Source organism: Rubripirellula amarantea (genome assembly GCF_007859865.1).
Taxonomy (GTDB): domain Bacteria; phylum Planctomycetota; class Planctomycetia; order Pirellulales; family Pirellulaceae; genus Rubripirellula; species Rubripirellula amarantea.
On sequence record NZ_SJPI01000001.1, the window covers coordinates 1,730,144 to 1,787,814 of the forward strand.

General features: G+C 53.2%; 46 protein-coding genes and 1 tRNA gene (1 of these 47 cut by a window edge). 34 read left to right on the plus strand and 13 right to left on the minus strand.

The window, feature by feature from the left end; all coding sequences use genetic code 11:
* Positions 1–166: 166 nt before the first annotated feature.
* The 3 genes from Pla22_RS06255 to Pla22_RS06265 all read left to right on the plus strand — a co-directional run bounded on the left by Pla22_RS06255 (position 167) and on the right by Pla22_RS06265 (position 6,980).
* On the plus strand, positions 167–1,732 hold the full coding sequence (locus tag Pla22_RS06255; protein WP_146513849.1) for a DUF1080 domain-containing protein: 1,566 nt from the start codon (positions 167–169) through the stop codon (positions 1,730–1,732).
* An 87-nt stretch (positions 1,733–1,819) separates the two neighbouring features.
* A complete protein-coding gene (locus tag Pla22_RS06260) occupies positions 1,820–3,097 on the plus strand; it encodes a PQQ-binding-like beta-propeller repeat protein (protein WP_146513850.1) in 1,278 nt (425 codons plus the stop codon).
* Positions 3,098–3,278: 181 nt separating this feature from the next.
* On the plus strand, positions 3,279–6,980 hold the full coding sequence (locus tag Pla22_RS06265; protein ID WP_146513851.1) for a PVC-type heme-binding CxxCH protein: 3,702 nt from the start codon (positions 3,279–3,281) through the stop codon (positions 6,978–6,980).
* Positions 6,981–7,020: 40 nt separating this feature from the next.
* Here Pla22_RS06265 and Pla22_RS06270 read toward each other — a convergent pair whose 3' ends face one another.
* Positions 7,021–7,581, minus strand: a complete 561-nt coding sequence (locus Pla22_RS06270) for an ECF-type sigma factor (protein ID WP_146513852.1) — start codon at positions 7,579–7,581, stop codon at positions 7,021–7,023.
* A gap of 390 nt (positions 7,582–7,971) precedes the next feature.
* Positions 7,972–8,565, minus strand: coding sequence for a hypothetical protein (locus tag Pla22_RS06275; RefSeq protein WP_146513853.1), 594 nt, complete (start codon positions 8,563–8,565; stop codon positions 7,972–7,974).
* A gap of 254 nt (positions 8,566–8,819) precedes the next feature.
* On the opposite strand from Pla22_RS06275, the gene Pla22_RS06280 reads away from it, so the two are divergent.
* The 3 genes from Pla22_RS06280 (at position 8,820) to Pla22_RS06290 (ending at position 13,260) form a co-directional block, all read left to right on the plus strand.
* Positions 8,820–9,392 carry an EF-hand domain-containing protein gene (locus Pla22_RS06280; protein ID WP_146513854.1) on the plus strand — a complete coding sequence of 191 codons (573 nt, stop codon included), beginning with the start codon at positions 8,820–8,822 and terminating at the stop codon, positions 9,390–9,392.
* Between the two features lie 59 nt (positions 9,393–9,451).
* Positions 9,452–10,789 (plus strand): YHYH protein, encoded by a 1,338-nt coding sequence (locus tag Pla22_RS06285; RefSeq protein ID WP_146513855.1) that lies wholly within the window; start codon positions 9,452–9,454, stop codon positions 10,787–10,789.
* A gap of 98 nt (positions 10,790–10,887) precedes the next feature.
* Positions 10,888–13,260 carry a serine/threonine protein kinase gene (locus Pla22_RS06290; protein WP_146513856.1) on the plus strand — a complete coding sequence of 791 codons (2,373 nt, stop codon included), beginning with the start codon at positions 10,888–10,890 and terminating at the stop codon, positions 13,258–13,260.
* Between the two features lie 54 nt (positions 13,261–13,314).
* Here the strand turns inward: Pla22_RS06290 and Pla22_RS06295 are convergent, their stop codons facing one another.
* Positions 13,315–15,870: a peroxidase family protein gene (locus Pla22_RS06295; RefSeq protein ID WP_207310306.1), complete on the minus strand. Its 2,556-nt coding sequence runs from the start codon at positions 15,868–15,870 to the stop codon at positions 13,315–13,317.
* Positions 15,871–16,305: 435 nt separating this feature from the next.
* On the opposite strand from Pla22_RS06295, the gene Pla22_RS06300 reads away from it, so the two are divergent.
* The 4 genes from Pla22_RS06300 to Pla22_RS06315 all read left to right on the plus strand — a co-directional run bounded on the left by Pla22_RS06300 (position 16,306) and on the right by Pla22_RS06315 (position 22,133).
* A complete protein-coding gene (locus Pla22_RS06300; RefSeq protein ID WP_146513857.1) occupies positions 16,306–16,956 on the plus strand; it encodes a sigma-70 family RNA polymerase sigma factor in 651 nt (216 codons plus the stop codon).
* Positions 16,957–16,976: 20 nt separating this feature from the next.
* Entirely contained in the window at positions 16,977–19,466 is a 2,490-nt protein-coding gene (locus tag Pla22_RS06305; RefSeq protein WP_242631832.1) for a serine/threonine-protein kinase, read from the plus strand.
* On the plus strand, positions 19,463–20,647 hold the full coding sequence (locus tag Pla22_RS06310) for a hypothetical protein (protein ID WP_146513859.1): 1,185 nt from the start codon (positions 19,463–19,465) through the stop codon (positions 20,645–20,647). The genes Pla22_RS06305 and Pla22_RS06310 overlap by 4 nt, the downstream gene beginning before the upstream one ends.
* Positions 20,648–20,882: 235 nt before the next feature.
* Positions 20,883–22,133 carry an outer membrane protein assembly factor BamB family protein gene (locus tag Pla22_RS06315; protein WP_146513860.1) on the plus strand — a complete coding sequence of 417 codons (1,251 nt, stop codon included), beginning with the start codon at positions 20,883–20,885 and terminating at the stop codon, positions 22,131–22,133.
* Between the two features lie 179 nt (positions 22,134–22,312).
* Here Pla22_RS06315 and Pla22_RS06320 read toward each other — a convergent pair whose 3' ends face one another.
* The 5 genes from Pla22_RS06320 to Pla22_RS06340 all read right to left on the minus strand — a co-directional run bounded on the left by Pla22_RS06320 (position 22,313) and on the right by Pla22_RS06340 (position 30,349).
* Positions 22,313–24,379 carry a matrixin family metalloprotease gene (locus Pla22_RS06320; RefSeq protein ID WP_146513861.1) on the minus strand — a complete coding sequence of 689 codons (2,067 nt, stop codon included), beginning with the start codon at positions 24,377–24,379 and terminating at the stop codon, positions 22,313–22,315.
* Between the two features lie 106 nt (positions 24,380–24,485).
* Positions 24,486–24,992 carry a hypothetical protein gene (locus Pla22_RS06325; RefSeq protein WP_146513862.1) on the minus strand — a complete coding sequence of 169 codons (507 nt, stop codon included), beginning with the start codon at positions 24,990–24,992 and terminating at the stop codon, positions 24,486–24,488.
* 202 nt (positions 24,993–25,194) lie between these two features.
* Entirely contained in the window at positions 25,195–27,222 is a 2,028-nt protein-coding gene (locus Pla22_RS06330; protein WP_242631833.1) for an amylosucrase, read from the minus strand.
* Positions 27,203–29,398 carry an HAD family hydrolase gene (locus tag Pla22_RS06335; RefSeq protein WP_146513863.1) on the minus strand — a complete coding sequence of 732 codons (2,196 nt, stop codon included), beginning with the start codon at positions 29,396–29,398 and terminating at the stop codon, positions 27,203–27,205. The genes Pla22_RS06330 and Pla22_RS06335 overlap by 20 nt, the downstream gene beginning before the upstream one ends.
* A gap of 153 nt (positions 29,399–29,551) precedes the next feature.
* A complete protein-coding gene (locus Pla22_RS06340) occupies positions 29,552–30,349 on the minus strand; it encodes an HAD-IIB family hydrolase (RefSeq protein WP_146513864.1) in 798 nt (265 codons plus the stop codon).
* A gap of 352 nt (positions 30,350–30,701) precedes the next feature.
* On the opposite strand from Pla22_RS06340, the gene Pla22_RS06345 reads away from it, so the two are divergent.
* Genes Pla22_RS06345 through Pla22_RS06360 form a run of 4 tightly spaced genes read left to right on the plus strand, consistent with a single transcriptional unit; the run spans position 30,702 to position 34,534 of the window.
* Entirely contained in the window at positions 30,702–31,649 is a 948-nt protein-coding gene (locus Pla22_RS06345; protein ID WP_146513865.1) for a family 16 glycosylhydrolase, read from the plus strand.
* Positions 31,650–31,688: 39 nt separating this feature from the next.
* On the plus strand, positions 31,689–33,005 hold the full coding sequence (locus Pla22_RS06350) for an NAD(P)/FAD-dependent oxidoreductase (protein ID WP_146513866.1): 1,317 nt from the start codon (positions 31,689–31,691) through the stop codon (positions 33,003–33,005).
* Positions 32,998–33,297, plus strand: coding sequence for a hypothetical protein (locus Pla22_RS25485; RefSeq protein ID WP_146513867.1), 300 nt, complete (start codon positions 32,998–33,000; stop codon positions 33,295–33,297). The genes Pla22_RS06350 and Pla22_RS25485 overlap by 8 nt, the downstream gene beginning before the upstream one ends.
* Before the next feature lie 43 nt (positions 33,298–33,340).
* Positions 33,341–34,534 carry a DUF6688 family protein gene (locus Pla22_RS06360; RefSeq protein ID WP_146513868.1) on the plus strand — a complete coding sequence of 398 codons (1,194 nt, stop codon included), beginning with the start codon at positions 33,341–33,343 and terminating at the stop codon, positions 34,532–34,534.
* Positions 34,535–34,602: 68 nt separating this feature from the next.
* On the opposite strand, the gene Pla22_RS06365 is transcribed toward Pla22_RS06360, so the two are convergent.
* Together Pla22_RS06365 and Pla22_RS06370 are read right to left on the minus strand one after the other, a co-directional pair.
* A tRNA-Arg gene (locus tag Pla22_RS06365) sits at positions 34,603–34,676 on the minus strand.
* Between the two features lie 15 nt (positions 34,677–34,691).
* Complete coding sequence (locus Pla22_RS06370) at positions 34,692–35,423, minus strand: SGNH/GDSL hydrolase family protein (protein WP_146513869.1); 732 nt, start codon at positions 35,421–35,423, stop codon at positions 34,692–34,694.
* A 17-nt stretch (positions 35,424–35,440) separates the two neighbouring features.
* Here Pla22_RS06370 and Pla22_RS06375 point away from each other — a divergent pair, with 17 nt between their 5' ends.
* The gene (locus tag Pla22_RS06375; RefSeq protein WP_146513870.1) at positions 35,441–36,520 is read left to right on the plus strand and encodes a thiamine phosphate synthase; all 1,080 of its coding nucleotides are present in this window, start codon (positions 35,441–35,443) and stop codon (positions 36,518–36,520) included.
* Here Pla22_RS06375 and Pla22_RS06380 read toward each other — a convergent pair.
* A complete protein-coding gene (locus Pla22_RS06380) occupies positions 36,495–37,127 on the minus strand; it encodes a TlpA family protein disulfide reductase (protein WP_146513871.1) in 633 nt (210 codons plus the stop codon). The two genes, Pla22_RS06375 and Pla22_RS06380, sit on opposite strands and share 26 nt — an antisense overlap.
* Positions 37,128–37,309: 182 nt before the next feature.
* Between Pla22_RS06380 and Pla22_RS06385 the strand changes: the two genes are divergently transcribed.
* The 8 genes from Pla22_RS06385 to Pla22_RS06420 all read left to right on the plus strand — a co-directional run bounded on the left by Pla22_RS06385 (position 37,310) and on the right by Pla22_RS06420 (position 45,803).
* Positions 37,310–38,185, plus strand: coding sequence for a hypothetical protein (locus tag Pla22_RS06385; protein ID WP_146513872.1), 876 nt, complete (start codon positions 37,310–37,312; stop codon positions 38,183–38,185).
* The gene (gene cyaB / locus Pla22_RS06390; protein ID WP_146513873.1) at positions 38,137–38,682 is read left to right on the plus strand and encodes a class IV adenylate cyclase; all 546 of its coding nucleotides are present in this window, start codon (positions 38,137–38,139) and stop codon (positions 38,680–38,682) included. The genes Pla22_RS06385 and cyaB overlap by 49 nt, the downstream gene beginning before the upstream one ends.
* Before the next feature lie 165 nt (positions 38,683–38,847).
* Positions 38,848–39,294 carry a hypothetical protein gene (locus tag Pla22_RS06395; RefSeq protein WP_146513874.1) on the plus strand — a complete coding sequence of 149 codons (447 nt, stop codon included), beginning with the start codon at positions 38,848–38,850 and terminating at the stop codon, positions 39,292–39,294.
* A gap of 120 nt (positions 39,295–39,414) precedes the next feature.
* Positions 39,415–40,695, plus strand: a complete 1,281-nt coding sequence (locus tag Pla22_RS06400; RefSeq protein WP_146513875.1) for a radical SAM protein — start codon at positions 39,415–39,417, stop codon at positions 40,693–40,695.
* 198 nt (positions 40,696–40,893) lie between these two features.
* Positions 40,894–41,814, plus strand: coding sequence for a mechanosensitive ion channel family protein (locus tag Pla22_RS06405; RefSeq protein WP_146515267.1), 921 nt, complete (start codon positions 40,894–40,896; stop codon positions 41,812–41,814).
* Positions 41,815–41,946: 132 nt separating this feature from the next.
* A complete protein-coding gene (locus Pla22_RS06410) occupies positions 41,947–42,726 on the plus strand; it encodes a hypothetical protein (protein ID WP_146513876.1) in 780 nt (259 codons plus the stop codon).
* Between the two features lie 159 nt (positions 42,727–42,885).
* Positions 42,886–44,403, plus strand: coding sequence for a DUF4332 domain-containing protein (locus Pla22_RS06415; RefSeq protein ID WP_146513877.1), 1,518 nt, complete (start codon positions 42,886–42,888; stop codon positions 44,401–44,403).
* A gap of 155 nt (positions 44,404–44,558) precedes the next feature.
* Positions 44,559–45,803, plus strand: a complete 1,245-nt coding sequence (locus tag Pla22_RS06420; protein ID WP_146513878.1) for a Glu/Leu/Phe/Val family dehydrogenase — start codon at positions 44,559–44,561, stop codon at positions 45,801–45,803.
* Between the two features lie 104 nt (positions 45,804–45,907).
* On the opposite strand, the gene Pla22_RS06425 is transcribed toward Pla22_RS06420, so the two are convergent.
* Positions 45,908–46,288, minus strand: a complete 381-nt coding sequence (locus tag Pla22_RS06425) for a hypothetical protein (RefSeq protein ID WP_242631835.1) — start codon at positions 46,286–46,288, stop codon at positions 45,908–45,910.
* Positions 46,289–46,307: 19 nt separating this feature from the next.
* The gene (locus tag Pla22_RS06430) at positions 46,308–46,760 is read right to left on the minus strand and encodes a HugZ family pyridoxamine 5'-phosphate oxidase (protein ID WP_146513879.1); all 453 of its coding nucleotides are present in this window, start codon (positions 46,758–46,760) and stop codon (positions 46,308–46,310) included.
* Between the two features lie 135 nt (positions 46,761–46,895).
* Here Pla22_RS06430 and pseB point away from each other — a divergent pair, with 135 nt between their 5' ends.
* The 11 genes from pseB to Pla22_RS06485 form a co-directional block, all read left to right on the plus strand.
* Positions 46,896–47,948 carry a UDP-N-acetylglucosamine 4,6-dehydratase (inverting) gene (pseB, locus tag Pla22_RS06435; RefSeq protein WP_242631836.1) on the plus strand — a complete coding sequence of 351 codons (1,053 nt, stop codon included), beginning with the start codon at positions 46,896–46,898 and terminating at the stop codon, positions 47,946–47,948.
* A 62-nt stretch (positions 47,949–48,010) separates the two neighbouring features.
* Positions 48,011–49,195 carry a UDP-4-amino-4,6-dideoxy-N-acetyl-beta-L-altrosamine transaminase gene (pseC, locus tag Pla22_RS06440; RefSeq protein ID WP_207310307.1) on the plus strand — a complete coding sequence of 395 codons (1,185 nt, stop codon included), beginning with the start codon at positions 48,011–48,013 and terminating at the stop codon, positions 49,193–49,195.
* Positions 49,196–49,208: 13 nt separating this feature from the next.
* Positions 49,209–49,973, plus strand: a complete 765-nt coding sequence (locus Pla22_RS06445) for a cytidylyltransferase domain-containing protein (RefSeq protein WP_165440541.1) — start codon at positions 49,209–49,211, stop codon at positions 49,971–49,973.
* On the plus strand, positions 49,974–51,215 hold the full coding sequence (pseG, locus tag Pla22_RS06450) for a UDP-2,4-diacetamido-2,4,6-trideoxy-beta-L-altropyranose hydrolase (RefSeq protein WP_146513882.1): 1,242 nt from the start codon (positions 49,974–49,976) through the stop codon (positions 51,213–51,215).
* Positions 51,216–51,225: 10 nt separating this feature from the next.
* Positions 51,226–52,308 carry a pseudaminic acid synthase gene (gene pseI, locus Pla22_RS06455; protein WP_146513883.1) on the plus strand — a complete coding sequence of 361 codons (1,083 nt, stop codon included), beginning with the start codon at positions 51,226–51,228 and terminating at the stop codon, positions 52,306–52,308.
* Positions 52,309–52,327: 19 nt separating this feature from the next.
* Positions 52,328–52,585 (plus strand): acyl carrier protein, encoded by a 258-nt coding sequence (locus tag Pla22_RS06460; protein WP_146513884.1) that lies wholly within the window; start codon positions 52,328–52,330, stop codon positions 52,583–52,585.
* A 32-nt stretch (positions 52,586–52,617) separates the two neighbouring features.
* Entirely contained in the window at positions 52,618–53,937 is a 1,320-nt protein-coding gene (locus Pla22_RS06465) for an ANL family adenylate-forming protein (RefSeq protein ID WP_165440542.1), read from the plus strand.
* Positions 53,934–54,680, plus strand: a complete 747-nt coding sequence (locus tag Pla22_RS06470; protein ID WP_146513886.1) for an SDR family NAD(P)-dependent oxidoreductase — start codon at positions 53,934–53,936, stop codon at positions 54,678–54,680. The genes Pla22_RS06465 and Pla22_RS06470 overlap by 4 nt, the downstream gene beginning before the upstream one ends.
* Positions 54,677–55,513, plus strand: a complete 837-nt coding sequence (locus tag Pla22_RS06475; protein WP_146513887.1) for an AAC(3) family N-acetyltransferase — start codon at positions 54,677–54,679, stop codon at positions 55,511–55,513. The genes Pla22_RS06470 and Pla22_RS06475 overlap by 4 nt, the downstream gene beginning before the upstream one ends.
* Positions 55,510–56,814: a DUF4910 domain-containing protein gene (locus tag Pla22_RS06480; protein WP_146513888.1), complete on the plus strand. Its 1,305-nt coding sequence runs from the start codon at positions 55,510–55,512 to the stop codon at positions 56,812–56,814. The genes Pla22_RS06475 and Pla22_RS06480 overlap by 4 nt, the downstream gene beginning before the upstream one ends.
* Before the next feature lies 1 nt (position 56,815).
* Positions 56,816–57,671, plus strand: partial view of a methyltransferase domain-containing protein gene (locus Pla22_RS06485; protein ID WP_146513889.1) — the 5' portion only. It continues 62 nt past the right edge of the window; 856 of the gene's 918 nt are visible here — the first part of the coding sequence; the start codon lies at positions 56,816–56,818; its stop codon lies beyond the right edge, outside the window.

Genomic DNA, 57,671 nt, shown 5'->3' on the forward strand with positions numbered 1-57,671 from the left:
ATCGCTAGCGGCTATAATCTCACGCTACTTCCCTCCTGAACTACCCTTCCCTCACCCGCTGCTTGAAGCGTGCTGTTTGCCGCCCGCTGCTTGCTGTCGGGCGTCTGCTTCTTGCGACCCCAAGCTGCACTCCCTTCCCTTTTTCCATTCTCAAGAGGCCTGGAATATGCGATTGCGCCCCTTTGTTTGCCTGATTACCCTGCTGTTGATCCCATTGGGAATCACTCGTGCTGATGACGATGGTTTTGTCTCGCTCTTTGATGGCAAGACGCTGGAAAATTGGGATGGCAATCCAAAATTTTGGAAGGTTGAAGAAGGGACGATCACGGGGCAGACAACTTCTGACAATCCAACCAAGGGCAACACCTTTCTCGTCTATCGGGGAGGTGAGTTTGCTGACTTTGAATTGCAATTTGAGTACAAGATCATCGGCGGCAACTCCGGTGTCCAATACCGAAGCTTCGAGCCAGATCAAGATAACCAGAAGTGGGTGGTTGGCGGATATCAGGGTGACTTTGAGGCCGGTGACACGTACTCTGGGATTCTGTACGGCGAACGTTTTCGCGGCATTTTGGCGAACCGTGGTCAGAAGACCGAACTCAATCGCATTGACGGTGAGTTTAAAGTCAAGGTAGTTGGATCGGTCGGTAAGTCGGCAGAGATTCAATCTAAGATCAACAACGAAGATTGGAACCACTACTCGATCACTGCTGATGGGTTTCACTTCGTTCACAAGATCAACGGTATCGTCACGGCCGAGTGCATTGATAATGATACTGCAGAGCGTCGTGAGTCAGGAATCATTGCCCTGCAGTTGCACGCCGGGCCACCGATGAAGGTGCAGTTCCGAAACATCCGGATTAAGAACCTCGGTGAGAGTAGCGACCACACCGAAGCGACCGGTAAGAAACGAGTTGTCTTCGTTGCAGGGAAACCAAGTCACGGCTATGGATCGCACGAGCACTACGCAGGATGTCGTTTGCTTGCTAACGCTCTGCGAGAATCAATGCCCGACTATCAAGTCGAAGTGATTCAGAATGGTTGGCCTGAAAACGGGATCAAGGCGTTCGAAGGTGCGGACTCGGTGGTGGTTTACTGTGATGGTGGCGGAAGGCATTTGCTTAACCCTCACGTCGATGAATTCAACGAAGTAATGAATCAAGGCGTTGGCTTGGTGTGCATTCACTACGCCGTAGAGACTCCCGAAGGAAAAACGGGCAATGCATTCTTGGATTGGATAGGTGGCTACTTTGAAGCCAACTGGTCGGTCAATCCGCACTGGGTGGCTGAGTTCAATGCTTTCCCCGATCATCCGACGACCAAGGGCGTCAAGCCATTCAAGATTAACGACGAGTGGTACTTTCACATGAGATTCCGTGACCAGATGAAAGATGTCACGCCAATCCTTTCGGCTCATCCACCCGAAGAAACGATGCGTCGCGAAGATGGGCCGCACAGCGGGAACCCGACCGTTCGCAAAGCCGTCGCCAATGGCGAAATACAACATGTGGCCTGGGCAGCGGAACGAGACGGTGGCGGACGCGGGTTCGGGTTCACCGGAGGTCACTTTCATTGGAATTGGGCCGACGAAAACTTCCGCAAGGTGGTGCTTAACGCCATCGTCTGGGCCTCGCATGGTGACGTTCCTGAGAATGGCGTGACCACCGAGAATCCAACTCAAGAACAGTTAGAGGAAAACCAGGACGAACCTAAACCGGCCACCGCAAAGTGATCGGCTATCCTTTGTCGTTGTGAGTTCCCCAAAGTGACTTTCGTTTAACCCAGGCGCGTCGCCTACTTTTTAGCCCAGGATCTAGAGATGCGATTTATTGTTGTCGGTATTTTTGCGTTGGTGAGTTTCCTTGCGGCTACGGTTCAAGGCGACGATTGGCTTCAATGGCGAGGTCCCGATCGTGCTAATCGTTCGACCGAGACCGGCCTATTTCGGTCTTGGGGAACGGAAGGTCCGAAGCTGGATTGGATGGCCGAAGGACTCGGTACCGGGTACGCAAGCGTTTCGGTTTCAGGGGATCGGATCTATACCACCGGCAACTTCCCCGGCAATCAGTCAGCCGTCGCGATCGACGCGAAATCGGGGAAGGTAATTTGGACTACTCCGATCACTCAGGGAGCTCCCAAGCACGGTTACGACGGCAGTCGTACGACGCCAACGATTGACGGCAATCGACTTTACATGGTCAGCAGCGATGGACGTATTGTCTGCCTGGAAGCGAACAATGGTTCGGAAGTATGGAGTCGCGACTTCAAAGATTGGGACGGAAAGATGATGAGTGGTTGGGGCTTCAGCGAGTCACCTTTGGTGGACGGAAACAAAGTAATCTGTACCCCTGGTGGTGATCGCGGAGTAGTAGTGGCTTTAGACAAGCACAGCGGCGAACAGATTTGGGCGGCGGTCCTGAAGGGCGAGTCTGTTAACGAAGGAGGACCGCAGTTGAACGAAGGTGCCGGATACGCATCGCCTGTGATTTCAGAGGGAGGCGGGGTGAAGCAGTACATTCAGTTGGTGGGTCGCGGACTCATTGGTATCCGGGCAACCAATGGCGAGATTCTTTGGCGTTATAGCCGAGTCGGTAACACCACGGCAAACATTCCCACCGCACTGGTTGATGGGGACTTTGTTTTCACGAGCACGGGATATGGAACAGGCTCGGCGCTATTGAAACTTTCGGCTGCTGGCAATGGTGTCAAAGCGGAAGAAGTTTATTGGCTGGAAAGCAACGAGTTGCAAAACAAGCATGGTGGTATGACCCTTGTGGACGGATATATCTATTGCGGGCATGGCAACGGTGACGGTAAACCGATCTGTGTCGAAATGAAGACCGGCGACGTCGCTTGGGGGCCGGTTCGGGCCGACGGCAAAGGCGAAACAAGTCTTGTGTACGCGGACGGTCACGTAATACTTCGACGCGAAAACGGTGTGATTATTCTGGCGAAGGCTACGCCCGAAAAGTTCGACGTGGTCAGTACGTTCAAGCCGGCATTTCAAGAACGCGAGAGCTGGGCGCACCCCGTGATCGCGGGCGGCAAACTGTATCTGCGTGAACAAAACAAGCTGATGTGCTACCAATTGAAATAGTGGCAATTTATCTGCCCACTGCCCTCTTGGTGTCATCCAATCGTCGGGCTGACGATAAGTTTTAGCCAGCGAGAATCTACTGGCGTTGAAGTTTGGCTTTGCAGTTGGAAATGGTATGGCGGACATCGGTGTATTGAAAACTTGGCCAGTCGTTGCATCAATGAATGGGCGTGTGAGGAACATGACACGCAACAGCGACGTCGATGGTTTTCAGGTTCGCAATGGCAAGGCGGGCAGCGGCCTAGTCACTTTCATTTCGATAGCGTTGTGTTTGCTCTTCATTTGTCAGCCTGCTTTGGCCGACGAAAACGCAAGTGAATTTGATTTGGCGGTTCGCGGTACGCAGCCGCTTGATCCAGAGGCGGAGCGTTTGACGTTCGTATTGCCTGAAGGTTTCGAAGTCACGCTGGTCGCGTCAGAACCAGACATCGACAAGCCCATGAATATGTCGTTCGATGCGAAAGGACGCTTGTGGGTTTCCAGCAGTGTTGAATACCCCTATGCCGCAACTACGGATGCGGTGCCTCGCGACACGATCAAGATTCTTGAAGACACCACCGGCGATGGTCATGCCGACAAAATCACCACTTTCGCTGACAAACTGAACATCCCGATGGGATTGTATCCGTACCGCGATGGAGTGATTTGCTTTAGCATTCCCAACATCTTGTATCTTCGTGACACCGATGGCGATGGCAAAGCTGACCTGCGGGAGGTGTTGTATGGTCCGATGGATACAACTCGCGATACTCACGGAATGTGCAACGCGTTCACGCGGGGCCTCGACGGATGGTTGTACGCCTGCCACGGTTTTAACAACCAGACGACGGTAGCCGGGCGTGATGGGCACCAAGTGACCATGCACTCGGGCAATACGTTTCGCATGCGTCCCGATGGGAGTCGCGTGGAACATTTCACCCATGGACAAGTCAATCCATTCGGGATGGCCATGCGACCCGAAGGCGATCTTTTTACGGCGGACTGTCACACCAAGCCGATCTCGCTACTGCTGAAAAACGGTTATTACGAGAGCTTTGGAAAGCCTCACGATGGCCTCGGGTTTGTTCCCAACATGATGGAACACCTGCACGGATCAACGGCGATCGGCGGTATTGCTCTGTATCATGCGTCTGAGTTTCCGGACGCTTTTTACGGGAATTCATTTCACGGCAACGTGATGACGAGTCGAGTGAATCGGAACTTCATCCAACAAGTCGGTTCGTCATTCGCCGCGATAGAGCAGGCGGACTTCCTGGTTTCCGGAGACCCATGGTTTCGTCCTGTCGATCTGCAGGTCGGGCCTGACGGGGCGTTGTATGTAGCAGACTTTTACAACCGCATCATTGGACACTACGAAGTCCCGTTGACTCACCCCGGTCGAGATCGACACCGTGGCCGCATTTGGAAGATTGCATACGTCGGAAACGCCCAACACGAGAACGAGGAACTTGAGAACGCGAACCACGATGACGCAACACAAAAGAGCGAGAAAGCCGATGACGCCGATCGCGTTGGTCGGGAACGTCACGACGTTTCTCATCCCGGCTTCGTTCATTCCAACGTCAATCATCACAATCCATCGGAAGTCGCTCAACGACCTTGGGAGCGCCACAATATCTCGACGCTGGACGATGCGATTCAATCGTTGACATCAGAGAACTTGGTAGTGAGGATGCTGGCGACCGATGCGCTGACCGATCGTTGGTCCGATGAGGTCCCCGAGCGTTTAAGCGAAGTTCTGCGTTCGTCACGGAATCCTCATGCAATTGTTCACGCCGCTTGGGTGCTCTTTCGCCGTCAACGATTGTCCGATGCAGAAATCCGCCGTCTGGTTGAGTCCAGTAGCTCATTCGTTCGTACTCACGTCTATCGAATCTTGGGTTGCGCTTCCGATCCCTTCGGAGATACGTCGAAGTTTCTGCTGGCCGGTGTCCGCGATTCTGATCCGCTGGCTCGACGCGCCGCTGTAATGGCGTCGGCTGTGCACCCCGATCGTTCGTTGGTCGAACCGTTGTTGAAACTTCATCGCGACACCAGCGGCGAGGATGTTCATCTGAAGCATGCAATACGAATGTCGCTCAAGGCCCATCTTCAGAATGATGCTTGGTTTCTGCAGACGGTTTCTAGCCTTGCTTCGGAACACCGAAAGTTACTCGGAGAGATTTGCCTAGCGATCAAGACGGAGCCGGCAGCGGAGTTTCTTGTTTCGGAACTTCAGCAGATAGCGTCTGAGTCACCTCAGGATCTGTCAAAGTATGTCGGATATGCAGCAAGGTATGCACCGTTGCCCAGGATCCCCGATGTGGTCGCGATTGGGAAAGTTCACTACGGCGGCGATGCTCAGACACGAGAAGAACTGCTCACGACGATTCGAAAGGCCGTTGAGCAGCGTGGCGAAGAACTTCCCACTGCGGTGCGAGATTGGGCGGTCGAACTTGCATCGCAACGACTCGCGGTTGCCGACCTAGATGCTTCCGTCGTTCCGATAGCTTGGACTTCGGTTCAAAGCGAAGTAACGGACTCGACAATTTGGAATGTTTCAACGATCCGGAATTCAGCCGACGGTGAAGTCGGCAGCCGGTTGCACAGCAGCTTTCCGGCAGGTGAATCAAAGACCGGGGTACTCCGTAGTGCCGCATTCAAACTTCCAAAGTCGTTCCAGTTCTATATGGCGGGACACGATGGCGACCCTGGGCAACCCATCGGAAGTAAGAACTTTGTTCGTGTTTGCGAAGCCGCGACCGGGAAAACGCTGAATCAATGGAGCCCACCTCGTGCGGACATCGCTCAAGCGATCAACTGGGAAAGTGGCGACAGCGAAGGGAAAGATGTTTACGTTGATTTGGTCGACGGTAACGACGCAGATGCCTACGCTTGGATTGCTGCGGGACGATTTTCGGTCGGCGGACTAAACCCACTTCGGTTGACTGAGGATTGGGGCCGTGGCGCAGAAATCGTTGCCGAGTTTCAGCTTTTCGAACTTCGTGAAGCTCTTGTATCGAAACTCCGTAACGGTTTAACAGCGGGTGCAGTTGCCAATGATTTGTCAAAGGCAGTGGTCCGTATCGATGGTCCCAACGCGATCAAGTTCACCTTTGTCGAGTCGCTTTCCATTTTTTCGATACAGGGTGAACTGCGACAACGCATTGTCGATCACATCATCAACGAGACGACCGAAAACGACGCTGACACTCTGATGGCAGAAATCATGGGGCGAGCCAGTTTTCCCGATCAGCGTCGACTCGCAGATTCGCTGGTGTCCGACGCGACGGGCGCTGACTTGTTGCTTCGGATCATCGAAGCTGGAAAGGGTTCGGTGCGATTGTTAAAAGAGCCTGCGATCGATGCCAAGCTTTCAACCGTTCTCGACGAAACAAGTCGCCAGCAAGTTAAGCAACTTGTCGCGTCGTTGCCCGAAAGTGACGACGCGATTCCTCTTTCCATCGAGCGAATTAAGAACTCGTTTGTTTCCAATCCTAGTGATGCAGTCGCTGGACGAAAGGTGTTCAAAGGCAACTGTAGTGTTTGCCATCAGGTTGCAGGTGAAGGAAAACAGGCCGGTCCCAATTTGGACGGGATCGGCAAACGGGGACTCGACCGCCTCCTTGAGGACATACTTATGCCCAATCAGAATGTCGATGTGGCGTTTCGATCGTCGCTTGTTCTGACGGACGATGGAGTCGTCCAGACTGGATTTGTCAAACAGACCGACGGCAATGGGGTGATCTTGATCGATAGCAAGGGTGTCGAAAGGCAGATCGATTCGTCCTCGATTGAAGAACTAAGAATGACAACGATGTCACCGATGCCGTCAAACTTGCATGAGGCATTGTCATCGCAACAAATGCTTGACTTGCTGTCGTATCTGTTGTCGTTGCCCTAGCATCCAACCGGTAGGGCAATTCGATTAATGGCTTTGCCAACTACTTGTTCATCTCACGTTGCAGCCATGCTCGGGCGTAAGCCCAGTTGCGTTTGGTCGTTCTAGGAGAAACTCCCTGTACCTCGGCAGTTTCATCGATCGTTAAGCCGGTGAAGTATCGTAGTTCGACAAGTTTGGCGAGGTCAGCATCTTCGATGGCAAGTTTGGTTAATGCATCATCGAGTGCGAGGAGTTCGTCAACATCATCGGCTACGACGATCGCAGCATCTTCGTCCAACTCACGACGAACATAGTCGCCCCCGCGTTTGTTTCGGCCACGTCGTCTCGCATTGTCAATCAAGATCCTTCGCATGGCCTCGGCGGCGGCGGCAAAGAAATGGCCACGACTGTCCCACTTTTGCTGATCTTCGCCACCGACCAAACGTAGAAACGCTTCGTGGACCAACGCGGTTGGTTGAAGTGTATGACCAGACTTTTCGTGGTTCATTTTGCTAGATGCCAATCCACGAAGTTCTTCGTAAACCAGCGGCAACAACTCGCTCGCCGCGTGCCGGTCACCTTCATGGATCGCAGATAAAATTCGAGTGACGTCGCGGTTCATAGATGCAAATCCCAGCGTTGACCTTGCGCCATACCTAAGCGAAGGGTTCACCGTCATCTTCACCAACTCACCGGATATATTCAAGGTTGGCGATTTTGCGGTGACACCATTAATTGGCGAGACTGGTCTAACAGAAGCGCCGGGAACGCGCTTGCCAGCGAACGGGGAACACGCTCGCTAGGAAAATCATCTTGTGATGGTCGTGTTCAACTCGCCTGCGTTAAATGTCGTTAAGGATCACAGTTGTATCCAAATCCCCACCAGGGAGCGTAGAACGATCCTCGTCCAAACTGACTCTCACCCCGGCAAATGTCTTTTGATCGAACAGGTGTTGCGGACTATCAGTTCGACGGCACAAGTGCATAAGAAATATTCGTTCTTTGTATCGTGCTAGGCAACGCGATCGAGAAAGTTACCGGATGAACTGAATTGTGATCCAAACGCTTTTTCAAAGGTGGCAACGTCAATGCCGTGTTCCTGGAGGACCTCAGTCATTGCCGAACGCATGGAATCGGGTGTCGTTCCAGTTGCCTCATTGGAACTTGTTTCGGTGATTGCTTGGATCATTTCAGAAAGTAAAAAATCGAGGCTGCTCTCGTCAACATTTGCAGCTAAAAGCGCAGACTCAACCGATGACGTGTCGTCGCTGTCCGGCTTCGGTCCTCGAGGGGGAGGCCCGGAAGGACGATTTGCCTTCATTGCCTCATCAAATTCGCTCGCATCGATTCCGTTCGCCTGAAGCACTTCTTCGACGGCGGACTGAATCGCAGTTTTACCTTCGGCGCCCGACAAGCCATCCGTGCTTGTACCGGCCACGGCTTCTTCGATTTGACTGAGCACGCTTGACGCGGTCGACTCGTCAACACCAACGTCTTCCAACGCTTGAGCAAACGCTTGTTGTTTGCCGTTGGGTGGTGGTCCTTGGGGCCGCCCTGTGAAGGACGTTTGTCCGGTATACGATGCTGATGCTGACGAAACATTCATGGGACGCTCGTTGAAATTGGTAAAAGGTTGGTTGTCTCGCGATGCAAGATGTCGCGATCCGATAACCGTCCTTTCGTGCAATTAGCTCGAACGTCTTGCGTCAAAAATGGCCGGATTAGCCATGTTTTGACAGGAAATCCAGGCCGAAAATATTTCCCGTAAAAGACCCGAATTACGTGACACCCTAGCGTGCCAGAAGTCGCATTGGTCGGTGGTGGTTACCCGAATGAATCTTTCGACTAGGAATTTCAACGATGCGATATTACCTTCCGCTGTTTGTTGTTTGCGGTTTGCTTGCGACACCCGTTCTCGTATCGGCACAGCCTCCCGGACGCGGTGGGCCACCGGGAGCGGGCGGACGAGGCGGTTCGCCTTTGGAAATGATCAGCGAACTCTTTGACCGCGCCGATACGGATCAAGATGGACAGCTCACCAAGACAGAACTCCAGGCGGCGATGCAATCCCAGCAAGGGGGCCGCCGTCAAAGACCGGGTGGCCCGCCGCCGAACGAAGCACAAGCGGATCAGTGGGGCAATCCTCAAGGACCACGCGGTGGCGAAGAGCATGGTCCGCCACCGCGTCCCGGCCAAGTGCTTCCCGATTTTGTCTCGGAGTCGCTCAACCTAACTACCAAGCAAACCCGTCAACTCGCAGCGCTGCAAACGGAAGTCGACAAACGACTCGCGGCTATTTTGACGGACGAGCAACAACAGCAGCTTCTAAACCAACGACCGCCCCATGAGCACGGAGACGGCGAGCACGGCGACGGCGAGCACCCTCATGGCGGTGGCGATCGTGAGATTGGTCGTCCGCAGCGTCCGCAGTAGTCATTATCGTTGGTGATGTTTCACTAGCCATGTTCGTTTCCCCAACCTGATTAAGTTCGATGTCAAAACGTATCGTCATTGTTGCGATGTCTGCGATCGCAACCGGTGTGGTCGCCGTGGTCGTAGCGCAACCTCCGCCGCGATTGCATCGTGTTATCGCGAAGGGGCAGTTGCAGAAACGACCAGCGACATCGACGCCGGTCATTGCCAATGGAGTGAAGATCGAAATCATTGGCGATGATCGAGTTATCACGTCCAATGGAGTACCCAATCATAAAACGGGTGAGTTTCCAAATAACGGAAATCCCAATCGGATTAGTGCTCAGTCGCACGTTTATCGAGTTCCAGCGAATCCCAGTATCGCCGACCACACCACGCCCATGCATGGGGAATTTGGTGTCGCGATCAACGGCGTTCCCTTTGATCCTGGGGCTGGTGAGTTCTACGATGGCGAACCGGGCTGGCAATACGAACCGCTTTCCGGCGCGATTGATTTAGGAATCGATGTTTCGCATGCCCATGTGCAACCCACGGGCAAGTACCACTATCACGGTCTGCCGACTGGGCTTATCGATTCGGTCAAAGTTGAGGCTGGAGCTCACTCGCCTTTGGTTGGATGGGCTGCGGATGGATTTCCAATTTACGCTGTCTATGGATACAGCGATCCCAAAGACGCAGCGTCGCCAGTTCAAAAGCTAACATCGAGTTATCAACTCAAGCCGGGTCAACGACCAGGTGGGAATGCACCTGGTGGAGCGTATGATGGGACGTTTGTCGCCGACTATGAATACGTCGAAGGTTCAGGAGACCTCGATGAATGCAACGGACAGTGGACGGTCACACCCGAGTATCCCGATGGCACCTATGCGTACTTCATGACCGAGCAGTGGCCGGTGGTTCCGCGGATCTATCGTGGTACGCCTTCAGAAGATTTTCGTCATGGTCCGGGCGGCGGTGGAATTCGGAATGGTTCCGGAGCCAGAAATCGTGGCCCGGGTGAGCCGATAACAGAAGCACGCGGCCAAAGTGTTCGAGAGCAAAATCGCTGGCATCCAAATGGACGTGGCGGACCGCGGCGAGGCGGACCACCACACCCTGAACCGCCACGACCTGGGCAGGTGCTTCCTGAGTTTGTCGTTGAATCATTGAGATTGTCCGACGACCAAAAACAGCAGCTCTCAGCACTGCAGCAAACCGTGGATGATGAGCTGGCCAAGATCCTGACACCCCAACAGCGTCAACAGCTCGAATCACCAAGTGGCTTCGGCCCGCCGGGAAGTTTTGGCCCGCCAAGTGGCTTCGGCCGGCCAGATCGATTGGACTCGCCTGGTGATTTTGGATCTCCTGGTGATCGCGGTTCAGGACGCGGCGGACCACTTCGACGCCGTCCTCAATAGAATGAGCTTTCACGTCGCTTCACTTGCCACTCGTTCCGATTCGAGCGAATCGAGAACCACCAAAGACCCTAGCGGTTTACGTTACGCTTACGGTTTCTATGACCAAACTCACTGAACGAGCGATCTTTCTGCAAGCGATCGAAGAGGAAAACCTCGACGATCGCTCGGCCTATTTGGACGACGCCTGCGGAGATGACGTCGTGTTGCGAGCCAGCGTGGAATCGCTATTGAAAGCTCATGAAGGGCCAGCCAAGCTACTCGATCAACCCATAGGACGCGGGCAAGGGATTGTCGGGATGGCTGCGACCGAGGTAGTTGAACCGATTGAGCATATTGGCATGAAGCTAGGCCCCTATCGGTTGATGGAGCAGATCGGAGAAGGTGGTTTTGGATTGGTTTTTGTCGCGCAACAAGACAAGCCAGTTGAGCGAAAGGTGGCACTGAAGCTAGTGAAACCAGGCTCGGGGTCCAAGGAGGTGATTGCCCGATTCGAAGCCGAGCGGCAAGCCGTCGCAATGATGAATCACCCCAACATCGCGCAAGTTTTTGATGCCGGCGTGACCGCCGACGCTCGTCCTTACTTTGTGATGGAACTAGTTCGAGGTCTACCGATCACCGAGTTTTGTGACAATCACGAACTTGACATTCAACAACGCTTAAGTTTGATGATCGACGTCTGCTCGGCCGTCCATCACGCGCATCAAAAGGGTGTCATTCACCGCGACATAAAGCCGTCTAATGTCATGGTCACGCTTCATGATGAAAAGCCAGTCGTAAAGGTGATCGACTTTGGAGTGGCCAAAGCAATTGGGCAAACGCTCACCGACAAGACGATTTACACGCGATTCTTTTCGATGATCGGTACGCCGCTATACATGAGTCCCGAGCAGGCCGAAATGAGCGGCCTCGATGTCGACACTCGCAGCGATATCTATTCGCTCGGTGTGCTGCTTTATGAACTGCTGGTCGGAACCACGCCCTTTGATCGCGAGCGACTGGATTCGGCCGGTTATGACGAACTGCGTCGGATTATCCGAGACGAAGATCCACCGCGGCCGAGTACGCGTTTGTCAACGCTTGGGGATACCTTGTCGACCGTTGCCACGACTCGTCGGGTTCAACCAACGCGTTTGGCGATGTCTATTCGTGGCGACTTGGATTGGATCGTGATGAAAGCTCTCGAGAAGGATCGAGGTCGCCGATACGAATCCGCAGCGGCGTTCGCGGCTGATATCAAACGTTTCCTTCAATCCCAACCAATTGATGCTCGCCCTCCATCGCGACTCTATCAATTTCAAAAGTTTTCGCGTCGCCATCGGGCTGCGATCATTACCGTATCCTTAGTGGGGATAACGATGCTGATCGGTACCGCCGCCAGTCTTTGGCAAATGAACGAAGCGATTGAACAACGAAACCAGAAAGAGCAAGCACTTCGTCAGGCCAACGAAGCGAAGCTAAAGATCGAACAGTTTTCCGAAAACATTACGCGAGCGAACTCGTTGATCGCTAGTGCTCAATCGCACGTCAACGCTGGCCGCATTGACGCTGCGAAACTGGATTATGACGACGCTGTTTTGCAGCAGCCGAACTATTTTCAGCCGTGGGTGGCTAGAGCTCAATTTCACACGGGCCGACAAGCATGGTCGGAAGCAGCACAGGACTATTCAGAGGCACTTTCTCTCGGTGCTCCCACGGATACATCTTCATGGTGGGGAACACCCACTTTGTTCTTATTGACAGGGGATGCGGATCAGCATCGCGAGATGTGTCAGCGGATGGACCGACAACTTCGTGAACTGGATGACAAGCCGGAATGGGAGCTACTTAGAGATGTGTCAGCATCAGGGAGCTACGAGTATTCCATTTCGCGGAAAGAATTGTCACGGTTGGTTGAAAGCTGGCTTGAGTACAACGAGCAGGCGGAAATGTTTCAGCGACACCGTCCACCACGTCCCGAGCCATTCGGACCCGAGCCATTCGGACCAGACTCGTTTAGTCCTGACTCGTTTAGTCCTGACTCGTTTGGTCCTGACCGAAGAGGCCCGGAACAGCGACGTCCGGATCAGCGACGTCCGGATCAGCAACGTCCGGAACGGCGGGGTGGCGGGCAAGCGAGACCACCGCTTCCGCGTGAAGTTTGCCTGTACATCGCAGGAATGACACATCTGCGATCCGAGAACTACGAACTGGCGATTGAGCGATTGACGGAAGCCCACGCTGACACCCGCTGGCCAGCACGCGATTTGACGTCCGCCCCCAGTGCGATCGCCTACGCAAAGCTTGGCAGGATTGAGGAAGCCGAAGCCGAGTTCGCGAAATCCCAGTCGGCGGTTGTACGTCCGTCTCGTAATGAATTCAACGACAACTTTCGACCCCCGAATTCGCCGTGGTTTGACATTGTTGAGATGAAAGTCATGCAAGCCGAAGCGGGACGTCTATTCGATTCGGCCGGTTCCTTCCGGCCGAACTAGTTCGTTACCAATCGTTCGAACAAACAACTAGCCTGACGCTTAGGAAAGAACGAATCAGACGATCACTCGGAAGTCCATATCGCGATATTGCTCATCGCCGCTTGCCAGTTGAACATCTAGAGAATCGCTTCCCGCAACGATGAATGCGTCCGTCGCTGCAAGGCGAACGGTATACGATCCCGATTGATCGAAGTCCGCAAAGGTGTAGTTCCCTTTGTCGTCGGTGATCTCAGTAGCAACAACAACCCCATCACTATCAAGCAGCTCAACCGTGACCCCGGCAAGACGTTCCCCTTGGTTCACCGGTTGGTCGGGACGACCGTTGGATGAATCTCGCGGTATTCGATTTTCCGGTTGCGATTGGCCATTCAATAGAGGCCCTCGTTGTTCTGGTTGCCTCTGTTGCCCCCGTTGCTCTAGTTGCTCTGGGCCAGGCTCAGTGGATCGCGTCGCACTTGCACCATCGGGACGCGTGGAAGTCGTTCGTGTTTGATCTGCCGCCAAAAGTTCAACGTCCGCATCGCTCACGAAACTAGATTCGGAGGCAATCAGAGCGTCACTAGAGAACGTGGAATCTGCCTGTACGGTAAGAACCGTTCCCGAGACTTCCGGAGCGAAGAAGAATACGTTTTCCTGCAGCGAGTTGATATTCGTGTTTCGCTCAATCACATCCGCTAGCGAAGTGTTTTCGATCTCTCGAATTTCTCTATCGCTAAGCACGTTTTCGTACCAAAAGCGATCACCATCACGCAAACGCTCGAATTGATCCGAGATAATCGTGGTCGCCGTCTCACCAAGCGATCCGTTTTCGGTGTGGTCTTCAGCAAGCAATCCTACCCACAAATCGATGTTGTCCACATCTCCGTAGAGTGACTCTAAGTTGGCTTGCACATCAGGGTCGCTGGAAATTTGATCGAACGATTCAACCGCGTCGAGTCCGTAAGCTACCCGAGTTGAGTTGTAGTCGGCCAACCCGTGATCGCGACCGCGTTGAATGTTCAGCGACACCAAATCTAAGCCGCCGGCGCCGGGAGGTCCGAACAGGAAGTTTCGCAGTCCATCGACGACTTGCAGATCGATCTCTTGGGAAAGCGTCGACGAAGCGTACTTCAGAAACGAGTCGATGCCGGTTTCCTCTAGTATTTGCGGTTGAAAGAATGCGTTTGCAAGTGCGATCGGTTCCGCGACGTCCTCGCCATCGTTGCCCACCAATCGGAACTCATCATTAAGCGTGGAGTGTCCAAAGCGGAATGCAGCGGTCGAAAACTCATTGGCGATTGATGGATCAACCGACGAATCGTAGCCGGTGTACTGCGACAAAGCGTCTTCACCCAGCAATGCGGGAAGGTACTCGTTGTAGGTGATGGACTGTATTTCAGCGATCACCGTTGCTCGAGCCGCCTGGAAGATATCTTCATCGGAAAGATCCGGATTCGCCGCTGAAATTTCATCAGCTAAACGGTTATGTTCGCGAACGAATAAAGCTTGCATCGACGTCAATACGACGTTCTCGGCGGCACGAATGTCACCCGCAAGAACGCCACCAATATCGTCAGTCGGCAACAATCCATCGTCGGTTAGCAACAATCGACCGCCGACAAACTCGCGAAGCGCATCCGATGTTTCTTGGTCGCTACCGTAGACCTGAGATCCATCGACCCAAGCGGTGATAGAGTTTACTTGTTCGGCCGGGTTATCCGTCGAGGTCCCGGTGCCTTCGGCGATAGCGGATCGCGTCAGACTGATCGTTTCCTCACCGGTCGAAAACGGATCGAACAAAGGATCGCCCAGCGGAACCGTGATATCAAACGACACCTCGTTTTCCTCGTCTGCTGGCTCAAGCGAAAGATCGATGTCGTGATCCAAGAACTGGCCCCACGCAAAAACGAAAGAAGTTAGGTTTCGTTCATTGGTGGTTCCTTCTGGATCAGCAGCGGAAAGTGTATTGCTGATCTCTCGGGCACTAGGGCGGTCGTCACCCGCGGGTTCGAAAATGCCGTCGGCATAATCGTTCTCGGCAACACGCAGCAAAGGGGTGTCAGCGGATCCCAAATCTGGGTTTTCGAGATTGTTGCCCGTACCATCGATAGAACGAACTTCGGTTGTTTCCGCAGAGGGTGTTTCATCGGTTGGCGACGGTGTTTCGTCCGTTGACGGGTCATCGGTTGGCAGGTCGGTCGGAAATTCGGTCGGGCGGTCGCCGGGGCGGTCGATGCGGTTCTGTTCACGACTAAGCCGATTGATAACCATCAATGCGTCAAGCGCCGAATCGCGTCCGTCATTGTTGACGTCCGTCATGCGGCCAGGACCGCGTTGCGACGTGGCTTGATCGTTGCGTGTCGCATCGTTGATGCTGTTGCCATCCAGACTCTGACGATTCATTTGGTTGATAATCGTCAACGCATCTAGCGCCGATACGACGCCATCTTCGTTAACGTCTTCCGGCATAATTTCATTGTGAAATAGATTGGCGGCAAGCAATTGGCGAGACTCAAGCGTTTCCGGCGTGAGCCTTCGTCGCTGCGATTTTCGCTTTTGGGACTTTGTTTTTTTACTTTTCTGAGATGAGTCTTGAGGGCATCCTGTCCAGCGATTCCAGAGCTTAGTCATGGTGTCACCTGTGAATTTGAAGAGTCGAGAGAAGAGAAGCCACCGGTACCACATGGGAAACGCACGGCACGGAGGCTCAGTTCATAGGTACGGAATCTTCCCGAAAACGTCACATTTGGGGCCGAGAATCGTCCTAAGAGAGTGAGGAGGTGAGTGTTGGTCGCTTTTTTTCTCCTGTTTCACGTTTCTAATGGCCCGGTAAACGTACCGATGACGCATAGGGTTAGTGAGAGAGGAAGTTCATTCCTGGGAGTGCAAAAGATCGCATTTTCCAGGGTTTTAGTAGTCACGGGCACAAACACTCGCACGCCCTATTCGCTAATCCTTGCGTGATTCCCCATGCGCGAGATCCCCAGCACTCAAAAGCCCCCAGCACTCAAATCTTCCAGCACTCAAGATCTCCAGCCCGCGTGCGTTTTAATTAAGGGACATTCCATGTCAGTCGATGCCACTGAAAAAAGTAGCTCAGTCGAGGAGATGATCGCACGCGTTCGCAGCGGAAGTGTGGAATCACTGGGGGATCTGTTGCAGGTGTACCAAAGTTACTTAGGTGTCCTTGCAACCACTCAAATTGACGGTCGACTTCGGCGACGAATGAGCGCTTCTGATTTGGTGCAAGAAACCATGCTCGCCGCTCACCGAGACTTCCACCAGTTTCGCGGAGGTAGCGAGGGTGAACTGGTGGCTTGGCTAAGGCAAGTGTTGAGCAATTGTCTTAGCCACGCCGTAGAAAGAAATATCTATGCCAAGAAGCGTGACATCCGTAGAGAGGTCGCGTTGGACACGATGGCGAAGAAGCTGGACGACAGCATGGCGAGGCTTTCCCATCTCGTCGCTGATAACGGTGCGTCCCCGAGCGAAGTGGTCCAGCATCGCGAATTGGCGACCGAGTTGTCCGATCAACTTGCTAAGCTAAAGGACAGCTATCGCGATGTGATCGTCTATCGGAACTTGCAGGGACTCTCGTTCGATGAAATCGCTCAACGGATGGAAATCAAGTCTGGGGCGGCGCGAATGTTGTGGTTGCGAGCGATTGCAAAGTTCAAGGATGTCTGCCAACTCAACGAGCAAGGGGATCTGTCATGATTTCATTGAGCAACGTTTCTGTGAGTAATCCAAATCGACCGCTGTTGTCAGGCGACGGATTCGCCAGTGAAGATGAACCAGCATGCATGCACGGTTTGACAGATGACCAAAAAGAGCAGCTGAGTGTTTTGCTTGAACAGTACATGCTCGCCATGGAAACCGGCTTGCCACCAACGGTCGAGAATCTTACGGCGTCGTGTCCGGAATTGTGCGAACCGCTTCGAGTCTGCGTCGGTGGCCTAGAAAGTCTGCACCGCATGGCCGGTGGGCAATCGACTCCATTTTCAATTCAAGATGAAATGGCCAACGAAGACCCAGAAAATCAACTGGGTGACTTTGTGCTTCATGAACCCATCGGTCGAGGCGGAATGGGAGTTGTCTATCGAGCCACCCAAAGGTCACTTCGCCGAACGGTAGCCATCAAGATACTGCCGCTCGCAGCCGTTTTGGATCCTCGTCAACTCACGCGGTTTCGTCACGAAGCCGAAGCAGCGGCCGGATTGCAGCACCCCAATATCGTGCCCGTGCATGCCATCGGTTGCGAGCGGGGCGTTCACTTTTATGCGATGCGCTATATCGATGGCGAATCGCTGGGGCAATGGATTGAGCGACAGGAATCGCAGTACAGCGATTGGCAGGAATTGGTTCGGTACGCGATCCAGGTTGCCGAGGGAATTCAGGCTGCTCATGAATTCGGCATCGTCCACCGCGATATCAAACCGTCGAACTTACTGCTCGACGGCCAAGGAAAAGTTTGGATCGCGGATTTCGGTCTGGCTCGAATTCAATCAGACGTGTCGCTCACCGGATCGCGAGATGTGGTGGGAACGATCCGCTACATGAGTCCCGAGCAAGCGTGCGGTGATTCGGCAATCGTTGATGGCCGCACCGATATCTACTCGCTTGCCGCAACACTGTACGAGTTGTTGACACTGCGTGCCGCACACGACAGCGACGATGCGGCAACGATCCTACGGCAAATGGATGAAGATTCGCATACTTCGATGCGGCACTTGCGTCCTGATTTGCCACGCGATCTAGAAACAGTTGTTGCCAAAGCAATGGCGCGGAAGCGTGATGACCGCTACGAAACAGCCAGTCACTTCGCCGATGACCTGCGACGGGTATTAACCGGCGAACCAACCATCGCTCGACCGCCCACGGCGATGGACAAGTTGGTTCGTTTAGCCGCAAATCACCGCTCGGCCGTCATGACGACGCTGCTCATTGGAGTCTTGGCACTCGCCGGATTCGCTATCGGAACGACGAAGCTGGCCGCCGAAAAACAAGTCTCCGATGCATTTGCGGCACAGTCCCAGCGAGACAAGGCGATCACGCGCGAGGCCGTGGATCGTTTAGGCGTTCAGATTTCTGAACTACTCGCTGACATCCCCGCCGCAAACTCGGTTCGGCATCGGTTGCTTTTGGAGACTTTGGAATACTACCAACAAATCGCAAAGAACTCAGAGAGCAACATCCCCAGCGAAGATCAGCAATTCGATCTCGCAATCACCTATGGCAAAATGGGAGTCTTTCAAGGTGAGCTTGGCCAAGCGACGCAAGCGATCAAGTCGCTGCAAGAATCAGAACGCATTTACGCTGCTCTGAGCCAACAGTCACCACGCGATGACAAGATCAATTTGCAGTGGTCAATCAGCCAAAATAATCTCGCCCAAAGATTGGCCCAATCCGGTGATCTGCAATCGGCTGGCCATTGGTTCGCCAAAGCGATAGAAACGCAAAATCGACTCGGCGCCAAAGTGGAACTGGCGCGAACGCTTAACAATCTTGGCGGCATGTTGGCCGATGCTGGTAGGATTGAAGAGTCCCAGGACGCATTCCAAAAATCTCTCGGCTTACTTTCTGATTCGGACCAGCACGCTTCGCTTCAAGCGACGATCGGTTCTAATTTGGCTGGGTTGCTTGCCAAGCATGATCCTATGCGAGCAACTCAGTTGGCCAAGAATTCGCTTGAGCAACAACTCGATTTATTGGAACGTGATCCAAGCGATCCCAAGCAAGCGACTCAAGTTATGTTAACGCTCAACACATTAGCTACTTCGTTAACTCAAGTTGCCGACCACCGTGGTGCCGTCGAATCACTCCAACAAGCGGTCCAGATTGGCCAACAACTTCGCACGCGTTGGCCCGACCAACCAACCTACCAACGCGACCTTGTGCTTAGCCTTAACCAACTGGGGCTTGCCCTTTCGGCAACCGGCGATCTGACTCAGGCCTGCCGAGTGCTTGACCAAGCCGTCCAGCATGGTCAATCGCTCAATCAAGCCTACGCCGCAGATGCGGAAGTTCAGAGCATGCTTGGCGGATTACTCAATAACTTGGCGTTTCTAAAACAGAGGCTTGGTGATCATCGGTCGGCGAAACGACTCTATGAAGATGCGATCAAACATCAGCAGGTCGCCATCGGGTTGGCTCCCCAGAGTCCGCTGTACCAAGCGTCGCTCAAAACACAGCAACACAACTTGAAGAAATTGCGAGGTGAATCATGAACGACAATCATGAACACCGAGTCCTTCGTATTGAATCGCTTGAGAGTCGATCGTTGTTGGCGGGGAATTTATTTGCCGGTGCAGAGTTCACCCGAGAATTGTTTGGCGACGATTATGAACCCGCGAGGGATGGTCGCGACCGAGATTCACATCGTTCCCAAGAGGTGAGAGTCGATCGATCTTCCCCGGAACGTTCGGCTTTCGATCGATCGAAGCAAAGTCGATCCAACGATGATCGCGCCGTCACTTCGAGAGTCGAATCGCGTTTAGAATTGGTCCAGGAAGTACAGACCCCGACGCAAGTCATCGTCTTCGTTCCTACGGTGCGCGATACGGTTGCGGTGAATCAATCCGCGAATGTCGGGTCGAGCGGTTTGGTCGCTTCGGTTGCCCCGGCGGATAATTCTGCCGTGGATGTCGCCCTGGTGTCGTTGTGGGATTCAAGCGCCGTTGATGCCATCGATGCCGACGAAGAGTCGTCAAATGCGATTGAACAAGCTGATCCAAGGATGTTGGGGGAAGTGTCGACGGACTCGCCGGTTGCGTCCTTTGCCGACCCTGCCGATCCCGACGTTTCGCTGGAAAGACCATGGTTTGCCGAAATTGGAATGGGTGGCATTGAACGAGCGATTGATGACGGACTGATTGAATTGTCGCCCTTTGAGTTGGACCTGGCGCTTCAGGATCTTAGTGGTCAAGGCAGAGAATCTTGGCAGGTCGATGCGATCACCGTTCCCCGAATAAGGTCGATGATTGAGCGCGCTGCGTTTCTGGAAATCGAATCAGCCGACTTGATGATGCAATCGTGGGATGCCCGTCCCGGCGGACTTATTGCGATCGACCGTGTCCTCTTGCCTCAGGCTACCTACTCACCCATCAACGGATTGCTTGACGTGCGACTTGAATCAACGCTAATGTTGCACCGATCGTTAGAACTGATGGCTAGTGGCGATGGTCAGCCTGTTTCGGACGTGGTCCTTGATGCGATCATGGCGTCGCTCAACGAAGTTGCCGAATCCGAAACGCAGCCTGTCACCAGTGTGAAGTCAACGCGTATTACCGCGATCGCATTCCCCGCCATCGCGGTTCTGACTGGCGTTGCGATGGCGGTGCGACGAAAGCACAAAGACAAACATCCGGCGACCTTCACCGAGGTCAAGCGTCATCGGTCTGTTACTTGAATGCCGATCACGAAATGATTCCATGATCCGCTGAGTATCTAGGTTGCGATGAACTTGCGTTTGTGCGGCTTAGAATTCGAAGCCAATCGTACCGGTACCGGTTGAGTTTCGGTTGAATTGAAATAGCGATCGTCGCCGGTTGTTTTACCAATGTATCCCTGCTTCCGCTTGCGAACCCGTTGCTTGTTGCTCACTGCCCACTGCCCACTATCCGTTGCCCACCGCTTGTTGCCTAATGACTCGATACATCCTTTTTACGCTCTCTGTTTTTCTGTTTTCCACCGTTCTATTAGCCGACGATTGGCCTGAATTTCTTGGCCCGCAAGGAACGGCCCGCAGCAATGAAATCGTGCCGGTATCTTGGAATGACAACACGGGTATCGCTTGGAAAGTTGATTTGCCTGGGTCGGGATCATCGAGCCCCATCATCGTTGGCGGTCGCGTAATCGTCACTTGCTACATCAAGGGCGACAATCCAAGCCGGCAAGTGCTTTGCTTTGACAAGACGACCGGCAATCAAGTTTGGGTCGTCGATTTTCCCATCGACTATCGCGAGGATGGATACCAGGGATATATCACCGAACACGGCTATGCAAGTAACACTCCGGTCAGCGATGGGGTGAACGTCTACGCCTTTCTCGGCAAAGGTGGTGTTCACTGCATTAGCCTCGATGGCGAAAAGAAGTGGAGTGTCGATGTGGGCAAAGACTCAAGCAATCGACGATGGGGTTCGGCGGCAAGTTTGGTTTTGTTCAATAACAGCGTGATCGTGAACGCGGCGGAAGAAGCGAAAGCGATTCTTGCTTTGGACAAGGCATCCGGCAAAGAACTTTGGCGTCAAGAAGCGGCGATGTTGGAACTGACCTACGGAACGCCACGGATTGTCGAGCTTGACAACGGCGAAAGCGAATTGGTGATTAGCGTTCCTGGAGAAATTTGGTCGATGAATCCCGTCACGGGAAAGCTGAAATGGTACGCCGAGTCTCCAATGACGGGTAACGTATCGCCATCAGTGATCGTGGATGGTGAAACGATTTATAGTTTCGGTGGATACCGCGCTTCAGGCAGCATCGCTGTCAAAGCGGGCGGCGATCAGGATGTCACGGACTCGAATGTCTCATGGACAAACCGATCAAGTTCCTACGTGGCCACACCACTGTTGCATGATGGCCGGTTCTATTGGATCGACGACCGGGGTATCGCTTATTGCACGTCAGCCAAAGATGGCGAAGTCATCTATCGCGAACGGGTTGATAATCTCGAAAATGGACGGCCCGTTTACGCTTCACCTGTTTTGATTGGCGACTACGTATACGTGGTCACGCGACATAGTGGCACTCTTGTTTATGCACCTGGCGACACGTTTGAACCAGTCTCGCAGAACGTGATTGCCGGCGACGACACTGATTTCAATGCCTCGCCGGCGGTCTCCGATGGCAAGTTGTATCTCCGCAGCGATCAGTCGCTTTACTGCATCGCGGACTAGGCAGCGTATTGCCTATTAGCCGTATTGCGTGGCTTGTTGACTAAGGACCGAAGATTACCCGGCCAACTCGGCCACCCGACCGCAACGACGAAGTTATGTTTTCGTCGAAGCGGTGCGAGTCCGTCCGGTGTATTCGCACCAGAGTGCTAACACTTGTGCTTTAAGCATTGCAAGAAAACTTATCGCCTAGCGCGAGAGAATCGTCCTTGGCTGATCGCGCGGCCTAGCGATGCAAACACTGTGTCGACTTGTTGGTGTCGATGGTGACTTCGTTTTCCGAACGAATGGCTCTCGGTTTCATTTTCCGTAAGGAATGAGTCAAACTCATCGAATGAAATGCCGCCATCGGAATTTACGTCTGCGGCAGAGACCTTTGTCCAAAACCGTTCGCTCACTTCCGATTCGACTAGCAGACCATCGGCGTCGGTGTCTTTCGTATCGAAGGATTCTTGTCGAGCGCTCGTGATGGATGTTTCAAGTTCCGCGAGTGTGACAAGACCATCGCTATCCACGTCGACTTCAAGATCGGTAAGCTTATTCCAAAGTCGTTCAGTTACCTCGTCTTCGGAAATGGATCCGCTGCTATCGGTATCAAAGCGTGTCAGGAATGCCTCGGCGTTGCCACCGAACAAACCTGCATGAAGTACGTTCGAGCCATGATGCCGACCACCGTCTTGGCAGTGCTCGTCTTCCGTAGTGTCGGTTTCGTCAGTGTCGGTTTCCTCATCCTCGGTTAGACCACCGTCATCGATTGGGTCAGTGGTCTCATCGTTTTCTTCGCCGGTGTCGTCGTCAGCATCCTCGTCGACACTATCATCCACTTCGTCGATTTCTTCGTCGATTTCACCATCGTTCTCGACATCGGTTTCCACGACAGGCGTTTCGGTGTCGTCTGCCTCATCCACCATGTCTACCGAATCCTCGGCATCACTGCCTTCGTCACCGTCTGCCAGCACGACATCGTCTTCGTCAATCGCGTCCGTCACTTCGGTGGTTTGGTCGGTCATTTCATCCGTTGTGTCGGGAGTCTCGACCGGGTCCACCGAGTCGTCGATTAACATGTCGGCGTCTTCGGTTGCGTCAAGTTCATCAACGGGATCATCGACGTCGGAAACCACTTCCGTGTCGACTTCAACGATCTCCATTTCATCAACTGAATCCGTGGCATCGGTTTCTGAGTCATCCGGAACCGTGATGGATGCCAATGTTTCGCTGCTGCTGTTGCTCATCGCGTTGATAACGGTCAAGGCATCCAGCGCGGTGATGGATCCGTCTCCGTTAACGTCACACAACCCAGTAGATTCGGATTCGCTAGCGTTATCTGTAGACGACGATCGCCCCAACTCGTTCACGATCATCAACGCATCGATGGCTGATGTGTTGTCGTCTCCATTGACATCGGTAGGGTTGGTGTAGTTGTAATCCAGCAGTTCGGCGTCTAAGCGGCCACCATAGCGATGCCAGCGTCCACCACGTCGCCAGCGGTTGCGAGGGAACGGATTGTCGTCCGTATCGCCGGGATCGGTGTCATCGTCGACTTCATCTGCATGGTCGGAATCATCGTCGGTATCGGTCGGTGTTTCGCCGACCGGTTCGTCCTCGCCGATTGGTTCATCCTCGACAGCGGGGTCGTCTTCAACGACGGGGTCTTCGACTTCCGATGCAGGTTCGATGTCGGCAGCGGCGTAGACGGATTGAATAGCCTCGACATCGACATCGCTGAGGCTGCTGAATGATTGGCCGGGCGAAACGAACGGAGCTAGTACGCTACCGATCGTGTCCGTGTGATCGAGGCCGAGTGAGTGACCGATTTCGTGAACGGCAACCCAAACGAGGTCAAAGGCACGGTTGCCCAAGGCATTTCCGACTTCCCATGACTCGGAAATATCGAATTGGATGTCCCCAGCGATGCGTGCCGGATTCACGTCGTCCGGGAAGTAGGCTTGCGCAAGCGTTCTCGCCGTACCGTCGATATTGACGAATGAAATGTCAATGGAATCACTCAGACCAGTTTGATTGGTCGGCGTGAAGGTGATATCAGCGGCGCTAGACCAAGCCGAAAATGCCGTTTCGATCGCAGCGTTCGTTTCGGCTTGCGTCAGTGAATCGGGCGAACCGGTGATTGAGTAGGTCAATTCGGCACTGCCCAGACCGGGCCCATCCCAACCAAAGCTGGCGGCAAGCACACGTCGAGTTTCGAGGGACTGGAGAAAAAGGCGACGTTTCTTGATTTGTCGTTGCTTCATTACGTTCTCGCGGGGGCGTTCGTGGCAGCGAATCCTCTCGTGCCACTGGGATTAGATTGGTATGGTCTTTGACGTTGAGTGCACCCAACGTCACGATCAAAACGAGTCAGTCGAGCGATTCAGTAGTGAGTTTGCTCGTAGAGTTAAGAGAGACCAATGTCGATTGCGACCCGGTGGACGCGATCATTGATTGACCTTCATTTTCGTAACGCTTGGAATCGCGTTTGGCGCGCAAGGCTGCGATCCGCGATTCTCGCTTGGCTCGCTTTTCCTCAGCATTGGCCAAACGTAGCGCCTGCAAGTCTTGTTGTTGCTGGTACTGTTCTTCGGCGGACTGTTGCAATTGTCGCTGACGTGCAGCGTAAAGCTGTTGCTGTTGTGCCCTGTACTGGCTTTGCATGACCAACGCCTGTTGTTGCTGATAGGCAAGTTGCCGTTGGTAGGCTAGTGAAGCCAGAGTGCTGCTGGGGGATGCTAGCGTTGTCCCCGTTTGACCAGGACTGCCGCCTCCCCGGCCTCCCCCTGAACATTGGGCAAAAGCGTCGCCCGATAGCAAGACAAATGCGGACATCGTTGTCGCGAGAACTAAACCATTCCTGAAGTGAGTCAACATGGACCATCTCCCAGTAAGAGCAGAAAAGACAGGACGTTGCGATGGTTCGCTTCGCCCCAGACTTTAAAGGGAGATTTTCAGAGGAGATTGTCACTGGCAATCAGACGATTGTGGAAAATCGTTACCAGCGGGGTTTAACGCTTCCAACGCCAAATGGCATAGAGCCAAATGACACTGAGTCGTCAAATGACGTCGAGCGAGTTTAGACTCGTGAAAGCCAGAGAGACTCGTAAGCCTCAAGTTGCACAGGTTGTTCAGTCGAGTACTGTTTGTCGCTCAGCGTATTTTCGAAGAACCTGGCTAGTCCCGCCGTTCGCAGCAGGTTGCCGTCGATTTGCTGCGGATGCTCAGAGAAATTGGCAACGACCAAAATGCGACTGCCCGCATGGATCCGAGCGAAGCAAAGCAGATGAGGGTTTCCCGTAGCGTAAAGCTGAATGTCCTGACCCGCGAACGCAGCAAGGTGCTTGCGTTTCTCGATCATCCGCTGGAGAGCTCGGAAGATTTGACGCCGAATCGAACGGTCCGCCAAAGCGTCATCCGCATCGAGCGTTTCTTTAAGGTCGTCGAGAAATTCCCAACGCATTTTAGGGCGATGCACCCATCGTGTGTCGCCCGCTTTGGCCGGGTCTTGAACGAATTCATAGTCGTTAAGCATGCCCCATTCTTCGCCCAGGTAAAGCAACGGGATCCCACCGATCGACAGGGTGACGCTTTGCAATAGCAGCATGCGCCGAACGGAAAGTTCGATCTCTCGGTTGTCTTGCAGTTCGATTGCTCGTTCCAGGCCTGCCAAAGAAGCAAGCGTTCCGGCAATCCGCATGTCGCCGGTTTCGTGGTTCTCTTGAAACGGAATGCCTCTCGCAAATGATCCTTCGAATTGGCCGGTATAGAACCGATTAAGGAACTGTCGATGCTCGTAGGCATTGATACCGATGTGGGCTGCGTCTGCGTCATCGAAGGTCCATCCGATATCGTCATGGCAACGCAAGTAGTTGACCCACGCCGTTTGCGGCGGAAGTTTGTGATAGCGAGACAACGACTGATAGAGCAGCGAAGTCTTGCGAGTTGCCAACGATTCCCACAACAACGCCATCAGCGTAGGGTTGTACGAAATCTGGCACTCCTCGGGCGACACGTATTTCAACACGTCCTCGGGATGGACGATGGCCTCGGACTTGAAGATTAAACCGGGAGTCGCGATTCGGGCTAGTCGATTGAAGGCCTGGATCAGTTGATGGGCTTCCGGCAAGTTCTCGCAGCTCGTCCCCATTTGTTTCCAGATGAACGCGACCGCGTCGAGTCGCAAGATGTCGACTCCCGTGTTTGCGATGAAGAACATCTCCTCCGCCATCGCTCGGAAGACGGCGGGGTTGCTGTAGTTCAGGTCCCATTGAAAACTGTTGAACGTTGTCCAAACCCACGCTTCGGACGCGTCGTGCCAAGTGAAACTGCCGCGACGGACCGTTGGGAAGATTTCACGTAGCGTCGCTTGATACTTGTCGGGAATCGTGCGGTCGGGATAGATGTAATAAAAGTCTTGGTATTCGATGTTGCCAGCTTGGGCGAGTTGGGCCCAGCGATGATCATCCGAGGTGTGATTGAACACAAAATCCAGCACCAGCAGAATGCCTTCCTCGTGCAATCGAGCGGCCAGTTCGGTCAAGTCTTCGATCGTGCCAAGTCGTGGATCGACGCTTCGATAATCACTAATCGCATACCCACCATCGCTGTCGCCGGGGCGAACTGCGAACAGCGGCATGAGGTGCAAGTAAGTTAGTCCAAGCTCTTTGAAGTAGCTGATCGAATCGGTCAGCTTATTCAGATTGCCGCTGAACAGATCCACGTACAACGCCCCGCCGACAATCTTCTCGCTATGGAACCATTCCGGATCATGTGACCTTCGGCGATCGGATTCGATCAGGTGTGAAGGTCGCTCAGCACTTGCCTTCGCGGCGGTGAGCAAGATTTGTTCGAGGTGGAAATAGAAGTCGTAACGACCGCCATAGAGTCCGCGCAACAACGCGAACAGCTCTGGCCAAAACTCATTGAGTCGTTTTGTAAAGGCCGTTTGCGCACTTTCATCGACCTCGAGTGCATCAAGGCACTCGGTCACATGAGGCATCAACCTGCGGAGAGTGAGGTCCGCTTCGTAGGCATCGCGAGATACAAAAGTGCGTCCACCGTCGGCAAGATCGAAAGGCGTTTCATTAGGCGTCAATCGAGTCATTGGGGATGCGAATATTCTCTAGAAAGTTGTAGTATTCGATGCCTTCGAGGACACCGCGAGCATGGGAGGTTTCGGCAAAATAAATGCGAGGTTTCCCTCTGAGTCGCTCGAGTTCGTTGTCGTGATTGGCCACTACGACACCCAATGTCCGCCCCATGATCATGCCAGCATCATTGCCGGAATCACCCGCAACCAGCATTTTTTCAGGGGAAAATCCCCATTTGTAAAGCAAATGCCGCATCGAGAAGTCGCTACCGCCTCGAACGGGAACGATATCAAGGTAAGCGTCTAGTGATATGATCACCCTAGCTCGCAATCCGGCCTCGCGCAGCTTTTTCTTGAGTTGCCCCACCGAAGGGGAAATCTCGGTATTGAGCAGATAGCTAATCTTGTATTCGGATTGGTGAATGTCGGATTGCAGTTCCAGCCCTGGTATTTGCTCACACATGGCACGTATTTGCTCGGGTTGCCAAGCGAAACCAATCTGTTTTCGCCAGCTCAAGTCCGGCGTCAGCGTAGGGCCGTAGTGAAGCTGAGTGCCCGCATCGGTGTCAATCACATCGGGACGCGGCAGGTTGAGTTCTTCGATCAACGCCATCGCTGAATCCAACCGCCGACCGGTCGCGATTCCAAAGCCGATGTGATCGTTGTTGGCGATCAAATCCGTGAAGTCTCGAAGCGCATCTTCATCACCCGTCAATGTGTTATCCAAATCAGTGACGATGATGCGATCAAACTGTGGCAAGCGTCGTTGTCTTGCGGTCAGAATCAAGGCCGGCACGGGAGATCGGCGAAGGATGTCGTCGAGATCGCGAATGTAACGACGGGCGTGGTTGTGCCAAGCGTAATGTTTTCGAGTTCCCGCGATGCCCGCTTGCGACCATGCCTTCCAGTTCTCTGGCTCGGTCAACACTCGCAACAATGCGTTCTCGATTTCGTGACCATCAAGCGGGTCTACCAGCAAACCGTTTTCGCAATTAGCGATAATGTCTCGTGGTCCTCCATCGTTAGTTGCAACGATGGGAAGGCCGGTGGCACCCGCTTCCAATAGCGTTAGACCAAACGGTTCAGTTAGAGCTGCGTTCACGAATACTCCGCCTAGCGATGTGGCATGGCGATACAGTTCGGGTACGTCGCTGGGTTGGTGCGTCTTGGGGTAGGCAACCTTGCCGTACAAATCGAAACGGTCAATCTGTTTCCATACATCATTGATGATCTTGGCCTGAGCTTTCGGCAAGTCATCTATGTCGTCGTGAGTGCCCATGATCAGCACTAGGTTAGCTAGCGATTGCAGTTCAGCGCTCTCGCCGTACACTTCGACCAGCTTGCACAGATTCTTCCGCTCGTCGGGCCTCGCCATTGCCAAGATCATCGGCTTGGCGGAATCGACTAAGAAACGGTTGATGGACTTGACGATTGCGGGCAGTTCAGCATCGCTCTGCGGTCCAGATGCGGCAGCGTCGGAATTGGGTGGCCAGAACTGTTCAAGGTCAACGCCGGGCGGGATGACTTCCATGCGATCAGGTGCATAGTGATCGTAAAGTTCGTACTGAAGCTCCACTTCTTGATTCGTACTGGTCACCACCATGGATGCTGTTTCTAACGCAAGTTCTTCAGCTTCGATGCGAGTTTGAAACTTATACTTCTTATCCATCGACGCGGCTTTTCCCTCGCCTTGGTCCGCGATCAACCGTTGACGTTTGACGCGTCCAAGTGAATGTCCCGTGAACACGAACGGAACGTGCAGTAGTCTCGCCAGTTGCGATCCCGCTTGACCGGCATCGGCATAGTGCGCATGAATCAGATCAGGGATGCCACTGCGCCGAAAATGGACGAGTGCTTGGTCGACAAACATTTCGAGGTACGGCCATAACGCTTCTTTGCGGATATAGCGTTTGGGACCAAATGGGATGCGTACGATCTTTGCATTCTCGGCGATCGGTTCTTCGACCTTCGCATAGTCTTCGTGGTAGCGAGGATCGATGATCTGCCGTGTCAGTAGTTCTACGCTTCCGATTTCGGGTTGCGCGGCAAGCTCGCGTGCCAATTCGATCACGTATTTGATCTGCCCACCCGTATCGACATCCTTGCCCAGCTCCAAATCGTGACCGCGGACGAGTCCGTGTAGTGAGATCAGGGAGACTTTCAGTGGGGTTTCGGCGTCAAATAGGCTCATTGGACTGGTGGGATTAGTTGGCTGCGTTAGGAACTTTGACCATGGACATCACTCATAATGAACGCCCGAGAATCAAAAACGTGAATCACCCAACCTAGCAGTTTGCGTACCGGCAGGGTGGGTCGATAATCTTGGTCCCCCGTAAATTGCTGGCTAACGGGCGATGAAGTGCCTTAGGCCGTCCAGCACACCACAAGTCGCCCGTCTTTCGGTGATCACTAGGTCTTCCGATTGCCCATGAAAGTCCGTAGCAGCCTTGATCAGTGAGTCAGCAGCATTGGCGACGACAATCGATCGGACACCCGAGGTCATTGCCGCGGTGTCGTTCCCCGAGTCACCGGCGAAAACGATCTGTCGCAGATCAAGACCACTTCGAAGTTGCCACCAATGAAGCGCGAAGGCCTTGTTAACGCCAACGGGTAACAAGTCCAGCAATCCGCGTGAATCAATAGGATCCACACTGATCACCATTTGAACGGGAACATCGTGATCCAAAATCCACCGTCGTGTTCTATCTTCGACCTCTTGGATCCGTTGGCCGTCAAAGTAAAAACTACACTTCGCATGGGTCTGACGTGATGAGTCTTGTAACTCCAGCGGCAAACCCGCAGTTTCGACACTTTCGCAAATCTTGGTGTGAGACCAATCGCGAAGCTTCTCGGTCATGGCTGCTTCGTAGACCGAACTGATACGAAAGTCCCGATCGCTCGTGCGTTCCATCAAGCAGGACCCGACGTCGCATAAAATCGCGTCCGGCGAAGGCAATTGGAATGCTTCGATCGCATTCTGGGTCAATGAGAACGAACGACCGGTTACGAACAACAGCTTCAATCCAGATTCTTGAATCAAGCTTGAGAGTTCTTGAAGAGCCTCGACTTCAGAAGGTTCGTCCAGGTTGGGAATCAACGTGCCGTCCAGGTCAGTCGCGAGCGCGGCGATGGGAAGGTTCATGAGTTTCTTACTAAGGAAGCGTAGGAACGAGATGAGTTGCTGCTAGCCCCACTTGAGAACAAACAGGCTGGGAATCCGTGACGAAGAAGCGTGAGACGATGTTCCGCTGAGAAGTTAAACATCTTCCAGCACGCATTGCTAGGATAGCTTCGCCTGCAACCTGCAACCTGCAACCTGCATGCGGACACGCAATCCTGTTTGGCAAGAATCCGAAGCCCGCAACTCAAACCCGGCAACTCAAATCTGGTGGTTTTATCGTGTAAACTGAACCGACTTTGCTTCTCTGCTTTTCTTTTAGCCACCCTTTTTCTTTTAACCACACCTTCTCTTTTAGCCACACTGGGGATCAACAATGTTATCTCTCAACGCCTACGGGACGATCGTTCCACGCATACTCACCGAAGTGAAAATTACTGAGACTTGTGCTGGCCTTTGGGTTCGACTTGTCGTTCCCGCTATTGTCTTTTGCGTCAGCGCAAGTCTATCGACGATCGTTGTTGCGCAATCACCACCTGAACCACCCGAAGGTTACCGTTGGGTGAAGAACGAGGCATTCAGCGATGAGTTCAATGGAACAGATTTGGATTCGAGCAAGTGGCATGATCACAATCCTCGCTGGAAAGGTCGTGTGCCGGGCAAGTTCGTGCCGTCCTCCGTCAGCGTCAAGGATGGTTTCCTGCAAATCAAGAGCACGGTTCTGGATCCTCCTGATGGCGAATTCACGATCGCTTGCGGTGCCATTCAATCGAAGTCACAAGATGCACTGTATGGGTACTACGAATGTCGGATGAAAGCATCCAGCATTTCCACATCGTCTACGTTTTGGTTGACGAACACTCCCGTTGCAATTCCGGGCGGAACTCTGGGATTGGAATTGGACATTCAAGAATGCATTGGTAATGCGCAGCGATGGCCGAGTTTCAAGAGCGAGATGAAATCCAACACTCACATTAATTTTCGACCTGACAACAAAGACGAAGAAAAGAAAGAAGCCAAGAAAGGTGGCAGTACGAAGTTGCGATCAAACGTGGGTGACGAATTTCACACCTACGGATGTTGGTGGGTCAACGCAAACGAAATGAAGTTCTACGCGGATGGCGTGTACGCGTTCACGATCACGCCGTCCACGGATATCGTGCCTCACCCGTTCGAACACCCCCTGTTCATGAACTTGGTATGTGAAACGTACGCTTGGGAAACGCCACCGACTGCGGACGATCTTGCCGATGATTCTCGAAACACGACCTACTACGATTACGTTCGCTCGTACAAACTAGTCAAGGCGGAACCGACTAACTGACACCAGCATTCACTACCTATGTAAAGCTAACCATCCACGATGCCCACTCAAGATAAATCGTTCCACGTCGTCATCGTTGGAGGTGGCTTTGCAGGGATCAATGCTGCAAAGGCGCTCGGCAACAATCCACACTGTCGAGTGACGATTATTGATCGCCGGAACCACCATCTCTTTCAGCCTTTGCTTTACCAAGTTGCGATGGCGGGACTAGATCCGTCGGACATCGCGTCACCCATTCGTTCGATGCTCAATCGCTACGACAACATTTCAACGCTGCTTTCGACGGTGACCGATGTGGATGTTGTGGGGAGAAACGTCACGACCGACTTTGGCGAGATCGCTTTCGATTACCTCGTAGTCGCCTGTGGAGCGACACACGATTACTTTGGCAACGATCAATGGGAAGACTTCGCACCAGGCCTGAAGAATATCCCTCAGGCTACTGAGATCCGTCGCCGTGTGTTGACTGCGTTCGAAGCCGCCGAGCGAACCAACGATCCCGATGAGCAAAAGCGATGGTTGACATTCGTGCTTGTCGGCGGCGGTCCAACCGGTGTAGAGCTTGCCGGGGCAATCGCAGAGATGGCACGTAATACGCTCAAGCGAGACTTCCGCACCATCGACGCTACCCACGCAAAGGTCATTTTGATTCAGGGCGGCGATCGTATTTTGAAACAGTTTCCGGAATCGCTTTCAGGCTACGGAAAGAAGGCACTCGAGAATTTGGGAGTCGAAGTGCGTTTGGGTGGACGGGTTACTGATATCAACGAAAACGGTGTTAGTGTTGGCGATCAGTTTATCGAAGCTCGAACGGTGATCTGGGCGGCGGGCGTGAAGGCAAATCCGATCGGCAAGCAACTGGGTGCCGAAACGGATCACGCAGGTCGGGTCCTTGTCAATGAAGATTTAAGCATCCCAGGTCACGACAACATTTTTGTGATTGGCGACCTTGCTGCGGTCAAGAATCGCGAGGGCAACTTTTTGCCTGGATTAGCGCCGGTGGCCATGCAGCAAGGTCGATATGTGGGACGCCTTATTAGCGACGATACCAGTGAAGGTGTGTTTGACGAACGACGACCGTTTCACTATCGCGACAAAGGCCAAATGGCCACGATCGGACGAGGTCGAGCAGTGATGCAGAGTGGCAAGATCAAACTAACGGGTTCGTTAGCATGGTTGGGATGGTTGTTCATCCATATCGTTTACCTCAACGGATTTCGAAACCGATTCTTTGTTTTCATGTCCTGGGCGTGGTCCTATTTGACGTTCTCGAAAGGGGCTCGTTTGATTGTGGCGAAACAATGGAAGAATTCACAAGAAGAAGTAGCCACCGGCACCCTGAGCCAACATGACTGAATTCAACGACAATCGCGTGAACCAACCAAGTCGTGATCCCGGCCCGGTTGCAGCCAATACGGCCAACAATGATCGATGCGCCCAAGGTGAAAACCAAGGCACGCATCGGCCCAATCAAATCACTGCTCAATCACGCGCGAGCGATGACTCGATTGACGAGAACAGTGGCGCGTTCGGTTGCGGTGTGTGCGTGGTTTGTGGGGGACGAACCCTTATCGAAATTCGCGGGAAGCTACAATGCTCTCGATGTCACACCATTTGCGAAACGTGCTGCGAAGGCGGACGCGGCTAACCGCAACGCTGGCAGAACCATTCCACCTTATTGAAAGGCGAACATGGTGGACGATCGTTTGAACCCCTGGAAGTCGCCTGTCGAGATCGAGTCCGAGCATGCTCGCAGCGGACTTTCTAGCTTTGGAAATGATGGGGCCGAAATTGAAGCCGATGCACACTCGGCAGCATCGTCTAGCACCGCAATCTCACGACCGGTCAAAGTGTTATTGGTCGTCAGTGGTATTTTGGTTCCGGGACTTTGTCACGGGGTCAGCTTTTTGGGGCCGCCCACCAGTCCCACATGGCAATCAGGGGAACTATCGGACAAGCTGGGATACATCATCGCCCCGCAGGCAGGATGGGTGCTTTATCCGTTGCTTTGCTACGCCATGGTAAGCCTGGCGTATTTCCTGATTCGAGAACAACGTGGTCTCATGCCGTCATGGGTTCGGTTTGGCATCGGCGGTGGCATTCCATTGGCACTTTTCTACACGGTAATTCTCGACACGATCTTGCTCAATGAGAACGCCGATCTGCTCAGTTTGATCGGATTGATCAGTGTCCAGTTTGGGATTCCTCTTTTCATCGGGTCCCTCGTTTGGCTTCACCGTCGTGCGGACCAACCTAAGTTTCGAGTGCTAAGAAATGCTTTGATGTCGCTGACGTTGGCGGCGGCGATCATCGGGATGCTTTTCGTTAATTCGAGCGACTGGTTGAGCGTGATCATCGGGTTTCCAATTGTCCTGAGCCTGTTTGCCGGGCCCGGTTGGGCGTTGTTTGCTTACGCGCACGTGACGAGAGTCTTGCACCGACGACAACAGACATGGCAAGCCTTAAGCAAACCGCAGATGATCGGAGGCGCGGCCTATTTTGCAGCGATTGCCGGAGCGTGCCCGACTTCTATCCTGCTTTCGCTTAATCGTTACTCAACGCTGCCAGTGACTCCGCCATCGTCATGCTACGTCGTCACGGCCGCATCCCGTGGGCATGTCTGGCTGGTAAACAAGAACCAATTAGTGGCACTAAAGATGTTCGAATTAGTCTTGCAGGCTCGATATCCTCGGACGCACCGAATGCTAAGACTTGCGTACGACCGAATCGGACCAGCGTTGGCGCGAAGGATATCCAACCCGTGGCTTGCCGACATCGCTTACCTGTTGCTAAAGCCGGTTGAGTGGTTAGCAAGACTGGCGTTGATTGTTTGGCAGACTGTCAGTTCAGTGAACCGAAGCTTTAACCACGAAGACTTGGGCTAGGCCACCTTCGATTCGCTGGGCTGCCTTAGATTGAATCGTGTTCGTTCGAAACAGTGCGAGAACAGAAATACCCCCGAGAGGATTCGAACCTCCGACCTGCGCGTTAGGAATGCGCTGCTCTATCCAGCTGAGCTACAGGGGCGAATGTGGGCGACGCTCAGGGTTTGGCGAGCGAATTGCGAATGATCGCGGCCACATGCTTGGCGAGTACTTTGGAGCCTTGATTAGTGTAGTGAACATTCGCTGGGATTTGCAGGGCTGCATTTTGCGTAGCAAAGGTGTGCATGGGGTCGACTAGGATTCCTCCCACCGACTCAATCACTTTGCGAGCAACCTCGTTGTAGCGAACGGCATCACCGGCAATTCGTCCCGCGGACCCTTCAGGCACGGGAGTCGTTTCTCGCCAGATGACGACCGCGCCGGTTTGCTTTAACCGAGTTGCGATCTGGCGAAGATTCTCGGCGTACTCATCAAGGGGAACTTGTTGCCTGACACCGTCAGCATTCGGTTCGGCGAGATCACCCTTTGCGTTCATGTATTTCAGGTCGTGCAACCCGAAGTTGAAATGGATTACATCCCATTGAGTGTCACCAAGCCATTGGTCGAGATGCGAAAGACCTTGGGTAGTAGGTCCACAGTTGGTCGCCGGACGATAGACATTGGCCTCACCCTTCAGTTCCTCGCGGGTTGCCAGCATGTAGCCAATTGAGATCGAATCACCAATCAGCAGGACATTGGGAAGACTTTCGTCCACAACGGGTGCCGCGAATGCCGGATTGACCTTTTCAGTTTTTTGAGCCAATGCCGGGTCGCCCCATCCACCAATCGCGATCAAGATAGCGAGCGGTACGGTGCGGACCAAGCGAGTTTGTCTGCCGATTTTCATCATCAAAGTTCCTTCCCGTTATGACTAGAGATTCTCTCGAAGCGACCTATCGTATTCTCGATGCGTCGGCAAATCGAGCCGGTGAAGGATTAAGGACCCTCGAAGAGTGGACTCGCTTTGGGCTCGATGCGGCGGAGCTTACCGCAGAATTCAAACAGATCCGTCATGATGTCGCCGCGGTCCTGGCCCAGCTTCCTCGCCAGGAATTGTTGGCTGCCCGCGACACAATCGGTGACGTCGGAACACGATTGGAAACCTCAACAGAGTATCAGCGAGCCACGCCCCAGGATGTTGTGCAGGCTGGAATCGCCCGTACGGGGCAATCGCTTCGCGTCATTGAAGAGTATTTGAAGACGATCGACGCCCGATTGGCGAGAATCGTCGAACAGGCTCGGTATCGCTTCTATGTGGTTGCTGCGAAGTTGGAGTTATTGATCGTCCGATCACCCCTACGTGATCGAATTCATAACGCTCGTCTGTACCTGTTGATCGATGCTGGAAGCGACATTGACACATTTGAGAGCAACGTCGCTTGTATGGCTCAGGCCGGCGTTGATGTGTTTCAACTTCGCGATAAACGACAAACGGATCGCGTTCTAATCGATCGAGCTCGTCGAGCGACGTCGATCGCTCATGATTTCAATGCGTTAGTCCTGATGAACGATCGAGCAGACTTGGCGATGGCTGCCCAGTGCGATGGTGTTCACGTGGGACAAGATGAACTTCCCGTTGAACTCGCGCGTAAAATTGTGGGCGACCATCGGTTGGTTGGATTGTCGACTCACCAAATCGACCAAGCCGAAGATGCATTGAAAGTGGGCGCCGACTACATCGGTTGTGGACCCGTGTTTCCAAGTTCAACCAAAACGTTCCAGCAGTACGCTGGATTGGAATACTTGCGCGACGTTGCCAAGCGGATTAAGATTCCCGCGTTTGCCATCGGCGGTATCGAACTGACCAACCTCGACGAAGTTTTGTCCACTCAGGTTCATCGCATTGCCGTGACGGGTGTCGTGCGGGATGCGGACGACCCTGTTCAAATGGTCAAGTGGCTGCGAGAGAAACTCGACGCGGCTACTGGTGAAGAAGAGAGTCGATGAGGGATGCGATTTCGTCGATCGCCTCCGGTGAATAGCCTTCCCATACTCCCGCGATACGACCGCTTTGGTCGATCAGGATCGATGTTGGGAAATACAGGTTCGCTTGGTCGAGTCGTTCCGCCAAGCTTCGCCGCGTGAGTCCCCTTGGGTCGGCATAGGCAACGCTAATGATGTTTTCACTTTGGAAGTATTCCGAGGTCTTTTTCCACAGCCCTTCGAATGTTTCGCCCTGACCACCTTCGCAGGAAACCGGTACAAATTGAAAAGCATCGTTGTCTGAAAACGCGGCGACCGTTTCCGTGAGCTCAGGGTATTCCATCCGGCACGGACCGCACCAAGTTCCCCACAGGTGCAGCAGAGTGACTTTGTTTTCAAGTTTGATACTCGCTGGAACGACGTTGCTGATGGTGGCCAGTTCGATCAGGTCGATTCGAGGTGCCGGCTTACCCACAGCAACACTCTGCCCTGCTATAGATGGCTTATTTGACTTCCGCATGACGACGATTGAACCGACCGCTAAGCTGACTAGCACGGCGACTAAGATAAGTCGCAATCGTGTTGTGCCCCTCGACTGATGATGGGTCGACGGAGTGAGGCTAGAGTTCATCGGTGATCAGATGCGGCTTCAAAAATGGTGTTTGACGGACGAATAAGGGAGGGACGCAAGTGCTTCATCGCGAGATTCTAATATCGACGAGATACACCTACTGTAATTTTGAAACTTTCGTTTTGGTGTTTGTCGCTAACTTTATTCTTTTCTCTGCTGGGATAATGGCGTTTTGTGGGCAGGTGTCCGCCGCCCCGCCGGACGAAACAGGAATTCAATCCCAGGGTGGCGCTGTCGATCGCGAATTCAAACTCAACAATGCCGAACTCACCGAAAGCAGCGGCTTGGCGTTTTCCAATCTCGCCCCCGGTTACCTTTGGAGCCACAATGACTCGGGAAGTCGGGCTCACCTGTTTGCTTTCGGAGAAACGGGAAATGCCGTTGGCAGCATCCGATTTTCGGATCAAGTCGCTGCCAACGACTGGGAGGACATGGCTTCGTTTGTGGATGGTGGTGTGCCGCGACTGCTGGTGGCTGATTGCGGCGACAACCAGGCGAATCGAAATTCGGTTTCGCTCTACATTTTCGACGAACCGGATCCAACGATGGTAAGTCGTGTCACCGACTTTCAAGTGGTCAAGATTCGATATCCTTCGGGGCCGCGAGATTGCGAAGCGGTTGCGGTCGACGTGACGCATCGAGAGATCATCCTGTTCACGAAAAGCTTTCTACCTTTAAGTGACGTTTTCGTGGTTGCTTTGCCTCCGCGAGATCAAAAACAAATTGCCGTGATCGACGCTCGCCGAGTTACCAGCGTTGCCATTCCTCTGGTTACCGGAGCAGACTTTGATCCGGTAACCGGCAACTTGTGGCTATGCAATTACTTCCAGTGCTATCGCTATGAGCCTTCCTTGCAAGAGAGTGAAATTCGTTTGCTCGACACCGTGCGAAATGTTCCGTATCCGGTATCGTTACCGGCTTGGAAACAGATCGAAGCGATCGCTGTTGATCGCAAAGGCCGGGCCTGGGTGACCAGCGAAGGAAATCGGACACCTCTTGGGAGATTGTCGTGTTTGAAGTTGAGCAAAAGTTCCACGTTGAAGATCGCACCGCCTTAGAAGCAGCACTGAAATCGCTCGGCGCCGCAGCACGATCGACCGAGGTTCATGCTGACTCGTACTTTAACCATCCCGCAAGGGATTTCGCTCAGACGAGCGAGGCGCTTCGTGTTCGACGCGTGAATGGGGTGCCAATGATCACCTACAAGGGCAAGAAGCTGCCCGGCGCGGTCAAGGCTCGCCAAGAAATGGAGTGGCGACTTGATCCAGGTGATCAAGATGGCAGCCAGACAGAGTCGCTATTAAAGATTCTAAGTTTCATTCCCGTCGCGACCGTTCGGAAATCGCGAACGCCCTATGATTTGCCCGATCCCTGGTCGGATACGGTGGTGGTGATTGACGAAGTGGAAGAATTAGGAACCTTTGCCGAAATCGAGATGATCATTTCGGATCAATCTGGTGTGGAGGACGCCCGCCAACGAATCACTGCGTTGGGGGAATCGTTGGGCCTGAAACGACCCGAAAGCCGTAGTTATCTGCGAATGCAGATCGAGTAACGCCCACCGAACGGTACACCCATCGAACGGTACAAAGGACTAGTGGTCTACGAATGGTCCGCTAGTGGTCCAGGCGAACTCGAAAGTAATTTTATTGACACAGACTAGTCAGTCTGCCTATCTTCCAGGGGTGTAGAAGCACCCCATTCACCCAAGGATTTTCCGATGAAACGATTCGCCCTAAGTGGTCTCGCTGTGATTTTGGTAGCCGCTGCGACTGTGATCGCCGGAGAAGTGGAGCTTGAAGGCGTCAAGTGCGTGGTCGCACCGAAGCCAGCGACCGAAGGTAAGTCTGCGGACTACAAAGAAGGCAAGGTTTATTTTTGCTGCGGTGGATGCGCCGGAAAATTTGCCTCAAATCCAGACAAATTCGCGGTCAACGCAAACCAGCAACTCGTAGCGACCAAACAGTATGAGCAAAAAGCTTGCCCGATGAGCGGTGGCGACGTGAACCCCGAAATCACTTCCACCGTGGCTGGGACCAAGGTGGCTTTCTGCTGCAACGGTTGCAAGTCCAAGGTTGACTCGGCTGAGGATGAAGCGTCGGCACTGAAGATTGTCTTCAACGACAAGGCGTTCAAGAAGGCTTTCGCGAAGGCCGAAGCCAAATAATTCGCAGCGGGTTTGCGTTTTGCAGGGTACGCTGGAGCTTGTTGCACCTCTGCCGGTAAAATCCGTGCAGGGATGCAACATTACTTTGCGTACGCTGAATAACTCTCTCCCCAAAATTCCATGTACCTTTCGCTTGCCAAACGTTTTCTGCTCGAGACCGATAAGCGGTTATTGTTCAAAGCAGGATGGACGCTTGGCGTGCGTGGGTTATGGAGTGTCCACAAGCACAAACGCCGACTCAAACGCGGTGAGTTCTTCCCGCCGTTCCTTTACTTGTCGGTGATCAATAGCTGTAACCTTCGTTGCCAAGGTTGTTGGGTTGATGTTGCCGCCAAGCAGCACCGCATCGAACTCGATGCCGCCAACGAAACCATTCGCCAAGCCAAAGCGATGGGGAACAGCTTTTTCGGCATCCTCGGTGGCGAACCGTTCATGCACAAGGATCTGATGAAGATCTTTGAAGCCAATCGCGATGTGTATTTTCAGGTGTTCACCAACGGGCACTTCATTACCGATGAAGTAGCCGCCGAGCTGCGTCGACTCGGCAACGTTACACCGCTGATTAGCGTCGAAGGTACCGAAATGATTTCGGATACCCGTCGAGGTCGTGACGGTGTGCTAAGCCAAACCATGAAAGGGCTTGAGGCGGCACTTCGACACAAACTGCTCGTTGGCGTTTGCACGAGTGTTTGCAAGACCAACATCGATGATCTTGTCCGCGATGAGTGGGTTGATCGATTGATAGAAATGGGAGTGATGTATTGTTGGTTCCATATTTACCGGCCGGTTGGTCCGGAACCCAACCTGCAGCTTTCGTTATCAAGTGAAGAACAACGACGGGTTCGCCAGTTTGTCGTTGATACGCGAGCGACCAAGCCAATCATTGTTGTTGATGCTTATCATGATGACGCTGGCAACGCGTTGTGTCCCGCCGCAACCGGGTTCACTCATCATGTCGGTCCTTGGGGTGACATTGAACCGTGTCCGGTGATCCAGTTGGCAACCGAATCGATTCACGATGACCGCCCGCTAGCGGAAACGATGAATAAGTCGGCGTTCTTAAAGGACTTCCGAGAACTCACCGCTCAGCACACTCGTGGCTGCGTGATCATGGAACGACCTGATTTGTTGATTGAGCTTGCTGAAAAGCACGGCGCTCGCGATACCACGGCTCGAGGACGCGTGATTGACGAATTAGAGAAAATTCAGCCTCGACGTAGTCAGTACCAGCCGGGCCAGGAGATTCCCGAGCGTAGTTTTGTCTATCGTTGGGCAAAGAAGTATGCGTTCAATGATTTTGGCACCTATGCCCGCCATTTTGATGTGGCAAAGTACCAAGATCCGGATGAGCAAGTGGACTCGCAATCGCAAGCGAAGAGTGACTTGCCCATACTCTCGTAGTTGCGCTTCTTTCCTGGAAGCAACTCCGCCGTCAACGCAAGTGTATTCGCGGCTGCGAACACTCTTTACGAGCAGGCATGGAATTGCGTATAGGCGGTCTCTCAGAGACACCTCCCCCACTCAAAAGGAATCAAAGTGGACGAGACGACAATTAGCCAAGATGCCGCACCGACCGGTTTGGGTGACGCCACCGACAACATGTTCAGCCAAGCAATGAATGGCGACTACGCTGCGGTGATCGACTACAGCACAGTCCACCTTGCCCCGGCTGTGATCAGTGCCACGATCGGATTGGCTGTTATCTTCATGGGGTATCTGGTCGCGAAGTACGCATCGCGAATCATTAGCGGCCCGATTTGCCGCAAGATTGATGAAACGCTGGGACGCTTCATCGGCAAAATGACGTTCTATGTCATTGTCGTTGGGGTCACCGTGGCGGTGCTGTCGAAGCTCGGTGCACCGCTGGGTGGATTGGCCGCTGTCCTTGCCGCTGCTGGCTTTGCAGTTGGCTTGGCATTTCAGGGCACGCTCAGCAATTTTGCCGCTGGCGTCCTGATGATGGTTTTCCGGCCGTTTAAGGTGGGCGACGTTATCAATGCGGGTGGAGTAACCGGCAAAGTGAATGAGATTGATTTGTTCACCACCACTTTGGACACTCCCGATAACCGACGCATCATTGTTCCCAACAGCTCGATTTCGGGCGGCACCATTGAAAATATTTCGTTTCATCCGCATCGGCGCGTCGAAGTCCTCGTGGGCGTCGATTACAGTGCTGACTTGGATGAAACCCGCGCAGCATTGGAAAGCGCCGTTGGCAAGTTCGACATGATCATCGTCAAAGGTGATGGTCGCGGTTCGGCAGTGGTCTTGGCCAATCTAGGCGACAGCTCGGTGGATTGGAAAGTCCGCGTTTGGGTTGCTAGCGAAAACTATTGGAGTGTGATGGAAAACTTGACCGCTGAAGTCAAGCGTCAACTTGATTCCGCTTCGATTAGCATTCCATTCCCTCAACTCGACGTCCACATTTCTCGCGAAGGCGAATCCGAATTGGCAGCACGCCCGCGGACTCGACCTGCACGCCGCGATGGATACGAAACGCCGCTATCACGCGCTTCCTAGTCGGCATTTTTTACGAGATTTATTTTCACGGGTGGAGTTCTTCGCCTAACGAAAAATTTGTTGCGACGTAGCCACATCGCGCATCTCCGATAGCTATGATGTCGACGACTGAAAGGTCGTCGACATTTTTTGTTGGAACGCTACCTAGCGTTGGCCAACGATGCTTGCGACCTTTCCGTAGCGTACTACATCATCGCTCGGGGTAACTGTGCCATGTGGCATTCAAGTCGAGGCAATCGAACACTACAAGACGCCGAAGCACTATTGGTGGCTTCGGCGATCGACATGATGATCGATGCGTTGGCTGTTCACGTCGATGACGATGACGAACTGAATGATTCGTTGTCCGATAGTGACTTGGCGATACCCGATTGCGAATCCGGCATCTTGATTTTTGATCGATTGGGCGCGTGTCAACGAATCGCGGTCCTTCATCAGATTGCGACGTACTTGCTAACGGACACTTCCCAACCGCTTAAGTTGACTGCCATTCTTGAAGCTGGCGTGGCGGCGGTTTATGTAGAGATTCGTGATCAGTTAGCCATTGAAATTGACCTTTGCGATGAATTGAACGTCGGTGATGCCTACACGTGGCGAGCGATGGTTCGAGAGTCCTTACTTGAACTAGCAAACCGGGATGACGAAGACGTCGATCTCCCGCCTTTGCGTAGTGAAGACCTGCCGCGTTGGGAAGATGTCGTCGACATTCTTGCAACGGCAGTGCTTTGGGATCGGGACTTTGAGATGACCGACGGTTTCTTGGACGAAGATCCCTACATTTCCAGCCATCGTCGGAAGTTGTTGGGGATTGATCACGATTACTTCACCGACGTTCCTCAGGATCCCAAGCCCGAAGTCGCACATCGGTTGATCCGTGAAACTCGCGGTTTGTTGCGTCTGCGAGCCCGCTGATTCCTCTTGCTGTGGATCGCGATAGGTTGAGACACTGCGGGAGCAGTTTTTATCAACAAATGTGGTCTATCCAAGAGGCCAAACTCCGAGTTTCGGTAACGGATACCTCGTTGCCAATGGGTTGGATGGAGTTATCGGTTTGCGGCGTGAGGGTCAATTTTGAATCCACTAATCACCATTCTTCGTCATACGCAGTGCCGAAGTACGCACCATCATTTCGCGCTGGATGCGTTGCCGTTGGTAGGAACCGACGCGGGCAAACGCCTTACTAAGATTCTGCTTCGCTACCACGACGATTATCTGCGCGGTGCAAAGGATCCTGATACGCGGTTTCGTGACTTTCAGAATCACGTCGTTCATGTAAAGGACGGCTATTGGGGTGGCGCACCGCGAGTTGCCCACCAGTGGTACGATCGCATGCAGCGATATTTGCGGAAAGGCAAATTGCATTACGCTGCTCATTCGGCCGGTGTGGTTAGCCACTACTTTTCCGATCCGATGATGCCATTGCACACCCAGCAATGCGATCGAGAGAAAATCTTACATCGCCCGATTGAATGGAGCGTGACAAAGTCGTACTCGTCGATTTACAAGATATGGCGAGATGACGAAATGCGAGTCGTCTTTGATCTTTCTGATAAACCGGGATGGCTCGGCGAAGCGATTCTTCATGGCGCTCGTTACGCAAGTGATTACTACCACCCATTGATGGACACGTATGACTTGGCTCGTGGAAAAAAGAATCCTACCCTCGGTTTGAGTTTGATCTCTAAGCAAGCGTTGGCAGAGTTGTTTGGTCTAGTGGTAACCGGTTGGGCAAGAGTTCTTGAACGAGCTGCCGCTGATGCCGAGGCGACGATGATGCATTCGTTACCGACTGTATCAACGACCAAGGCCGCAGCACTTGCGATCGGTCGCGCACCCACAAAGTACTTGGTCAGTCGGCTATCGAATTATCAAGAACGGTTAGCCGTTGAAGCTTTGATCGAAGAGTATGAACGCACTGGCGAATTAGTTCGGCACCTGCCCGTCGAAGTAGATATCGTTCATCGAGTCAACAAAGTATGGGCGGACGAGAATGCTTGGAAAGCTCGACGAGAGCAACTGCGTTCATCGCAAACGAAGGTCGACGTGGAAACTAGCGAAAGCATGACTGATGAAACGGATCCAGAGCCTCGAACGATTCCGTTTCCGCAAACGACATCGCAGCCTCGCACACGCAACAGGCCTCTACCGACGATTCGATTGTTCGTAACGGATCCGCTTGTAGATGCTCCGTCGATTGGCCCTCGTACCGCAGAGCGTTTCTTGTCGATTGGAGTGCATTCGGTAGGACAGTTCTTATCAGCATCGGCGGATGACTTGTCCGACCAACTCGCCACTCGATGGATCAACTCATCGATCATTGAGCTGTGGCAACGCCAAGCACGTGTGATGTGCGACGTACCTGGGCTGAATGCTTTGGCGGCTCAGATGCTTGCCGGGGCCGGGATCACCGACCGCAGTACGCTATCGAATTGCGATTCGACTGAACTGCACGCCAAGGTATCCGACTATGCGACCACGTCGGCGGGGCGTCGCTATTTGCGAGGCAGCATGCCACCAAAACTGTCGGAAGTTCAGAAATGGATCGATGATGCTCACGAGGAGCGTCCTGCGTTTCGCAAGTCAGCTTAGCCGGTTCCGCTAGGTATCATTTGCCTATGGGGGACGTTTGCCGGCGTGACTTTCTCACGTGGTGTTTGGTATCCTGCTTAAACTGTACTTTTCCCAAGGCTTCTGGTTTCTGAGGGCTGCTGGGTATTTGTCACCAAGACGGGGAGTCCAACGTCATGAAGGCTTTTGAGGCAACGCAGTACTACTTTGACACAGCCGCCGAACATCTCAATATCAACGCAGAGCTGCGTCAAATGTTATTGACGCCTCGCCGCGAGGTGCAAGTTCGCGTCACCATTGAACGAGACAACGGACACCTCGCCAATTTTGTTGGCTTCCGAGTCCAGCACGATAATCATCGTGGGCCGATGAAAGGTGGTCTTCGCTTCCACCCCGATGTTGACCTGGATGAGACGCGTGCATTGGCGAGTCTGATGACCTGGAAAACAGCCGTCGTCGATTTGCCGTATGGCGGTGCCAAGGGCGGAATCGGAGTGGATCCGTCGGAGTTGTCACTGCGGGAAATTGAAAAGCTAACTCGGGCCTTCGTCGATCAGATCCACGAACTTGTCGGTCCCGACACGGATATACCCGCCCCCGACATGGGCACCGATCACCGAGTGATGTCATGGTTTCGTAATCAATGGGAAAAGTATCACGGTTTCAATCCCGCCGTCATCACGGGAAAGCCGGTGGAAGAATACGGAGCGAAGGGACGTGAGGAAGCGACCGGCCGTGGTGTGGGGACGCTTACCGTCAAGCTAACCAAGCGACTTGGTTATCGAGCTGAACAAACACGCGTGGCCATACAGGGATTCGGAAACGTTGGTTCGCATGCGGCAAAGTTTTTAACCGAGGCGCAGTTTCCGGTGGTTGCGGTCAGCGATATCTCTGGAACCTATTACGATCCCAATGGGCTTAAGATTGGTGAGTTGCTTCGCCACAAACTTGAACATCCACGCGGTCTGCTGGAAGGTTACACCGGATGCCAAATTCTGCCGTTGGGCGATTTGATTACGCTTAATGACGTCGACGTGCTGATCCCAGCGGCACTGGGCGGAGTGATCACTGAAAAGAACGTCGATGACATCCACGCCAAGGTCATCATCGAAGCGGCGAACGGTCCAATCTATCCAAGTGCCGACGAAGAACTGCACAACAAGGGCGTCACGATCTTGCCCGATATCCTTGCCAATGCGGGTGGTGTAACGGTCAGCTACTTTGAATGGGTACAGAATCGTCAACACTATCGTTGGCCACTGGACCGTGTCCGCGGCGAACTCGATCGCACCATGAACGACGCGTTCGAGAATGTGTGGCAGACCTCGCAACAACGGAAGGTATCTTTGCGCACTGCCGCCTATATTATCGGCATCACTAGGGTTCGTCGCGCTGCTGAATTAGCTGGGTTGACTTCGTAGCACGACGCACGTTGGCAAGTACCCCCGCCGTGTAACATCGTCGCCGATACGGGGCGAGGATACTGAGAGCGGATACTGAGAGCGAATCGTTTCAAGATCGTCGGCTAAGTGTTCTTGGGCTTAACCAAGCAGTGAAAGCCGACGCAGGGTTCTTCGTCCACACGTTCTTCTTCGGCTTGCGTCAGGATTTCCTGGACCTGCTTCATCCGTTGAGGACTCAAAGCAGCCGAGATCACACGTTGTTGCCCGTCAGGACCAATCGCGACGGTGGTAATGACCGCAACCGTATCGTCATGCTGCAACGCAGCGATGATATGTTGACCGACCTGTTCTTCCGCGTTGCGGATTGTCGTCACAAATTGAGCAATTTTGCCTTTATCGACGTCATTGGTGACCTCGCCAGGTTTGCTTGATGTCACCACCGGTTCGGCCGGTGCTTTGTTTTGGTCTTCAGAGTCACTGGGGTGTTCTTCGGATTCGTTCATGTTAGATCTTAGCGGTGGTTCAAGTTACTTCGTTCAGTTGGTCGCCTGATACCGTAACAATTTTCCCAAAACCCGCGACTAGGTGAGCTTTGTGGACCATCATTTCGTAAAAGGCGAAGTCTCCGAAATCCGCGTACATCGCAGCCTCGGGATGACGCTGAAGGAAGGCGGTTCGAGCTACGTGATCAGCACCTCGAGCCAACTTTTGGACCGATCCTATCAACGTTGCTCTTGCTCCGGCGAGCGGATCACCATTCTCGCCACCGGGTGAAACCAATAGCAACGACACTCGATGGTCGTTTGCCAAATTTTTCGTGTGAACGGCCAGTCCCGATAGCAGCATGGCCATCTGGTCGGGCTTTATTCGAGCCACGGTTACGAGGGAAACGAACGGCGCACCACCATCGGCAATCGTGCCAAGGCTAGCCGCCAGAGCGGAATCCATCAGTGAGGAAATTTCAGTTGCTGACATGACATCATTCTACCGCACCCGAGGCCAGATTGCCCATGTTTTCGAAGCTTCCGTTTTTGCCGAGATTCGTATTGTTGGCTGAAGAACAGTTTTGCTACTCTGCCAGCCCAGCAATCAACGCAGAAAGGACTCGCGATGTCGATTTTGGATGGCAGCAATATTCTTATCACCGGTGGTACCGGCTCGTTTGGCAAGAAGTGCGCAAAGACGCTCTTAGATCAATGCAAGCCAAATCGCCTTGTGATTCTCAGTCGAGATGAGCAAAAGCACGTTGATATGGCTCGCAATGTCTTGCCACCGTCCGAGTATCCCCAAGTGCGATACTTCGTCGGTGATGTGCGAGATCGTGGCCGACTCTCGCACGCATTGCGTGGGATCGACTACGTCATTCACGCCGCCGCGATGAAGCATGTCGATATCGCCGAATACAATCCTACCGAATGCATCAGCACCAACATTGGCGGTGCCGAGAACCTGATCAACGCTTGCATTGAAAGCAACGTCAAAAAGCTGGTGGCATTGTCCACCGATAAAGCTGCGGCTCCGGTGAACCTGTACGGTGCGACAAAACTTTGCAGCGACAAGCTCTTCGCCGCTGGCAATTCGCTCTCGGGTGCGTCGGGCACACGTTTCTGTGCGGTGCGCTATGGCAACGTGATTGGGTCTAACGGTTCCGTAATTCCGTTCTTCCAGAACAAGCGGCACGAAGGCGTATTGCCAATTACTAGTTACGACATGACGCGTTTCGTGATCACGCTCGAACAAGGCGTGGACTTTGTGCTCAAGGCTTTCGAGCGAATGATTGGTGGCGAAATTTTTGTCCCCAAGATTCCTAGCGTATCCATCGGCGACATTGCTGCTGCGGTTGCTCCGGAATGCGAGACCAAGGAAATCGGAATTCGGCCTGGCGAGAAGATGCACGAATGCATGGTGCCCGAAGACGAGGCACGGCAAACGCTCGAATTCGATGATCACTACATCGTGCAACCATCGGCGCGAAGTTGGTGCAAGGAAGATCCCGCCTATGTCGCTCAAGGACGTCAGTGCGAACCGGGGTTCAGCTACAGCAGCGACAACAACAAGCATTGGTTGAGCGTGTTTGAACTGCGGGATCTGATCGCCAAGCACTGTCCCGATCCAAATTCTGTGGAAGTGGATTCGACTCAACAAAAACGCAAGGCAGCCTAGTCACGGCCGAACACCATCAGCATGTTCGATCGTGTTGCGTTCGGGATTGAGGAGACAACTTGGTGATTCCATACGGTAGACAATCGCTTAACGAAGATGACATCGCCGCCGTTACTCAGGTGCTGCGCGGCGACTTCCTGACACAAGGTCCCGCGATTGTTGAGTTTGAAACCAAGCTCGCCGATCGCTGTAATGCTGATCATTCGGTGGCCTGCAACTCTGGCACAGCCGCTCTTCATATGGCTTACCAATCGCTCGGGATAGGTCCGGGGGATGTGGTCGTTGTTCCAGCCAATACGTTTCTTGCGACAGCGAACGCAGCGGTTTATCTAGGCGCGGACGTTCGCTTCTGTGATGTCGATCCCCAGTCTGGATTGATGACAGCCCAAACGCTTGAGCCGGTGCTAGATTGTGACGTCTCGTTAGTCGTGCCCGTTCACTTTGCGGGAATGGCGTGCGACATGAAGGCCATTGCGGAATTGGTTCGCTGGACATCGCCCCGAGCGAAGATTGTCGAGGATGCAAGTCACGCCATCGGTGCCCTGCACCGCGACGGTTCACCCGTAGGTTCGCTGGAATGGTCCGCGATGGCAACGTTCAGCTTTCATCCGGTCAAGCACATTGCCGCCGGCGAAGGTGGGGCCGTCACTGTCAACGATCCGGAACTGCTGGAAAAACTCCGTGGTTTTCGTTGTCACGGGATGACGAAAGATCCCACAAAATTGACAAAGCCCGAGGAAGGTCCGTGGTACTACGAAATGCACGACCTTGGGTTCAATTATCGAATCCCCGAAGCGTCCTGTGCATTGGCTTCGAGTCAGATGAATCGCCTAAACGATTTTCTAAATCGGCGACGCGCCATCGCCGAAGCGTATTTGTCGGCTTGGTCGACTTGCGACATTATCAAATTGCCGAATTCCGAAGACTTGCATTATTCCGCTTGGCACTTGTTCTGCTTACATGTGGGGCTCAAAAACGATTCGCTCGATCGAGCGGATTGGATGTCGATGTTGCAACAACGTGGGGTGGGTTCGCAAGTTCACTATTACCCCGTTTGCGACCAGCCGTATTACCGAAACCGCTACGGTTGTGACAAAACCCATTTTACGGGCGCTTTTGAGCACTACCGAACGGCACTCAGCGTGCCCATGTATCCGGCGATGTCAGATGCCCAGGTGCAGACCGTGATCGAATCCGTGTTGGATGTAGCTAGTCAGTCTAAACCAGTTGTCAGTCATGCTGCTTAAAGGAGGCGATCAAGTGAACAAGATCGTTGCGATTGTGCAAGCAAGAGTCGGTTCAAGCCGATTGCCTGGCAAGACCTTGATGCAGCTAGGCGATCGAAGTGTTCTCGCACGCGTTCTACTTCGGTTAAGCCAGTGCAAGAAGGTCGATCAGATTGTGGTCGCCACAACCACCAATGGTGAAGACGATCGCATCATGAATGAAGCCGTCGCGTGTGGCTTTCAATGTTTTCGCGGCAGCGAGTCCGACGTGCTGTCGCGATACTACGGTGCTGCGAAAATGGCTGAGGCGACTCATGTTATTCGCGTTACATCGGACTGCCCTTTCATCGACCCTGTCTTGATCGATCGGATGGTGGACCACTATTTGGAACAAGCTCGCAATGTGGACTATCTGAGCAACGCGTTTGAACGAACGTTTCCGCACGGATTGGATACTGAAATATTTTCGGCATCTGCTCTCGCGATTGCTCATGCCCATGGCGCAAGCGCTGCGGAACGAGAACACGTGACGCCGTACATTTACTTGAATCCCGATCAATTCGAAGTCAGTAACTTCAGCAACAGCGAGAACTTGTCGCATCATCGCTGGACATTGGACGAGGCTGATGATTGGGCATTCTTTGAAGCTGTTGTTGGTCACCTTCCAGATCCGCTCGTAACCACCGATCAAGTGTTGGCGCTGCTAGAACGCGAGCCGCAGATTAGCGAAATCAACGCTAGGGTGCAGCAAAAGACGTTGGCCGACAGCAAGCCGATCAATCAGAAATTGGCAGGTTGAATGCGAGTGCTTTTTCGAGCCGATGCGAGTTTGCGAATTGGCAGCGGGCATATTGCCCGCTGTTTGACGTTGGCGGATGCAATCACTGCGCAGGGTGGTCAAGCAGATTTCGTATGCCGAGACCATCCCGGTCATCTCGCCACGTGGATCGAATCTCGCGGGTACGAGGTGTCGCTGTTAGAGACCGAAACCTCGGCACATGAAAACGCTGCTCAGGATTCGCCTTACGCTTCATGGCTAGCCGCGTCGTCGATCGATGATGCTCGGCAAACGATCAACGCTTGCAAATCACGATCGTATGATTGGACCGTGGTGGATCACTATGCCATCGATTCGAGTTGGCACCACGAAATAAGGAAACACATTCCTAAGACGTTGGTCATCGACGACTTAGCAAATCGGTCCCACGAAGCAGACTTGCTGTTGGATCAAAATTATCACAAGCAACAACAGGGTCGCTACGAGTCGTGGGTGAACCAGGAATGCGAGCTTTTGCTAGGGCCAAAGTTTTCGTTGCTTCGACCTGACTTCGCGAAGCACCGAGATGTGGCTAGTTCACATGTTGGAGCATCGAAATCCAAGGAAACGCAAACAACCAAAGGTCGGTTCAATCGAGGCTTCGCCGGCGAAGTTCGAGCAGATCAATCCCGATCGAACCAATTTTTGTCAAACGATGGATCGTCCGATCAATGCATGAACATCATGGTATTCATGGGCGGTATGGACGAACACAACGTAACCGCGAGGGTCATCAAGTCGTTGGAGTTTGCGGGGCTCGAGTCTAGCTCTCACCTTCATGTTGTGATTGGAAGTGCGAATCCGCATCGTGAACTTCTCAAGGCACAATGCGATCGCGTTCGCCAGAGAAACCACTTCGAAGTTAGCCTGCACATCCAGGTGTCTGAAATGGCGAAGCTGATGTCAAAGATGACTTGCATGATTGGCGCGGGTGGATCCAACACTTGGGAGCGTTGCTGTCTTGGGATTCCTACTGCGGTTATCGCAGTGGCCGAGAACCAGGTCGATGTTGCAGTACAGCTAGATGAGACGGGCATTTCGCAATTCCTTGGGTTTCATCGAACGATCCAAGACCGAGAGCTGCGAGAATCATTGCAAGCCTTTGTCGTTGATCGGAATTCTCACCACCGCATGCATCAACGAAGTCGATCGCTGGTGGATGGCTTAGGAGCCAACCGAATCGTCGGAATGATGAATCAACGCACAGCCAAAATTGCCGCCTAAGGGGGAGAGCATGACCAACAATGATGTCACCATCGCAGGCCGGTTGATCGGCACTGCTTTCGAACCCTTTGTGATTGCTGAGATGTCAGGCAACCACAATCAATCGCTCGATCGAGCACTTGCCATTGTCGATGCAGCAGCCGATGCGGGCGCGCACGCGATTAAGTTGCAAACTTATACGGCTGACACAATGACGTTGGACGTCGAGGGAAAAGGCTTCACGATCGATGCAGATGATAGTCTTTGGAAAGGACGCAAGCTGCACGATCTTTATGCCGAAGCACACACGCCATGGGATTGGCATCAAGCGATCTTCGACCGGGCAACTCAGCAGGGATTGATTGCGTTCAGCTCTCCCTTTGACGATACCGCCGTTGACCTTCTTGAATCGCTCAACACGCCGGCGTATAAGATTGCTTCGTTTGAAATGACTCACCTTCCATTGGTTCGGAAGGTTGCATCGACTGGCAAGCCGTTGATCATTTCAACCGGAATGGCCACGCTCGGCGAGATCGAACAAACTGTGCTGACCGCACGTCAGGCCGGCGCCAAGGAAATCGTCTTGCTTAAGTGTACGAGCACTTATCCGGCTTCGCCCGAGAACACTAACTTACGTACCATCCCGCATCTGCGTGAAGCCATGGATGTTCAAGTAGGACTCTCTGATCACACAATGGGTGTCGGCGCATCGGTGGCTGCGGTCGCGTTCGGTGCCACGGTGATCGAGAAGCACTTCACACTGAGTCGTGCCGATGGTGGCGTTGATTCAACTTTCTCGCTTGAACCGAACGAACTACGCCAATTGGTCGTTGAAACCAAACGGGCGTGGCAAGCCATTGGTGGCGTTTCCTATGGACCCACGGGAGCCCAGGTCGATGCCATTCAGTATCGCCGTTCGATCTACCTTGCCGAGAATGTGGATAAAGGTTGTCGCATCGATGATCGGCACATTCGCGTTATCCGTCCGGGTCACGGTTTGGCACCCAAGCACTTTGAAGAATTGATCGGTACCACTGCGACACGCGATTTGACCAAGGGCGAGCCCGCTCAATGGGGAATGTTCGCTCAACTACATCCTGCTTCATCACACTAGTATTTCGATTGGACACAATATGACTACCAGAGACACGATCTTAGAAGTCATTCACGAAGTCGCTGCAGAAAGCGAAAAGACGCTAGGCGATGATTTTGGTGATAACACCGTGCTGCTCGATAGCGGCTTGGATTCGCTCGACTTTGCAATCATCGTTGCTCGACTCGAAGAGCGATTGGGTGAGGACCCATTTGCGGCAATGGACGAACCCGTCTATCCGAAAACACTTGGCGATTTCGTTGGGATATACGACTCGTTTTTCGCGAACCAAGACTAATGAAAGTTTCGAACACTGAAACCCTAACGCCTATGCGTCATCTGCTGGAACTCCTTAGTCGCGTTGCACCACAGCGACCACTTTGGGTCAACGCATTTGATGCAGCGGTCACCGCTGAACAGATCGCGGAATCCATTTCGGTCGACGCGTCGATGGTTGGATCACGCATAGCATTGATGATGCCAAACGGCGAAGACCTCGCACGAAGTTTGGTGGCACTCGATGGCGTTTGCGAGGCTATTCTGTTGCTCCCCAGCGGACTTGATGAGTCGCAGCGAGATTCGCTGATGCAGCGAGCAAGTATTGATCGCGTTGTCAGCCACTTGGCCGACATTCGCTGCAACGAAGAACTGGCAGCGAAGCCAAGCGATCGCGGCAGATTGACGCGATGGATATTGGCAACTTCGGGAACTACTGGAACTCCAAAGCTAGTTGAGCACACACTCGCGACGCTAACGCGCAGCGCGAGTTTCGACCTCACCATCGGTGCCCAACACACATGGTCCTCGCTTTACAACCTTACGGGATTCGCTGGATTGCAAGTGTTCTTGCAGGCGTGGTGTGGTGGATCGAAGTTTGTTTTGCACAATGACGATGCGACACTTGCCGAACGTGTTGAGCGGATGGCGCGATTGGGCGTGACAGCGATTTCGGCAACACCGACAATGTGGCGCAAGATCCTAATGGCGAGCGATGCTGCAAAATTACCGCTGCGGCGAATCACGTTGGGCGGCGAGATTGCGGATCAAAAGATTCTTGACGCTTTAGGTGCAGTGTTTCCAAACGCGAAGATCCGCCAGATCTATGCTTCAACCGAAGCCGGAGTTGGTTTCAGTGTCCGTGATGGAAAGGCTGGATTTCCGGCAAGCTACTTGGACACGCCGCCGGCGGGAGTGGAGGTGCGAGTCGAAGATGGTCGGTTGTTCCTTCGCAATCCCGACACAAGCCAACGTTTCATCGGTAACGATGCACGATTGCATCGCGAGGATGGATTCATTGACACGGGTGATCGTGTTGAGCGAGTTGACGATCGGTTTGAATTTCTTGGTCGAGCCAACGGGACGATCAATGTGGGTGGCAACAAAGTCCAACCCGAAGAAATCGAGCGATTCTTGCTATCTTGCGATGGAGTGGTCCAGGCTCGCGTGTATGCCAAGAAAAGCCCTTTCACGGGATCACTGGTTGCCGCTGATGTGGTAAGTAGTGGTCAACTCGAAAAAACAGAATTGCGCAAGCATTTGACCTCGCGGTGTCGCGCGTCGCTTGACACTCATAAGGTCCCCGCGGTGATTCGATTGGTTGACGGCATTGAGACCAACGCAGCGGGCAAGGTACTCAGGAACGCCGGATGATTGAAACTGATAAAGCTAAGAATGTTCTGGTAACCGGTGGCACACGTGGGCTAGGGTTAGCCACGTGTGAACATCTAGCGCGCGCTGGTTACCGAGTGATCGCCAGCGGTCGTGGGATTACTGATAGTTTGCAGACATTGATTGACGATCCGTCGCTTTCAGGTTTGGTGACGTTCCGTTCTCTCGATCTCGCTCAAACCGGCGAAATTCGCTTGTTCGTTCGGGACGTCGCAAAGGAATACGGGCCTTTGTATGGATTGGTCAACAATGCCGCGATTGGTCACGATGGCGTGCTAGCGACGATGCATGATTCCCAGATCGAAGAACTCATTCGCGTCAACGTGCTGGCTTCCATACTAATGGCCAAGTACGCATCACGATCCATGCTTGGACGGCGTGCCGGTCGCATTGTGAATGTGGCTTCCATTATCGCATCAACCGGATTCAGCGGACTTTCTGTTTACGCCGCGACAAAGTCGTCCATGATCGGGATGACGAAGAGTCTATCTCGTGAACTTGGCAAAGCTGGGATCACGGTCAACGCCGTCTCGCCGGGGTACATGGCCACCGATATGACATCAGGAATTGATGCGGCGAAACTAGAAACCATCACAAGGCGAAGTCCGTTAGGTCGACTGGCAAATGTTGATGAAGTGGCTGCTGCGATCGTGTACTTGATGAGCGAATCCGCAGCATCGATCACGGGAACCAATATCACCATTGATGCGGGCAGCACGGCATGAGTGCCGTCGAATTAACGCTGGAAGTGCTTCGAGATTTACCCTGCAGCGGACCCGTTCTGGTTCACGCTGACTTGATGCGGGCTCGTTCATTCGTAGGTCCAGTTACATCGCGACAAGCCATGCTAGCGGCGCAGGTGGAAGTCTTGCGGGAAGCCTGCGGATCACGTCCGTTTTGGTCGCCATGTTTCAACTACGACTTCTGCAAGACAGGCGAGGTAGATTTGCGTAGTGCCAAGACCCAAGTCGGGCCACTCGGTGAGTACCTCCGCACGCATTCGGACTTTTGGCGTAGCACTGATCCAGTGTTCTCCATTTGCGGTGACGGACGAGTAATCGAGGACAACACTTCAAGCACTATCGAAGCCTTCGGGCCGCTTAGTGGTCTTGCTCAACTTTACTCACGAGGCGGCGCGGTTTTGTTCTACGGTGCGGCATTGTCTTCAGCCACGATTCTGCATTTTGCTGAAACGCTGAGCGGCGGTCCCGTCTATCGGTACGACAAAGTCTTCTCGGGAACGATGGTCACTTTGGATGGTGTGAATCGAGCCATCGACTACATCTATCATGTTCGGCCAATGGGCTGGTCCCTCGATTATGACTGGACTCGAATCCGAAACGACCTGATTGATCAGAACCTGATTCGCCAACAAACGTTTCGTGGCGAAGAGGTTGCGATGGCGTGTGTGGTCGCCGACTTAGTGGACTACTGGGTGGAACGACTCAGCGACGACCCACTCTATTTTCTTGACAGTGACACGCGAGCGAAGGTCGAGTCTTTGAAATTGTCTCGGGGTCAACGTGTCAGTAGGAACGAATTTGAGCAGGCAACATGAACGACACATTCCCCTGCGTTGGCGACGATATGTATTCGCTTGCGGAACGGCTATTTCCTATCAACCGCAGTTTGACTGGCGACGGAGTTCGGCAGTCATTGGGGATCTTGAGTGAATTAGTGACTGGGCTGCAAGTCCACGAAGTGCCAACGGGCACGTCGTGCTTTGATTGGTCGGTACCAAAAGAGTGGAAGATTCGTGAGGGTTGGATCGAGGACCCCAATGGTGATCGCATTGCCGATTTCGCGAACTGCAATCTGCATGTGGTAGGGTATTCGACGCCGGTCGACACGGTCATGGGATTGGATGAACTGCAGCAGCATCTCTATTCATTGCCCGAACAACCCGACGCGATTCCCTATGTCACGTCTTACTACAAAGAGCGTTGGGGATTCTGCCTCACCGAGAATCAACGACGTTCGTTGCAGCCGGGCAACTACCGAGTTCGCATTGATAGCGAGCTGTTTGACGGTTCGTTGACATACGGTGAGTTAAAGTTGGCGGGTGATTCCGAGAAAGAGATTTTCTTGTCGACCTATGTTTGTCATCCATCGATGGCAAACAATGAATTGTCGGGGCCATGTGTGACCATTCATTTGGCCAAATGGTTGCAGGCCATGACGCAACGACGCTATAGCTACCGAATTGTTTTCATTCCTGAGACGATTGGGTCCATCGTTTATCTCAGTCGCCATCACGAGGCGATGCGAAAAAACGTTGTTGCTGGATTCAACGTGTCATGCGTTGGAGATGATCGAGTCTATTCGTATCTTCCGTCGCGAGATGGTAATACGCTTTCTGATCGCGTGGCCAAGCATGTGTTGCACCACACCGACCCTGATTATTGTCGCTATACCTTTCTGGATCGCGGTAGCGACGAACGGCAATACTGTAGCCCCGGGATAGATTTGCCTGTTGCGACAGTGATGCGAAGCAAATACGGCATGTACCCTGAATACCACACTTCGCACGACAACCTGGATGTCATTTCGCCATCAGGTTTACAAGGTGCCTTCAACGCAATTGCCGAGTGCATTCGTTGCATCGAGCAGGACTGCTATCCCAAGTCGGTAATGCCATGTGAACCGCAGTTAGGAAGGCGTGGCTTGTATCCCGATCTTAGCGTGAAAGGCGGTGCGGATTCGGTGCGAGAGATGATGAATATGATCGCCTACTGCGACGGCAAAAAGAGTCTTTTGGAGATTGCTGAAATCATCGACGCCCCGATGAGCCGGTTGACGACGTACGTCAAGAAATTGGTCAATGCCAGCGTGATCGAAACGCAATCGGAGAAGTTTTAGAATGACAAGTCTGCGAGAACTCAAACAGCTCTATGAACAAGGCCAAAACATTTGCGAGTACCTGCGTCGTGAGTTGAATGTTTCAACCAATACGCCCGAGATCATTGAGATAGCTTACGACTTGCAAACCGGCAGCTACACACGTGCCATGTCCGACCCGGTAATCATCAAGCATAAAACGGCGTACACCGCCACGATTGCCGGTCAAATACTCAAGCACTGCCCGACGCTCAGTTCCGTGATGGAAGCCGGGGTAGGTGAAGCAACAACGCTAAGTGGAGTGATTAGTCTGTTGCGAATGGAAGCGGGCCACGAAAGCCTGCAAGGATACGGGTTCGATCTAAGTTGGTCTCGCTTGAGCTATGCACGGCGTTGGCTTACTGAAAACAACATCGATCAGGTCGATCTATGCTGTGGTGATTTGTTGAACATTCCATTTTGCGACAATTCAATTGATGTGGTCTATACGTCCCATTCGGTTGAGCCCAACGGAGGCAACGAAGAACCAATCCTGCGAGAGCTTTATCGGGTCGCTCGCAAGTATGTCATTCTTTGTGAACCGGGTTATGAACTAGGGGACGATGTCGCGAAAGCTCGCATGGATCACCATGGTTATTGCAAGAACTTACCAGGGATCAGCCGCGAACTCGGCTACGACGTTGTGGATCATCATCTAATTGATTGTAGTGCGATTCCTCAGAATCCATCTGCAATCACGGTGATCCGCAAACCTCAAGCGGACTCTGGGGTTTCCGATAGCGTTTTCGCTTGTCCTAAGACACGTACTCCGCTGGTTGCGGGCGAAGGCGTACTCTACAGCCCGGAATCCTTAACGGCGTATCCCATTGTTGGCGGCA

Excerpts from the sequence above, each read along its gene's own strand:
- Pla22_RS06255 (WP_146513849.1), top strand. The coding sequence starts at position 167 with ATGCGATTGCGCCCCTTTGTTTGCCTGATTACCCTGCTGTTGATCCCA.
- Pla22_RS06260 (WP_146513850.1), top strand. The coding sequence starts at position 1,820 with ATGCGATTTATTGTTGTCGGTATTTTTGCGTTGGTGAGTTTCCTTGCG.
- Pla22_RS06265 (WP_146513851.1), top strand. The coding sequence starts at position 3,279 with ATGACACGCAACAGCGACGTCGATGGTTTTCAGGTTCGCAATGGCAAG.
- Pla22_RS06270 (WP_146513852.1), bottom strand. The coding sequence starts at position 7,581 with ATGAACCGCGACGTCACTCGAATTTTATCTGCGATCCATGAAGGTGAC.
- Pla22_RS06275 (WP_146513853.1), bottom strand. The coding sequence starts at position 8,565 with ATGAATGTTTCGTCAGCATCAGCATCGTATACCGGACAAACGTCCTTC.
- Pla22_RS06280 (WP_146513854.1), top strand. The coding sequence starts at position 8,820 with ATGCGATATTACCTTCCGCTGTTTGTTGTTTGCGGTTTGCTTGCGACA.
- Pla22_RS06285 (WP_146513855.1), top strand. The coding sequence starts at position 9,452 with ATGTCAAAACGTATCGTCATTGTTGCGATGTCTGCGATCGCAACCGGT.
- Pla22_RS06290 (WP_146513856.1), top strand. The coding sequence starts at position 10,888 with ATGACCAAACTCACTGAACGAGCGATCTTTCTGCAAGCGATCGAAGAG.
- Pla22_RS06295 (WP_207310306.1), bottom strand. The coding sequence starts at position 15,870 with ATGACTAAGCTCTGGAATCGCTGGACAGGATGCCCTCAAGACTCATCT.
- Pla22_RS06300 (WP_146513857.1), top strand. The coding sequence starts at position 16,306 with ATGTCAGTCGATGCCACTGAAAAAAGTAGCTCAGTCGAGGAGATGATC.
- Pla22_RS06310 (WP_146513859.1), top strand. The coding sequence starts at position 19,463 with ATGAACGACAATCATGAACACCGAGTCCTTCGTATTGAATCGCTTGAG.
- Pla22_RS06315 (WP_146513860.1), top strand. The coding sequence starts at position 20,883 with ATGACTCGATACATCCTTTTTACGCTCTCTGTTTTTCTGTTTTCCACC.
- Pla22_RS06320 (WP_146513861.1), bottom strand. The coding sequence starts at position 24,379 with ATGAAGCAACGACAAATCAAGAAACGTCGCCTTTTTCTCCAGTCCCTC.
- Pla22_RS06325 (WP_146513862.1), bottom strand. The coding sequence starts at position 24,992 with ATGTTGACTCACTTCAGGAATGGTTTAGTTCTCGCGACAACGATGTCC.
- Pla22_RS06330 (WP_242631833.1), bottom strand. The coding sequence starts at position 27,222 with ATGACTCGATTGACGCCTAATGAAACGCCTTTCGATCTTGCCGACGGT.
- Pla22_RS06335 (WP_146513863.1), bottom strand. The coding sequence starts at position 29,398 with ATGAGCCTATTTGACGCCGAAACCCCACTGAAAGTCTCCCTGATCTCA.
- Pla22_RS06340 (WP_146513864.1), bottom strand. The coding sequence starts at position 30,349 with ATGAACCTTCCCATCGCCGCGCTCGCGACTGACCTGGACGGCACGTTG.
- Pla22_RS06345 (WP_146513865.1), top strand. The coding sequence starts at position 30,702 with ATGTTATCTCTCAACGCCTACGGGACGATCGTTCCACGCATACTCACC.
- Pla22_RS06350 (WP_146513866.1), top strand. The coding sequence starts at position 31,689 with ATGCCCACTCAAGATAAATCGTTCCACGTCGTCATCGTTGGAGGTGGC.
- Pla22_RS25485 (WP_146513867.1), top strand. The coding sequence starts at position 32,998 with ATGACTGAATTCAACGACAATCGCGTGAACCAACCAAGTCGTGATCCC.
- Pla22_RS06360 (WP_146513868.1), top strand. The coding sequence starts at position 33,341 with ATGGTGGACGATCGTTTGAACCCCTGGAAGTCGCCTGTCGAGATCGAG.
- Pla22_RS06370 (WP_146513869.1), bottom strand. The coding sequence starts at position 35,423 with ATGATGAAAATCGGCAGACAAACTCGCTTGGTCCGCACCGTACCGCTC.
- Pla22_RS06375 (WP_146513870.1), top strand. The coding sequence starts at position 35,441 with ATGACTAGAGATTCTCTCGAAGCGACCTATCGTATTCTCGATGCGTCG.
- Pla22_RS06380 (WP_146513871.1), bottom strand. The coding sequence starts at position 37,127 with ATGAACTCTAGCCTCACTCCGTCGACCCATCATCAGTCGAGGGGCACA.
- Pla22_RS06395 (WP_146513874.1), top strand. The coding sequence starts at position 38,848 with ATGAAACGATTCGCCCTAAGTGGTCTCGCTGTGATTTTGGTAGCCGCT.
- Pla22_RS06400 (WP_146513875.1), top strand. The coding sequence starts at position 39,415 with ATGTACCTTTCGCTTGCCAAACGTTTTCTGCTCGAGACCGATAAGCGG.
- Pla22_RS06405 (WP_146515267.1), top strand. The coding sequence starts at position 40,894 with ATGTTCAGCCAAGCAATGAATGGCGACTACGCTGCGGTGATCGACTAC.
- Pla22_RS06420 (WP_146513878.1), top strand. The coding sequence starts at position 44,559 with ATGAAGGCTTTTGAGGCAACGCAGTACTACTTTGACACAGCCGCCGAA.
- Pla22_RS06425 (WP_242631835.1), bottom strand. The coding sequence starts at position 46,288 with ATGAACGAATCCGAAGAACACCCCAGTGACTCTGAAGACCAAAACAAA.
- Pla22_RS06430 (WP_146513879.1), bottom strand. The coding sequence starts at position 46,760 with ATGTCAGCAACTGAAATTTCCTCACTGATGGATTCCGCTCTGGCGGCT.
- pseB (WP_242631836.1), top strand. The coding sequence starts at position 46,896 with ATGTCGATTTTGGATGGCAGCAATATTCTTATCACCGGTGGTACCGGC.
- pseG (WP_146513882.1), top strand. The coding sequence starts at position 49,974 with ATGCGAGTGCTTTTTCGAGCCGATGCGAGTTTGCGAATTGGCAGCGGG.
- pseI (WP_146513883.1), top strand. The coding sequence starts at position 51,226 with ATGACCAACAATGATGTCACCATCGCAGGCCGGTTGATCGGCACTGCT.
- Pla22_RS06460 (WP_146513884.1), top strand. The coding sequence starts at position 52,328 with ATGACTACCAGAGACACGATCTTAGAAGTCATTCACGAAGTCGCTGCA.
- Pla22_RS06465 (WP_165440542.1), top strand. The coding sequence starts at position 52,618 with ATGCGTCATCTGCTGGAACTCCTTAGTCGCGTTGCACCACAGCGACCA.
- Pla22_RS06470 (WP_146513886.1), top strand. The coding sequence starts at position 53,934 with ATGATTGAAACTGATAAAGCTAAGAATGTTCTGGTAACCGGTGGCACA.
- Pla22_RS06475 (WP_146513887.1), top strand. The coding sequence starts at position 54,677 with ATGAGTGCCGTCGAATTAACGCTGGAAGTGCTTCGAGATTTACCCTGC.
- Pla22_RS06480 (WP_146513888.1), top strand. The coding sequence starts at position 55,510 with ATGAACGACACATTCCCCTGCGTTGGCGACGATATGTATTCGCTTGCG.